The organism is Parendozoicomonas callyspongiae, from assembly GCF_023502345.1.
Classification (GTDB): Bacteria; Pseudomonadota; Gammaproteobacteria; order Pseudomonadales; family Endozoicomonadaceae; genus Sansalvadorimonas; species Sansalvadorimonas callyspongiae.
This window is the reverse complement of the sequence record NZ_JAMFLX010000014.1, coordinates 1-57,671: the sequence shown is the minus strand read 5'-3', so window position 1 is coordinate 57,671 and position 57,671 is coordinate 1. Positions and strand designations below refer to the sequence as shown.

Below are 57,671 nucleotides of genomic sequence, written 5' to 3'. Positions count from 1 at the left end.
CAAGGGTATTTTGATAAACATTAATAGCCAGGGCAATAAGCCCGGCTAACATGGCAAACTGGTAAAACCTGGCGCGAACCGTTGGGTTTCGCCAGAGTGGCACCTTGGGTTTTTCCATCATAAAAAAAGCACGATATTTGAAGTAAGGCGTCAGTGGCTCTCAGCATAAGCAAAAGAGCCACTGATGGGGTTAATCGTGGAGATTAACGGAAAGGACGGGCATAGATCAGGCCGCCATCAGTCCACTGGGCGTTATAGCCACGGGACAGACGCAGTGGAGTGTCTGGGCCGAGGTTACGGTCAAAGATTTCACCATAGTTACCCACAGTCTTGATGATGCGTACAGGTGCATCCTTATCCAGGCCGAGATCCTGCCAAAGGGTGCCAGTCTGGCCAAGCATTCTCTTAACTTCAGGGTCTTTACTGGTCTTGGCAATCTGCTCTACATTGGCAGCGGTAATTCCTTTTTCTTCAGCTGCCTGGGTCAGGTAGATAGTCCAGCGAACAATATTGCCCCACTGGTCATCACCCTGGCGTACCAGAGGTCCGAGAGGTTCTTTGGAGATCAACTCAGGCAGAATTATGTGCTCTTGCGGATTCTTCATGAGACTACGCTGTGCCGCCAGGCCGGACACGTCTGTCGTGTGAACGTCGCAACGACCAGCGTCGTAGGCTTTACGAACATCAGGCTGCTTGTCGAATACAACCGGAGTAAAGGTCATGTTGTTTTTGCGGAAGTAGTCGGCAATATTCAGCTCAGTGGTAGAGCCGGTTGCCAGGCAGACGGTGGCACCATCCAGTTCCAGCGCACTCTTCACGCCCAGGTCCTTACGTACCATCATGCCCTGACCGTCGTACAGGGTAACAACGGTGTAATCCAGCCCCAGCTTGGTATCACGACTCATTGTCCAGGTAGTGGTACGGGACAGCAGGTCAATTTCACCAGACTGCAGTGCTGGCAGTCGTTCTTTGGATGTCAGAGAGGTGTACTTGGTATCAACATTGGCAGCTGCTGAAACAGCACGACAGAAATCAACATCGAAACCTTCACGCTGACCTTTACTGTTCAGGGCGGAAAAACCCGGGTTTTCAAGGTGAGTACCGCACTTCAGGTATCCTGCTTTCTGGACATTATCCAGAGTTCCGGCACCGGCGCTAGCGGCGGCAACCATCAATGGCAGAGTCGCAAGTAATGTCCCGATACGACGCATATTCATAGAACGAATCCCCCTCATGGGTCAGGTGTACTTCAGGGCTGTGATCAGTAGCTGGCGGGAAGATAAGAGTTGTTCAAGCCAAGGCTACATTTGCTTAAAAATCAAATGTAATGACCTGAAGGCGGTTTCAGATTGATATAAGTCATACCTGAAAAGAAATTGTGCCCGTAATTAAGTATTAAATACATTTTGCTGACAAAAAAAATACATGAGCATGTGGTTATGTGAGGCCAGCCCTTACAGTAGGACGGTAAGGGCTGGCGGTCGGTTCAGCTTGGGTTACCGGGTCAAAAAGCTGTTTCGCTTATGTGTGTCTATTTATTTACCGTAAAAAGCTTTACAGAGCAGATCTTCCAATTCGGAAATCAGAGGCAGGCGTGGATTTGCAGTGGTGCACTGATCCCGGAAAGCCTTCTCTGCCAGTTCGCTTACTTTTGCCTTAAAGGCGGTTTCAGGAACACCGGCTTCTTTCAGGGTGGCTGGCATACCGACTTTCTTCATCAGCTTGCGAACCTCTTCAGCGAGAGACTTGACGCCTTGCTGCTCTGTTTCAGCCTTCAGGCTCAGGTGGCGGGCAATCTGCTGGAACTTTTTCGGTGCCTGGTAGTGGCTGTACTTGGGGAAAGAGGTCAGCTTGGTTGGGTTGTTCTCCCCGTTGTACTCAATCACCCAGGGCAGAAGGACAGCGTTGGCCATGCCGTGAGGGATATGGAACTCGGCACCCAGCTTGTGAGCCATGGAGTGGTTGATACCCAGGAACGCATTGGCAAAGGCCATACCGGCAATGCAGGATGCGTTGTGCATCTTCTCACGGGACAGGCGGTCTGCTTTTTCGTAAGAGGATGGCAGGTAGTCGAAGACCAGCTCAATTGCTTTCAGGGCCAACGCATCTGAGTAGTCGGATGCCATCACAGAGACATAGGACTCCACAGCATGGGTCAGAACATCCAGGCCGGTATCGGCGGTTACCTTCTTGGGTACACTCAGAACCAGAGTGGAGTCCAGGATGGCAACATCAGGGGTCAGCTCATAATCAGCCAGTGGATACTTGGTGCCGGTTTCCTTGTCGGTAATAACGGCGAAGGAGGTAACTTCGGAACCTGTGCCTGAAGTTGTTGGAATCGCCACCAGTTTTGCCTTGCGACCCAGTTTCGGGAACTTGTAGACCCGCTTGCGGATATCCAGGAACTTCTCGGCCAGTTTTTCAAAATCGGCATCGGGTTGCTCGTAGAACAGCCACATGCCTTTGGCTGCATCGATAGGAGAACCTCCACCCAGTGCAATAATCACATCAGGGTTGAAGCTTCTCATATCCTCTGCGCCGGCCTTGATGGTTTCCAGGCAGGGATCAGCTTCCACCTGGTTGAACACCCGAATCTGAACAGGGTGAGGACGCTTCATCAACTGATAGCGGATACGGTCAACGTAACCCAGCTTATCAATGGTTTCATCAGTGACGATAAATACGCGGCTGATGTCAGGCATCTTCTCCAGGTACTGAATGGAGTTCTCTTCGAAGTAGATCTTCTCAGGCAGTTTGAACCACTGCATGTTGGTGCGGCGTTTGGAAACACGCTTCACGTTGATCAGGTTGGCGGCAGAAACGTTGGCCGTTGTGGAGTTGCCGCCGTAAGTACCGCAACCCAGGGTCAGGGAAGGCAGGTTGGTGTTGTAGATATTACCGATAGCACCCTGGGAGCTTGGAGAGTTCCGCAGTACACGGCCAACTGGCATGGCGATGGAGAAGGCATCTGCAACTTCATCACTCATGGTATGAACGGAGGCTGTGTGGCCCATACCGCCCAGATTCAACATGGCTTCTGAGAGAGCAATACCGGCTTCGGTGTCTTCAGCTTTCAGAATGGCCAGTACAGGGGAGAGCTTCTCGCGGGACAGAGGGAAATCTGCACCAACACCTTCAATTTCTGCGCACAGGATCTTGGTGTTTTCCGGTACCTTGATGTCAGCCTGGGCTGCAATGCGATGGGCAGGCATGCCGACAATGGCACTGTTTACGCTGCCTTTCTCGGTGATAACAACTTTTGCCAGGCGCTCCGTTTCAACAGGGGTAGTGAAATAGCAGCCGATGTTCTTCATTTCCTCGACAGACTGCTTGTAAACATCCTTGTGGATGATGGCAGCCTGTTCGGAGGCGCAGATCATACCGTTATCAAATGCCTTGGACAGCACGATATCGTGAACAGCCTGTTCAACATTGGCGCTGGCATCTATGTAGGCAGGAACGTTACCGGCACCAACGCCCAGCGCTGGCTTACCAGTGGAGTATGCAGCCCGTACCATGCCGGCTCCACCTGTTGCCAGTACAACGGCAACTTCAGGGTGGTTCATCAGTGCGGCGGTATTATCAATGGATGGCTGTTCAATCCATTGGACAAAGTTCTTAGGAGCACCGGCAGCTTCACCTGCTTCACGCAGAATTCGGGCAGATTCAGCAGAACACTTCTGAGCAGAAGGGTGGAAAGCAAAAACAATCGGGTTACGGGTTTTGGCGGAGATAATTGCCTTAAACATAGTGGTTGAAGTTGGGTTGGTAACAGGAGTTACACCACAGACAACACCAACAGGATCAGCAATCAGCTGATAATCTTCATGCTCATTATCTTCAACGATACCAACGGTACGGTCATTCTTAATGGAGTGATAAATATACTCAGTCGCGAAGATATTCTTGGTAACCTTGTCTTCCATAATGCCGCGGCCGGTTTCTTCCACCGCCATGCGGGCCAGTTCCATATGGTGCTTCTGGCCAGCCAGGGCCATGGCTTTAACAATGTTGTCGACCGCTTCCTGGTCGAGTTGGATAAAGGCCTTGCGGGCTTCGACAGCGTGAAGCATCAACTCATCAACATGGCTGAGTTGGCTAGGGGAGCTGAGTTCGGTCTTGTTCAGTTCTTGCTTGTTTGTTTGTGCAGCAGGTTTGGCAGCTTTGGATTTGGACACGACATTCCACCTTTTATCAAGCGCTGTGAACAACTTAAAATCGTTGCAATTACACTGCTTCGATATCAGATGATTTCCATTGATGTAAATCAAATGCCAATTCCATACCTCTAAAAGAATTAATCATTTTTTTGCTCCTTCTTAACAATGGGTTAACAGTAAACATCAATTAACATTAATCGAAACTATTCAGACAGAGATAAACGAATCACGAAAAAATATGTTTTTTAATTTATAAAGTTAACATTGAACATTATTGCTCAATGAGTTTGGTTCACATTTGTTTTAGAGGATATTAATTGGTACTTGGGGATAATATATTGTCTTAAGGCCGGGTTAACACAAAATGGCAGATTGTCAGAAATGACTCTATCCCTTGCTGTGCAAAGGTTTAAGTCTTTCTTTAGACGGGATTAGTTTGCCGGGATATCTTTGTCGTTAACAATGGCATAAACAAACTGGTCATAAAAAGAGTCATTCTTGAAAATGTTTTTCCGAAAAACACCTTCCAGTTCGAAACCACACTTTTGAAGAACTTTTTGGGATGGAATATTGTATTCCATTACATCAGCAAAAATACGCTTCAAACCCATTTCATTAAAGCAGTAATCAATCATCCAGGTAACTGCTCTGGTCATAAGACCATTTCCCCAATAAGGCTCACCGATCCAGAAACCTATTTCGGCACTATAGCGATGGACGTCTGGTTGAATAACAATACCAATCTCACCAATAGCTTCTTTTTCATTGGCAATAACGAAACGGGTCTCTGATTCATTATCACGGACAAATTGAATCCAGTTTCTGGCGAGCTCAATGGTATAGGGGCTTGGGAAGCATTCACGCTGGTTAATGGCAATATTTGGGTTATCACCATTACGGGACAGCCCGGAAGCATCCCCATAGAGAAAGTTCCGGATGACGAAGCCATCACCAATCGGCTGTTCCATAGCCAGAAATACCCTGTAAATCGTTCACAGGGTATGTATCGGCGATGTTGTGGCAGGGGTTAGCTTGAAGAATTAGCTCTTTGCAATTATTTCATGATTATTTGCAGTTTCCAGGCGCTTATAAACTGCACCCAGAATATCCCACTTATGCTTCACCCACTCCGGTGCTAAAAGGTATTGGTGCACCCCTGAGCCTGTCAGACGGTGAAACAGCAGATCATCCGGTGCTGCCAAGATGATTTCAGTCAGGGTGTCTACATAATCTTCCATGGAAAGCTCGGGAACCAGTCCCTGTTTCCACTCTTTAGCCATCTGGGTGCCTTTTACTATGTGAAGAGGGTGTACCTTTATCGCGCGTACTCCCAGATCCAGCACTTTACGATAGCTGATCAGTGTGTCTTTAGCCTGTTCACCTGGAAGACCCATAATCAGGTGGGTGCAGAGATTCAAGTCAAACTTGTGCGAGCGCTTAACTGCATCTTCATAGTCGGCGAAAGTGTGGCCACGGTTGATGCGCTCAAGAGAGCTGTCGAAACTGGATTGTAGACCCAGTTCCAGCCACACCTCTTTACCTTGCTGTTGGTAGCCTGCCAGAAGTTCCAGAACCGGGTCAGGTACACAGTCAGGGCGTGTTCCTACACACAGACCAATAACATCGGGTTCAGCCAGAGCTTCATCATAGAGTTTCTTCAGGTCAGCCAGATCACCATAGGTATTGGAGTAAGACTGGAAATAAGCCAGGAACTTGCGGGCCTTGCGAACCTTGCTGACTTTTTCCCTTGCGGCGGCAAGCTGAGCACTGACTTCATTGCTGCTGTTAGTACTGCCTGGGCTGAAAGAGCGGTTGTTGCAGAAGGTGCAGCCACCAATGCCTTTGGCTCCATCGCGGTTTGGACAGGTAAAGGCCGCATTAACTGACAGCTTGTGAATGCGTTCCCCGTACTTTTCTTGCAGGTAACGACCAAAGGTATTGACGTAGCGGGTAAGATCCATAAACAGGGCAAACTGACAGGGAAAAACAAGCGGTGAAAAGTAACGCTATTCCTGTCTCGCGCCTATATGGATTAATGCTAAAACCCCGGTGCAAGACCGGGGTTTTGAAAGGAAGGCTGAACTGTTGTGATTGAATCAGGGCATTTTGCGCATTTTGTCGAGCATGTCTTTTACAACCTTTCGGGCATGCTTTTCATGAGTTGCTCTGCTTTTTTTGGCTAACTCTGGGTTACCTTTCTGTTCGATGATCTTGCGGGCCAGTTTACGGGCGACAACAGCAACGATTTCATCCATAAAGGTGTCATCGAACAGCTTTTGATCCACAAACTGCAGCTGAACAAGCATCTTTTCCCGGCGCTTGCCCTGCTCGTTGAAATGAATGGCAAAGTCACCACTGTCAGAAGTGCTCTGGCTGATTGTGAGGGTAAAGTGCTCGCTGCTCATGGCCATTCGTCTCTGTGCTTTTATAACGAGATTTGTCGGCATGGCAGCAAGGCACTTTATCGGTATCTGCTACTTTTTCGCTTCTTTTTTGAGGGAAAGGTAGCGGGTCATTACCATATCTCTTGGGTTGTCATACCACCCTTCAACGCGTGGGCTGACCAGCTGGGGAGTCACGTAGTGATAAAGCGGGATAATTGGTGTTTCTGCACCAAGGATGTCTTCAAGACCGGAGAACAGTGGCTGTCTGTCTATATTCGGAGTATTCATCCTCCCCAGAATATTGTCATACTGGGTGTTCTGAAAACCTGGCTTGTTACTGCTGCTGTTACCGGCAAAGATGGCAAGGAAGCTGATAGGGCTGTTGAAATCGGCAACCCAGCTGGCACGGGCAACATCAAAGTCTCTGGCACGTATGCGGGCAATAACTGATTTCCACTCCATGTTCTCAAGCTCAACTTCTACCCCCAGATTTACTTTCCACATGCTGGCAATGGCTATGGCAACCTTCTGGCGGGACTCACTGGTGTTGTAAACCAGGGAGAACCTGAGAGGATTCTTCTTGCTGTAACCGGCTTCCCGATACAGACGGCGAGCCTCTTTCAGTCTTTCATCACGAGACAGCTTGGCAATATCCGATTTATATTCAGGCATCTGACTGGTGTAGAGGGGAGTAAAGTTGTAGGCAGGAACCTGGCCTTCTCCCAGAACCTTGCCGGTAATCTTTTCCCGGTCAACAGCCAGCGATAATGCCTTACGCAGTTTGGCGTTATTGAATGGTGCCCGGCGGGTGTTAAAAGCGTAATACTCAGTGCCAAGGGTGTGAGTCACGCGCAGTTCATCCGGACGCTCATCCACCAGCTTTTCGTAGAAATTCAGCGGGATATTCAGGGTCATATCGACATCACCGGCACGATAGCGGTTAAAGGCCGCCATATCGGAAGACAGGGGCAGGTAAGACACGCTGTTGATGCCCAGCTGATTTCTGTCCGGGTGTTTGCTATTCGCCTTCAAGGTGATTTTTTCATTAACCACCCAATCCTGCATTGCGTAGGGGCCGTTGGTGACGATGTGTTCTGGTGCAGTCCACTGCTTACCATATTTTTCAATGGTTTTGGCTGGAACCGGGTAGAGAACAGGCATAACCATCATTTCCAGCAGCCAGGGAACAGGATGCTCCAGCTCAATCGCCAGTTTGCTGGGGCTGAGAGCCTTGATCCCCAGGGAGCTGGCAGGCATCTCACCATTTACAATGGCCTTGGCATTGTTGATGGACATCATTTCCAGATACCAGGCATAGGGTGATCCGGTTGCGGGGTCTACAGCCCGCTGCCAGGCCTGAACGAAATCATTGGCTACAACGGGTTGACCGTCAGACCATTGGCTTTTTCTGAGGTTAAACGTCCAGGTGCGTCCATCTTCTGACGTTGTCCAGCTTTCTGCCTGGGCTGGAACAATCTTGCCTTGGGAGTTGCGTTCGATAAGCCCGTCGAAGAGGTCGGCGACCACCCGAATTCCCGGCAATGTATGCACAAGCTGGGGATCAAGGGACTCCGGTTCGGCAGTGTTGGCCCGATTGAGATGGCCGGGTATCTGTCCAGCGAAACCGATAATGGGCATTGCTGAAATTAAAAAAGCAGTAAGTAAAATTCTAAAGCGCATTAGGTGTCTCGATACGACGAACTAACCTGATAGGACATACATGTTACTCGCTTCATAGCTAAAAGCTATGTAATCGACGCAGTTTATGACATTTGACAACTCAGGAGGTCATATGAGCGGAGTTAACCCAGGAGTTCAGCCAGGGCAGGCCGGACAGGTTGGCCAGAACACAGGTGTTGACGGCAGAGTAAAGCCGCAAGGAAAGGCAGATGAATCAGATACTGATGCCTTTAAAGATGCAATGAATGCAAACAAAAAAGAAGCCGAGAAGTCAAAACCGCTGACGCCGGAAGAAGAGCTGCGCAAGGCCATGACTGAAGGCTCAATGCGTCAGTTTATGGAACGCTCCAAAGAGCTTGCTCAAGAGACCAAAAAGAATTTTGAGTAAGTTCCTCTGTATCGAAGACAGGCTCCCCATAGCGGGGAGCCAATTGGCTAATTCTTATCCCCCCTTTACAGGAACGGCATTTCCCTCATCATCAATAGCGACGTAAGTGAAAATACCTTCCGTAACTTTGAATCGGTCAGGGCAAGGATACCCCTTGGTCCACACTTCAATTTTGATCCTCATGGACGTGCGCCCGATCTTGATGATCTCTGTATGACAACAGACGACATCACCAACCTTTACCGGTTTGTGGAAGCACATGGATTCAATTGCGACAGTAGCTACCCGGTGGCCGCTGCAGTCTTTAGCTGCGAGTCCGCCGGCAATATCCATTTGAGACAGCAGCCAGCCACCAAAAATATCCCCGTTGGGGTTGGTATCTGCAGGCATGGCAAGTGTGCGCAGGGAGAGTTCGCCTCGAGGGGCACTCATGCTGAATAACTCCAAAAAGTGTCTTTAACAGGAGAGCCTAGTTGAAGCCCTGTCGATGGCTCAATGAGGTGAATTACGGATAAGGTATAGTTTTCAATTGGTGTTTTCAGGTTTATTCACCTGATATGCTCAGAAAAAACCAAGTGTTAGATTATATGAAAATTGAGAATGGCTGGCTGGATGCCGCCAGAATTTGTCCAAGTCCTAATTTCGATAAAAGACCAGAAGGTACAGATATCGATCTGCTGGTTATCCACAATATCAGTCTTCCTCCAGGCCAGTTTGGCGGCTCCTATATCAACCAGCTGTTCACGAATACTCTTAATCCTGATGACCATCCGTTCTTTCAGGAGGTTGCCGGGATGGAGGTTTCCGCACATCTGTTGATTTCCCGAGATGGTTCCTGCACTCAGTTTGTCTCTTTCGATGATCGCGCCTGGCATGCAGGTGTTTCCTGCTGGCAGGGAAGAACCGCCTGTAACGATTTTGCTATTGGCATTGAATTGGAAGGGGCTGATGATGTTGCTTACGACGAGCGGCAGTATGAGGCTCTTGCGGCAGTCACCAGAGAGCTGCTGGTGGCCTATCCAAAATTGACGGTGGATACGATTACGGGTCATTCAGATATAGCCCCAGGACGGAAAACTGACCCCGGAAAGGCTTTTGACTGGCAGCGCTATCGCTCCCTTATCTGATAGCTATATTTGTTCTTACAGCATGTCTTGAACATCAGGGAGGTTGGAATGCTGAATCTGGATGGCCTGAAAGATATTGTCGGAGATGATCAGGCCCTGATGAAAGACATGCTGAAACAGTTTGTGGAAACAACACAGGCTGATATGACCCATCTGCAGGATGCCATAGCGGCAGGACGTACAAGAGATGTTGCCAATCTGGCCCACCGTATCAAGGGTTCCTGTTTTGTTATCGGTGCCACTGAACTGGCGGACATTGCAGCTTCTCTTGAAGCTGATGGTCGTAAAGATCACTCAGAAATGTTTTCTACCCTGGCTGAGCAAATGACGGCGGCTTTCCAAAAGGTTGTGGATAATATCTGCGCACTCTGATAAAACCCCTACTTCATTACATAGTCTTACAGAGTATCGTGTGGTGCCGTGATAGTATAATGGCGCCGTACACTAGACCTGATTTACATCGAATGAGTGCTGAAACCGGAAGAGATCTAGAGCTGGAGAGATGTCTGCGTGAATGTGCGCAAGAACAGCACCGTTCATTGCAGAAACTCTATAGCCTCACATCAGCGAATCTATTTGCTGTCTCCCTGCGTATCTTGAAGGACAGAGGACAGGCAGAAGACTGTCTGCAGAATGCCTACATCAAGATTTGGAAGCATGCGGGAGGGTATGATGTGCAAAAAGCCAAACCAATGACCTGGATGAATACCATTGTCCGCAATCAGGCTCTTGATATGCTGCGACGCAAGCGTGTCAATGAAGTCAGCGACGAGGTATTACAATATGTGGCTGACGATAGTCCCAGTCATGAGGAACAGCTGGTATTATCACGAAGCAGTGATTCTATGCACCGCTGCCTGGCCGGGTTGCCTGATAATCATCGTCTGTGCATAGAACTGGCCTATTTTGATGGGTTGACTCATCAGGAAATGGCAGACCAACTGCAGTACCCCCTGGGAAGTGTGAAAACCTGGGTACGACGTGGACTTGTGAGGTTGAAGGAATGTCTGAGTGGAATCTAAGTGATCCTGATCAGCGTAGCCAGGCTGCAGCGGACTACGTATTAGGATTACTGGATAAAACTGAAAAAGCCCGATTCGAAGCCTTGCTGGCCATGAGTCATGATGCTCAACAGGATGTTCAACACTGGCAGGATCATTTGGATATTCTGAATGACCAGCTGGAGCCGGTGAAACCTCCGGCAAGGGTATGGAAAAAGATATCAGAAGCAACCAAGCCTGCCAGCTTCTGGAGTAATCTGCGTTTTTGGCAGGGATTGGGAGCCAGTGGCTTTGCTGCAGCCATGGTTCTGGCGGTGACCTTCTGGATTACTCCTCCGGGAACGCCGGGTGCAATGGACTACGTTTATGTAGTTCAAGGTGAAGGTAGCCAGACAGAGTGGATTGTGAATGCCTCTCTGGAAAAGAATATGGTTTACGTTGAAGCTGTTAAACCGGATGAACTGCCAGAAGGGAAAGTCTGTGAACTTTGGCTGATGGTGGCCGGGCGGGAACCAGTATCACTTGGCCTGTTGCCCAAGCAGGGTATTCACCGTATTCCGATTGATCCTGAATGGCGGGAGGCTGTTGAGAACTCTCCGCTGGTCATAACGCTTGAAGGAATGCAGGGTGCACCTAATGGTTATGATATGGGCCCGGTGATCACTAAAGGACAGTGGACCCCTATTAATAAGCACAACAGTATTTAAATCATTATTCTGAGACGCTACTCCGAAAAAGCCTCACAGTGATATTTAAAACACTTGAGGCTTTTCGGCCATTCTTCAATAGCCAATCCCGCTTTTCTTTTTAAATGGTTGAGGAACTGCTGCGGCTGAGGAAGTTGTTCCCAGACCTGCGGCAGGAAGGTGGCTCGGTGTCCTCTGCCATCATCAATAATCAAACCGTCCCGAAAAGGCACCAGTTTTCTCAATAACTCCTCCTCACTGGAAACCGGGAAAGGTTCAACCGGACTTAATATCGAGATTTCAAGATCCAGTTGACTGACTTCATCCTCAGAAACCTGGGGGAATCGTGGATCACGAAATGCGGCAGACCAGGCATTGCTTATCACATCATCCTGAAGGGTGCGGTGTGGTTCCAGTGAGCCAATGCATCCTCGTAACTCGCCATTTTTATGGAGAGTCACAAAGCAGGCGCGTACTTCATTGAAAGAACTCGGAACCTCATCTGAATTTAGCTCACCACTAATGCTGGATAGATTATCGTCCTGACACCCTTGGAGGATGGTTTGTCGGGCTAAAGACAAAAGAGTCTTTTGTTCCTGCTCTGAATACATATTGCTTTTCTCTTATTGGGCAGCGAAGGCACCGTAACCAACGACTCTTTCGGCATCACCGGCCGTATCACCTGAATTGCGTACGTCCAGTGTCGTGATTTTCATGCCTTTTTGTTGTGCCAGCTGAAGAAGGCCGTTCAGCGGGCGGCAGCCGCAGGCCTGCCCTCCGGTTAAATTATGATCCAGCCGCTCAATAGCGCGCACGGTTGAAGCATCACGAGAGCAGGCTTCATCATAACTGTGGTAATGGCTTAGATCCGTGCTGATAATAATCAGGGTTTCAGAACCACCCCAGAGCATCTCCAGAACTTCGGAAACGGCGAGGGGAGACGCTTCACCAACAACCAGAGGAATCAAGGTGAAGCTATCAAGGCAGGTTTGCAGAAATGGAATCTGCACTTCCAGTGAATGCTCCAGCTCATGGGCAGCTTCCAAAGTATGAACCTGGCTTAGCGAAAGTAAATTTTCTATGGCATAGGAGTCGAGAGGAACATGCCCAAGCGGGGTATTGAATGTATTACAATTGGGCAGTGCCAGACCTTCAAACAGTGCTCTGTGAGACGGGCCAAGAACAACAACACGGGTAATTTCATCTCCTCTTGATTCCAGAAGCTTGTAAGCACTGGCAGCGACGGGCCCCGAGTAAATATATCCGGCATGGGGAACAATCAGAACCTTCGCCGAAAGCTCCCGGCTGTTGGCTTCATTGAGGAATCGGGCAATGGCTTCCTTTAATGTCGTGGAGTTGGCCGGGTAAAATGAACCGGCAACAGCAGGTTGACGCACAGACATAACCATAACCCTCGTTCTTATAAGCAGTATAATTATAGAAACCTGAGGTTCGTTGAACCAGAGGTGTTGAGATATGGATAGCAATAATGAGGGAAAGAGGCTGATTTCACAGCCTCCTCGATATTTTCCAACAGACTATTGGCATAAGTTGGAAGACAGCCGTTTGCAGTGTGATGCCTGTCCACGGGCCTGCAAGCTGCGGGAAGGACAGCAGGGGCTCTGCTTTGTTCGAGAGCGCCACAATGATGCCGTAGTGCTGACCAGTTATGGGCGCTCCAGCGGCTTCTGTATCGATCCCATCGAAAAGAAACCACTGAATCATTTTCTTCCGGGTACACCCGTGCTGTCGTTTGGTACAGCGGGTTGCAATCTTGCCTGCAAGTTCTGCCAGAACTGGGATATGAGCAAGTCGCGGGAAATGGATACTCTTGCTGATCAGGCTATGCCGGAAGCGCTGGCATTAAAAGCGGAACAGATAGGTTGCCGCAGTCTGGCATTTACCTATAACGATCCGGTAATTTTCCTTGAATATGCCAGGGATGTTGCGATTGCTGCTAAAGAAAGAAATATATACTCAGTTGCTGTGACTGCGGGGTATATCTGTCCGGAGCCAAGGGTAGAGCTCTTCAATTATATGGATGCTGCCAATGTAGACCTTAAAGCATTTACTGAGAGATTCTACAAAAAGATCTGTGGATGTTCGCTGGCTCCTGTTCTGGAAACACTCAAATATCTCAAAGAAGAGACCAGTGTTTGGTTTGAAATTACGACACTATTGATTCCTGGAGAAAACGACAGTGATCAGGAACTGGATGAGATGAGTGGCTGGATTATGGAGCACCTTGGCCCTGATGTTCCGATTCACTTTACCGCCTTTCATCCGGACTGGAAGATGATGGATTACTCCAGGACACCTGCTAGGACACTGACACGTGCCAGAGAAATTGCTCTGAAAAATGGGCTGCATTATGTCTATACTGGCAATGTGCACGACAGTGATGGAGGCAGCACCTGGTGTCCGAACTGCCATGAGCTGTTAATCGAACGTGATTGGTATCAGTTGGGTACATGGGGGCTGAATGACAAAGGGCAGTGCCAGAAATGTAAAACAGAAGTTCCTGGACGGTTTGAACCTGAGTGTGGAGTATGGGGGGCTCGAAGAATACCAGTACGGATGAGCTAGTCGAACAATCTATCGGACTAAAGTCGTAGCATACTTTTTTATGCGCGATTTGCTGCCACGAATAATAAATTTACTATTTGTTTTTTCGTCTCCTGTAATAAATCTGTAAACACAAAAATAATTTTATTTTTTTATGAACTTTTTTCGAATCCTGATGTCATAAGTAGCAAGAGGGAGATAACCCCAATCGACCTCTTGCTCCTTGTGTGTTTGGTGTCTTGGCTTTGTTAGTGTGTGGCAGAGTCAAATCTTTGAACTCCAGTCCGTTCCCCCGGGCTGGAGTTTTTTCTTTTAGAACTTCCCATTTAACTTAAAACAACAGCTGTGCCGCTGATACTGATCATCAGTATGCTGCCTTTCTCACCAACAACCTCATAGTCCAGATCAATGCCTACGACTGCATTGGCACCCGCTTCGATAGCTTTTTCTTCCAGTTCCTTAAATGCTTCTTCACGGGCCTTTGCCAGTTCTTTTTCGTAAGCACCAGAGTGACTACCGACGATATCCCGAATGGAAGCAAACAGATCACGAAAGATATTGGCACCGACAACAGCCTCACCAACGACAACGCCCTTATACTCTTTGATCGAATGTCCTTGTACGGATGGAGTTGTTGTTTTGAGCATTCTCTGTCTCCGGAACAAACTGGCAGGAACCGGTTGGCTCCTGCCTATCGGAAGAACAGGTTAGTTATTATCTTTGGCGAGGTCAGCTATTTCCATTAAACGCTTGAGTACGCGTTCATTCAGGCTGCCTTTGGGATATTTACCACGGATATTAAGGCTGCCGGTTTTACGCCCGGTAAGAATCTCCAGGGCTTCTTCGACATGTGACACTGCATGGATGGCGAACTGCCCCTGCTTGACAGCTGTAAGCACTTTCTCATTCAGCATCAGGTTACGAACATTGGCGGCAGGGATGATCACACCCTGGTCACCAGTCAGCCCCCGGGCTTCACAAAGATCAAAGAAACCTTCGATCTTTTCATTAACCCCACCAATCGCCTGAACCTCGCCATGCTGGTTCATTGAACCGGTCAGCGCCCAGGACTGCTTGATGGGAACGTCAACCAGAGAAGAAAGCAGACAGCACAGTTCTGCCATGGAAGCACTGTCTCCATCGATGTAACCGTAGGATTGCTCCATGGCCAGGCTGGCGGAGATAGCCAGCGGGAACTTCTGGGCATATTTGGCACCAAGGTAACCTGTAAGGATCATCACACCCTTAGAGTGGATGGCCTGGCCCAGCTGAACTTCCCGTTCGATATCGACAATTCCCTGGGAACCAGGGTAAACAGCAGCGGTAATTCTGGCTGGTGAGCCGAAGCTGGCATCGCCAACAGAGAGAACCGTTAAAGCATTTATCTTGCCAATGGCTTCTCCATCGGTATCGATCAGAATGCTCCCTTCGAGAACCTCTTTGAGAATATCCTTGCTGACCCGGCTGGTACGTTCGGCCTTGTTTTGCAGTGCCATATCCACATGGGTATGAGTTATCTTGCGTCCATTGGAGGAGCGACGGATATAGTCAGCCTCAGCAAGCAGGTCGAACATATCACCGATATGGGCAGTTAGATGCCTTTTATGCTCAGCCAGCCGTGAACTGTGTTCCACCATTTTGGCAACAGCCTGAGCAGTAAGAGGAGGGTAGCCTTCATCGGAAGCCCGGGTATGGAGCAGGCGGGCGAAAGAGTGAGTGGTCTCAGGTGTACGTTCCAGGTGGCCATCAAAGTCCACCAGAACCCTGAACATCTCATGAAAGTCTGCGTCAAGCTCCTGCAGGAGGTAATAAATCTGCCGTGAGCCCAGCAGCACGATTTTGACATCCAGAGGAACAATTTCCGGATTCAAAGTGATGGTATTGACCAGTCCCATCTCGTTGGCCGGAGATTCGATCTTCAATTGCTTCTCTTTTAAGGCTCTTTTCAGAGCTTCCCAGACGAAGGGTTCTTCCAGAAGCTTGGCCGCCTCCAGTACCAGAAAACCACCATTTGCCTGGTGCAGACTGCCCGGACAGATCTGACGGTAGTTGGTCAGCAGGGCACCCATCTCGGCAGTGTACTCAATACGGCCAAACAGATTGCGATAGCTGGGGTGGGTTTCAAAAACAACCGGTGCAGGCGCCTCTTCCTCATGGCTTACAGCGACATTGGGAACATACATATCCTGCAGCAGGTTACGTTTGCTGGCATCTTCCTTGAACTCAATACCACGCTCATCAGCAAGATGCTCGACCACGGTTTTGTGGAGATCTTCGGTAATAGCATTCAGGTACTCTGTAACATCGGCAAACTTTCCATAGGTTTTACGCAGAGGCTTAAGCAGCGGCTCAAGGGCATCATCAATGGTTTGATGATTGAGTTTGCGCAGGTCTTCACTGGATGAACGCTTCCACTTGGGAAGTTCAGAAAGCTCCTGGTTGAGCAGTGTTTCCAAGGCTGCAATATCTTTGTTGAACTTGTTGCGCTTTCTATCGGGCAGTTGGGCAAACTCGGTTTCATCCATAGGTTTGCCGTCTTTCATAGGAGCAAAGGTCAGGGAACCCTGTTCCCGGAACAGGCAGATCTGGCGTTTAAGACCTTCCTGTTCCACGGTTTCAATAGCCTTGTCGTAGCTGCGGTTGAATTTCCGTTCGATCAGGCTCTTCTTCTGTTGATAAGTCGGGCTCTCGAAGGCGGCCGGGAAGGTATCGAGTAACTCATCAACAAGCTTGGTAAAATCTGTCTGCAGCTTGGCACCGGTGCCAGCCGGAAGTTTGAGTACCAGTGGCTCACGGTTATTGTCGAAGTTATTGACATAGGCCCAGTCACTGGGGGTATCAAGGTTGGTTGCTTCGGTCTGCAGATGATGACGAATATAGGATGTACGGCCGGTGCCGGACTCACCCATGACATAAATATTGTAACCAGATCTGTGCATGGCCACGCCGAAGCGCATGGCAGTGACAGCCCGTTCCTGGCCTAGAATACCGGCAAATGGCTCCAGTTCATCAGTCGATTTAAAACCCAACTCCTTGATGGGCTGTCGGGCAGTCAGCTGGTTGACTGGAACTCTGGTTTTATTGACTGCTGTTGACATTAATGTCTTTTTCCCTGGTCTGTTTCGGTTTCCATCATACCCCGCAGCTCGCAGGACTTGCGACAGGCAAAAGCCTGGGATCCCGATTTTGATTATTTTTTACAATCATCTTTCAAAATATCGAATGGCCGGAAGCCGGGCGCTTTCTCAGTCCTTAACTCAAGACCGGCACCATATGACTCTGGAAAACTGTTCAGGATAGAGTGTTTTTTGAGAAACTGTCAGGCACTCTACAGGTTATCCTCGTTGAAGCCTCGATGAGTCTGGGGGCCTACATTACGCAGGCCAACGGGCATATTTCTGGCAGCGTCTAATGGTAAATCAGCATGATGGCGCTGAATGTTCCTGGTAAATTTTACTGCTGAATTTTCTATAAATTCCAGTGCTTTAGGAATACAGTTTCTTTTCAGCGCCTTCTTTAGGTGCCGATGCACATCATCAGGTAGATTAAGACTTTGCAGTTCTTTGAGAACTTGATTCATCATCTCATGAAAATATGTTTTGGGCATCGCTGGGTTACATGGAGTTTTTTCAGCTGCATGGGAGGCCGCCACACAGAGCTTTTCTTCAATATCGTCCGGATTCTCAAGGTCAGGCAGGCTTTGAACAGTATTGTGAATAGCTTGGCCAACTCCCTGAAGGGCCAGAGCCGGGTATTCATTGGAAACAGTGTCAAACTGCTTTAACAGTGTTGAATCGCCACCACTTGCATCAACCAGTCTGTAGGCAAAGGCCAGACAGTTCTGTGTTGGTCCACCCCAGCGCCACTTTGCCATTGAGGCATTGTTTACAGCTTTTTGAAGCAATGTGTTATCGCTCACGGGAAGTTTGACCTCGTAGCTGACCTGACATCCCCATTTTTCCAGAAAGTCATCAAACTCAGTTGATGTCATATGCTCTGGATAGTTATTGCCTGAACTGATCTGGATATAGCGCGCCTCTCCGGAAGACGGATCGCCAAACATAATAACGGCATGCCCAAACCGATTGACCTCTCCTCCTTCAACAACCAGAAGAGTTGGATTGGTGTAAAGATGGAGGTCCTGCTGAGGTATGCCATGGGGATACCGGGTACCCTTGATGGCTTCTGCGTGTGGAAAAGCCAAGTGGCTGAACAGGGTTTGCCTCTGGCTTCCTGGTTTTGGTGAGATTCCCCGAGCCTTATTGATTTGATTAACAAGCGCATCTTCGAGAGTTGATATGGCTTTTATCAGGTAATTGGCACTGACGCTGATAATCATCAACACCACAGATTTTACAATGTAAATCAGACGTGACTTCAGTGGGATATCCTGCAGTGAGGCTCTGGGTATCTGGGGAGACAGAAACCTGTTGATCTGCCCCTGAATGCGTTCACTGGTATGGCCAAACCAGGTTCGTGACGTCCTGGTTTTGGCCTTTGGGCGCAGCGGTGATTCTTCAGTTGCCAGGTTGGGTGAAGGAGGAGTTTTGGGCCTATTAATCAAGCTCATGTTGGTTGTTATGCTTCCATGCAGATTCTTGAAAGCATAGCTTTTGTGTAACAGAAAGGCGTGATAATTATTACAGTAATCCCAAAGAATATGATGCTGTGTGATGTGCAAAGAGACATTACGCAGTTTTAAAGGGACTTGCAGGCCGAAAAATAATAACTACCTTTTTTGATTGGGCATGGTTGCGTAAAAATCAATGGGTTTGCTTGAGAATGATAAGAATCGATAATCTGAAAAAGGCATTCAATGGCTTTCAGGCTGTTGACGGTATTACATTCAATGTTTCACCGGGGGAAGTCCTTGGGTTTCTTGGCCCAAATGGGGCCGGTAAATCAACCACCATGAAAATGCTGACCGGGTTTATTACCCCGGACAGTGGCAGTGTCTCTTTATGTGGTTTCGATGTTTCAAACGATCCGGTTGCAGCCAAAAGTCTTGTTGGTTACCTGCCGGAAGGGGCTCCGGCCTACGGGGATATGACCCCGTTAAATTTCCTCTCATTTATCGCTGATATTCGTGGACTGTTGGGAAAACACAAAACCAGTCGTATTGATGAGGTAATTCACCTCCTTGAATTGCAATCTGTCTGTAACCGCCCGATTGATACGCTCTCCAAAGGGTTCAAGCGCAGGGTTGGTATTGCCCAGGCCATTCTTCACGATCCGCAAATCCTGATTCTGGATGAGCCGACAGATGGTCTCGACCCCAATCAAAAATATCAGGTGCGAGAGCTTATTCGGGGGCTGGCAAAAGAGAAAATTGTCATTATCTCCACCCATATTCTTGAGGAGGTGACTGTAGTTTGCACGCGCGCCATTGTTATTGCCAGGGGGCGGGTTCTGGCAGATGCGACTCCATCGGAACTTGAGGCACGTTCAAGGTATCACCGAGCTGTCTGCATTGATCTTGTTGATGTACCCGAAGAAGATGCTGTTACGGCGTTAGAGTCTGTTGCTGGTGCTGCCAGGGTTGAAGTCAGCAGTGATCACACTGGCCTGTATACAGTGTTACCCGAGCCAAATGGCAACCTGCTCAATGCCGTTCATGATCTTGCCATAAGGAAAGGCTGGAATGTTCAGGAGTTGTTTATGGAGAGGGGAAGGCTTGATGATGTTTTCCGCCAGTTGACCACAAGCAACTTGGGTGAACCAGAAAAAGAAAGTGAAACAAGTAATGGGGAGGCTGCTTAATGAACCAGACAGGAGTGATTTTCCACAGAGAATTAAACAGCTATTTCTCAACGCCACTGGCTTACGTATTTATTGTTATCTTCCTGATGTTGACGGGGGTGTTCACCTTTTACCTGGGAGGTTTTTATGAACGGCGTCAGGCAGACTTGATGCCGTTTTTTATGTTTCATCCCTGGCTGTATCTGTTTCTGATACCTGCGGTCAGTATGCGTCTGTGGGCTGAAGAGAGAAAGACAGGAACTCTTGAGCTGTTGCTAACACTTCCGGTGTCTTTGAAAACCGCAGTGGTTGGAAAGTTTCTGGCAGCATGGGTTTTCACAGGCATAGCGCTGGCTTTGACCTTCCCCATCTGGATGACAGTCAATTATCTGGGAGATCCTGATAACGGAGTCATTCTGGCTGGCTATATAGGCAGCTGGCTGATGGCAGGAGGTTTCCTGGCTATTGGCTCCTGTATGTCTGCGGCTACCAATAATCAGGTGATTGCCTTCATTCTGACTGTGGTTATCTGCTTTCTGTTTGTTGTTGCTGGCTTCCCGCTTGTTCTTGAGTCGTTTCAGGCCTGGGCTCCTTCCTGGCTGGTTGATGGTGTGGCTGGGTTAAGCTTTCTTACCCATTTTGAAGCAGTCAGCAAGGGAGTTCTTGACCTGAGAGACCTGCTTTATTTCCTGATAATGATCGGTGTCTGGCTGCTCGCTACGGCTGTGATTATTGATATGAAAAAAGCTGACTAGGGGGAAAAACAAAAATGAGCAGCAGACTTTTTTCCAAAGCTGGCCTGATCGCACTGGTAGTTGCAGCCCTGGTCCTGACGATTGCTGTGCAGGCTCTTTTTCGTGGTGCACGTGTAGATCTGACAGAGGACAAGCTTTACACCCTTTCCCAGGGAACCCGAAATCTGGTCAGCAACCTCCAGCAGCCGGTAACTCTGAAATTCTATTTTTCCAGACAGCAGACAGAAGGTATCCCCCAGATTAGAAACTATGCCGACCGGGTTCAGGAGCTTTTGCAGGAATATGCCCAGATATCCGGTGGAAAGATTGAGCTGGATATCATCGATCCCGAACCTTTCTCCGAGCAGGAGGATGAGGCTGCTGGCTATGGTTTGCAGGCGGTGCCTTTATCCATGGGAGGCAAGGAGATCTACATGGGGCTGGTGGCCCTTGACGGACAAAATCTCGATGAGAGCAGTGAAGAAAATAAAAGCAAAATCAAGAAGGAGCTGATCAGTTTCCTTTCCCCGGATAAAGAGCGCTTTCTTGAATATGATATCAGTCACCTGATTTACAGTGTGACCCAGTCCAGCAAACCCAAGCTGGCAATAATCAGCAGTATTCCCGTGACCGGTGGTGGTTTTGATATGGCAACCCGGCAATCCTCACAACCGTGGATGAGCATATCTCAACTCAACAAACTGTATCAGGTTCAGAATCTGGGGCTTTCTGTGACCAGCATCCCTGATGACATCAGCCTTCTGATTCTGATCCTTCCTGATCTCTCACCAGAAGCCCAGTATGCCGTTGACCAGTATGTGCTGAGAGGTGGGCATGCTCTGGTATTCCTTGATCCTCACTCAGAAGCAGCAGGCGGGGGAATGCATCCCATGGGCGGCGGAAACCAGTCGGCGTACCTGGAAACGCTGATGGGAGCATGGGGTGTTGAGATGGTTCCCGGGAAATTTGTTGCTGATGAGGAGCATGCTCTTACGGTTGGCAGTGGAACCGGGCGTTCCGTCAGGCACCTGGGAATCCTGGGTTACGGGCCGGACAATCTTGATGGAAATGATGCTGTGACCGGTAACTTGAAAACCATCAACTTTGCCAGCGTCGGTGCTCTTCGCCAGAGAGAAGGAGCGGGAATTACTTTCGAGCCTCTGGTTCAGTCAAGTCAAAGTTCTGCTCTGCTGGATGCTTCCCAGCTACAAATGCTCTTTGACCCTAAAGTCCTTTACAAGGATTTCAATCCCACTGGAGATGTTTACACCCTGGCTGCAAGGGTTACCGGCCCGGTAAAAACCGCATTTCCTGATGGCAGGCCAAAGCCACAAGTCAAAGCACCGGAAGGTGATGAGACTGTTATGGAAGAGCAGGAAGAGGAAACAGTAAAGGCTAAGAACTCTGATAAAGAGAACGCAGAAGAAAAGCCCCACCTTATGGGATCTGATGGACCTGTAAATATTATTGTGGTGGCGGATACGGATGTAATTTCAAACAGGCTATGGGTGCAGGTTGCCAACTTCTTTGGTCAGCAGGTCGCTTCGCCCTTTGCCAGTAATGGCGATATGGTTGTGAATATGGTCGATAATCTGACGGGAAATGCAGACCTTATCAGTATTCGAAGCCGGGGCCAGTTTTCCCGTCCGTTCACCAAGGTTGATGAACTGGAGCGTCAGGCTCAGGCCCGTTTCCTGAAAACAGAAGAAGAGTTAAACCAGCAGCTACAGGCAACAGAGAGCAGACTGGTACAGCTGCAAATGCAAAAGCAGGGCAAGAAGGATGAAATGGTTCTCAGTTCGGAACAGGCTGAGGAGCTGAAAAAGTTTCAGCAGGAGAAGCTTAAGATTCGTAAACAGCTGAGAGATGTTCAGCATCAATTGAATCGTGATATTGAACGTCTGGGCTACCAGTTGAAAATCGTTAATATTCTTTTAATACCGATCCTGCTGACAATCCTTGCGTTGTTCTGGAAGGTGCGCAGGCGAAGAGTTACTCATGAGTAACTAAAAATGCCGCTCATTGAGCGGCATTTTTTTGGATTCTGCACAGAAACTAGAGAAGCCCTTTCTTTTTGAAGGCGTAATAAGTACCAAGTCCACTCAGAATCATAAAACTCACGGCAAAGGGGTAACCCATTTCCCAACCCAGCTCGGGCATAATCGAGAAGTTCATACCGTAGCTGCTGGCAATCAGTGTTGGAGGCATGAAAACGGTTGCCACAACAGAGAAGGTCTTGATGATCTTGTTTTGTTCCAGGTTGATAAAACCCATCACCGCTTCCTGAAGGAAGTTGATCTTGTCGAACAGGAACGCTGTATGGGGAAGCAGGGAGTCGATATCCCGCAGCATTTCCATAATTTCCTGCTGATGATGATCCGCCAGGCGAATACGGCGGTTACGAACCAGGTAACGCAGGGAGCGCTGGCTATCCAGCAGACTCAGGCGGATTTTACCGTTCAAGTCCTCCTGCTGGCCGATCTCTTTCAGGGCCTGGTCTCGGGTTTCATCATTGGTGTCCTCACGCAGGGTGATCTCACTGACCAGCTCAAGGCTTTCGTAAACTTCTTCCAGAAGGTCAGCAAGGTAGTCAACCTTGGCTGTAAACAGAGCTGTCAGGACAATCATCGGAGAGTCCAGATCAAAGTGCTGGCGTTTCAGGTAATTTCTAACCAGTCGGAACAGGCCAACTTCTTCATCCCGAAGGGTTATCAGCAGGTGAGGGCGAAGGTTAAATGAGACGCTGGTATTACGCACTTCCTTGCCTGAGCGGTGAGGGAAGAAGCTGGTAATATGAAGGCCATCTTTATCCTGGTAGAAACGGGATGTTGCCTCAATCTCGTTCAGGTCTTCGCTGTCCGGGACTTCTTCAACGTAATAACTGTCCAACCATGATCGCTCCTCGTCCGTCGGCTCAACCACATCCAGCCATACCGTATCTCCTGGCAAGGCATTATTGAGGCCAAGCTGATCAATCTGGAGACGGTTTTGCTGGAGACGGTAAGCTGTAATCATACGAACGGCTGCTCCCGTGGTTAGGTGGGATGAAAGGACGCGGCATTCTAACACAGGATCTGTGAAAGTCTGTGTAGAATAGTTACCCGGGGATGTTAACAGAAATCGGGGTAGGTACTATGGTTGCGGGTTTGCCATCAGCTCTTCCCTGACTTGTCCGAGAATCTGGCCAGTTATATTGGAACCGACATCGCCAATACCACTGCCCCAGTAATCATCAATATGCTCCTGCTGTTCTGATGTATCTTCAATTATGACGTTGGGCCATGTGGCTATCAGCTTCTGTCGAAGCTCGGCATTTTGCTGGAATTTGTGCAGTATGGCTCGGTACATAATACCTTGTTTGACTTGATTCCATTTATCAAAATCAATCAAGTCACTGTATTTTTGCTCTCTTCCTCTTTCTGATGCCTCTTTTCCATTATTGGATGACATTACGTCCAGCCATGCTGTTTTGAGCAGGTGTTTGCTTGCTCCCTGCTTTGCCCCATCAATAAATTTTCTGGACTGAAAATACTGTTCAACACTGTGATACTGATTAGGGTCACCTGGAAATGTCAAGGGAACAAGTGTTGTACCCTGAAAATGACGATGGGTGTTTGTCAGGTATTCATTATTTAATCTATGGCGTCGATCGTAAGCATTATCATAAAAACGGATTGCTCCATTTTCAGAGCCAACACCATTTTTATCATTCAGTTTTTGGGCGTAAGGGTGATTCGGTGATTTTTCCAGAAACTCCCTGACCTGATCATAGTTATTATCCTGGACTTTCAGATGAATAAGCTGACCATTGCGATCAAATGCAGGAATAGTGTAACTGCAGTGGCTTTGACTGGGTTTGTGATTTGGGTTTGGGTTCAAGGCAATTGAGTTATTTTCTGGAGCTCCGGGAGTCCTCCCTGTTGTTGGGCGAGTTAAGTCAAGTCCTGTCCTGCGGACTGGTGGTGTTCTTTTCGGAACAGGAGGTTTACCTGGTGCTGCTGTCGGAGGCAGCGGGAGCTTGCTTGAACTGGTTCCGGGTACCCCAATGATTCCCGGAGCTGGATGGGATTGTATGGAGCCTTTGCCAAGAGCTTCATCCCAATAATCAACTCGTGGCCAGCCATTAGCTTCTCGTTCGGTTTGAAGTAACTGGTGCAGACCCTCGGCGTGGGGTAAGCCGCACTCATGCAGGAAAATCAGAGTTCTGGTGATTCTCAGCTTGATGTGGTCATCATCCTTACCGTTTGGTGGAGGCAGCCAGCGGTCTGTTTTCTCCCATGCGTTGGGAACTACCTGAAAGGTCTCTCCATCCCGGGATATCCCCATATGTTCAAGCACTCTGTCAAGATTTTTGAGTGCCTGCTCCTTTAGAGCGTCTGAGCTATTGACTACATCAGCCATGGGGGCAGAAAGCAGAGGCATTTGCGGGTTGTGGTATTGTCCTGGCTCAGGGTTGGGGAACATAGCCTCGATAAAATCGTGCTCGTCCTCAAACTGTTGCTCACTAAGTTTATGAATGGCATCTAAAGACCACCTGCTGCCAGGCAGTAACTTTGATGGATTGATGTATGCATCAAACCACTGCCTGCCGGTCTCTTTTTCATTTGGCGGGGAATCAGAGGTCGTCGAGTAAGTGGCAGAGGGAGGTGTGATTACTGTTTCATCGCCTTCATCTGTTTTCTCATCAACCGGAACCATTGATGGTGAAGAGCTTGGTGTTGGAGCAGGTGAAGTGGGAGTAGATGCTGGATTTGGAGGGCGATACAGTGAAGTGGTTGTACCGTGGGGTGTTATTTTTCTTTCCAGTAAAAGCTTGCAGGTTGCTTCTGGAAGGTCATCAACAAGGTCAAGGCAGTGCTTGACATCATTCTTTTTACTGGGATTACAGGTTCTGACCAAATTGTACTTTTGTGTGCCCTCTCGCCATACGACCAAACCCGATCTGGTTTCCAGCCATTTCTGGTTGCCATTGTTCTGAATTATATAGTCCTTGGGGTTTCGCCCGATATCCTCCTGGACAGATCTCCAGTGGCGACCATTGATTCGCGATTCCGGGCCCATAGCATCCCTGCTGAGATGATTGATTATTCATTTAATATTAATCCAATCCGGCTTTTAATCACGCAGTAAGCTGGTAAGCTGAATAATCAATCACACGGAGTTATGTGATTGGATATATAACAAGAAAATCAGGGATAGTAATTCGAACCATGAACAGTACTGATCTGACCCAGGCAACAGAAGATTCGATGACCACTGAGAAAATCATCAGTCTGCAAAGTGAAATTGCCGAATTAAAAGCCCGTCTCGCTAATTATGAATTTCATCTGGAATCGGGTGAAAGTCAGTTGGATGAGGCAGGAACAGGCTTATTCACCAAAAACTTTATTCCGGCTGGAAGAGTTGTAGGTGAGTACACCGGCCGAAAATCGTACCGACTTCTGGTTCCAGCAACTGGGCGTTATGTTATGTGGCAGGAAGATGAGCAGGGCCAGCCGCATTTTCTCAATCAGGATACCTATATTCTCTGGTTGGTGGATGAAGAAGAGGATGATCAACCCTGGCAGGGAGATTACCCTGAGTTGGAAACCGGTATTGATGGGGCGCATTGTACATCTGTCATGCGATATGCAAACAGCAATGATGATCCAAACCTGGAAATGTTTGTGACGGAGAATCTTCACGTGGTGGCAGTCTCCCTGCGGGAGATAGAGCCTGGTGAAGAGCTGTTCTGGGACTATCACCCTGGACGGGATAAAGATTTTTCCGTAGTGCCTGATCATATTGAAACAGACTTGGAGCGCTTCGTGACAGTTAACGAGGAGGGTTGGGTACGTTTAACCCAGGAGGCTCTTGTTATCCGTCAGCAGCGTGGTGGAAAGCGCAACCGCAGAAAGAAAAAGAAAAACTAAACCTATACCCGGAAGCCGGTCAACGGTTACCGAGTTATGACCTCTCTCCGGTAAGAGAGGATAAACGCTGTATCTATCCCTGCAAACCTTTATTGTTGTCGAGAAGAATAAGACAGGGATAAACGGCCTCTGGCAATTCCATACGGTTACCAATGCCAGACTTTATCATAGCGATCAAAGAGTTGAACCAACTTGTCTTTGCTGACCAGTTCAAGGCCCGGAAGAACGGAGTCTTTATGGATTCCCAGGTGACTAAGTGACTTTTCGCAGATAAACACTTTTCTGCCCCTTTTCAAAAAGTTGATGAGGTCTCGGTTGATATCTGGAGGGTTACTCTGTGATGTCTGCCCAAAGGTCAAGCCTCTGGCATCAAGGCCTTTGGCTCCGTAGCCTGCAGCATCGCCATAGAGAATAACATCAACCTCTGCACCAACATCTGCTATTGCGTGCATAAGCCAAATGATCGTGTCATCCTGCTCCTCAAGAGTTGCTCTCCATGGAGTACTAATAATACTTAATACTTTCATGGTCTCCTCTCACGTTGTTGTAGTTCCAATGACCAGAGTATTGTCAGTACTGCTGACAAACTGCCAAAAATCTACATGTGTTCCCCCTCGTGTACACTCAACATAGTTATCAATACCCCGTTCATCACCGCATATGTCACAGTTGACCCATTCGATACTTCCTTTGTGCTGGACAGCTGTTTCATGCAGGCTTTCTATCCACTTATGTGGAAGAGGATGGTTTTCCTCTTCTATGTCATGTTTGTGCACAATATTGGCATGGGCTGCCTGATCTTTGTATGCAAGGGCTACAGCTCCTTCATAAGCAAAAATCTTGAGATCGTATCCTCTGCGTGCAGCGATATCTATGAGGCGGAGGGCTGTAACTGTTCTGGAGCTTTCGTATGGAGCATCCATAAGAGCAAAGGTCAGGGATATACTCATAATCGCTTACTCCCACAGAACCTTGTGGCCTGCTGCCAAAGCATCAACAACCAGATCGAGAGAAGCCGGTGAAATTTCATGGGCCATTTGAGCAGGCAGGATCCCTCTTTCTTTCAGAGAGAACTCATCAGCCAGAACCGAAATACCCTGGGATGTTAGATCCTGCAAGGGTTTTCCGGCAGGAGAGGGACGAGCGGCAAGAGTGGCGTTCTGTACCAGGAAAAGCGTGGTTTCATGTCCTTGATTCCTGAGCATCCTGGCCATTTCTTCTGCCCGGTGAAACCGACCCTCAGACGGACCACAGGACAGTATTAACATGTAATTCGACATACAAGAACTCCTGAATAGAGTCGCTGACAGTGTAGGCATGTTCTGGTGGTATTGAGGGAATTATCAGGAGTAAAAAAGGGTAAGCAGACAAATAGCAACACCAAAAAGTACAGTTGGCCAGAACAGGATTCCTGTTGCACTCTTGCTAACAAGCCCTCTTTTTCTAAGTTCAAGCAGCATCAGGGCCGGAAGGATGATAGCCAGAACAGCCAGTGCCAGAGCAGCAAAGTTGAGTGCCACAACAAACGCCCCTGGAATCAGGCTGGCAATAATCAACGGTGGAATATAAACAGCGATTGCTGTTTTTACTCTGGATGAAGAGTTCAAAGCTGAGTGCATAAAATCGAAAAGCCCAAGGGCAACACCCAGGAAGGAAGTGATCAGGGCAAGATCGGTAAAGATATGGATAAATGATTCCAGAAAAGAAGAATGACTGGACTCTGTCAGTGCCGTTACCAGAGCTGTTACTGAACCGTCATCTGCAATCATTGCAAGCTGATTTGCATCAAGCTGTCCAAGAGCCGTTGCCAGCCAGAGAAGATATACCAGAAGTGGAAGGAAGCTTCCCAGCAGGAAAATGCGTTTAAGCAGCTGTCGGTTCGGGCCAACGTAGGCAATCAGGCTTGGAATACCGCCGTGGTATCCAAATGAGGTGAATACTACTGGTAAAACCGTTATTCCCAGCCACTTGTTTTCTGGTAAGGAGATAAGTTGAGAAGGACGAACTTCTGGTGAGAGAATTCCCAGAACAATAACAAAAGCACCCAGCATAAACAGGAACAGCAGGCGATTGCAGATGTCGACATAACGCACTCCGGCTGAAGCCATTGTTCCGAACAGGAGTGTAAACAACAGCATTCCCTGGCTGTTTTGACCTATGGGCAGTTCACTATGTTCAGGAATGTACTGTCCAAGCTGGCTGCCGCCTCCGGCAATGTAGGCTGCCAAAAGGGCATAGAATAGAAACAGCATGGAACCTATGGCAAGAAACTTCCCTTTGTTTTGCAGTGTTTCTGTGGCCATAACAAACAAGCTGCATCCAGGTTTAATCGTGAGATTGACTTCAAGTATTAACAGGGCTGCAACAGCCATCATCCCCCAGGTAATAAGCATAAAGGCAGCCATCACGCCAAAACCCAGACCGTGAGAAATCATGGGAAGTGCAAGCATTCCGGCACCGATTGTGGTGCCAGCTACGATCAATGTAGCGCCGACGGGAGGTGATGGTTTTATCATATTCCCGTCAGCATAGCAGGCGGGCTGGACTCTGGGGTTAAACCTAGGTTGGAGGAGTATCTCCGATAACAATTTCAGGGCCTAACACCTGGGCACCTGTACCTAAAATATAGGTTTCAATAATCGCAAGCACCCGGGCCAGTGCTTCACGGATGCGGTTGCTGAAGTCTGTCTGCACAAGAGTGCCCCGAGCATTAAAGCCTATTGCAGAAATACCATGGGCCCTGGCCAGAAACAGGGCTCGCTCGTTATGAAAACGCTGAGTAATAACCGTGAAATTCTCAAGTCCGAAGACTTTTTTGGCACGAATTATGGAGTCCAGTGTTCTGAAACCGGCATAGTCCCGATAGATGATATCCGGTGATATACCCATGCGAACCAGGTCACGCTTCATACGTGTAGGTTCGTCGTACCAGCGGGTGCCATTATCACCGCTGACCAGAACATACTTGATCTTATGGGCTCGAACTAATGCTGTCACGGCTTCCAGGCGCCTGCGGTAATGTCCATTCAAGTTGCCCTCTGAGGTATAACGACTGGTGCCGAGGACTATTCCAACCTTATTACCGGGAAGAGCTTGAATATCATCATAAAGATAGGGGGAGGCCTGACGGGCAACAAACAGGCTGCTCACAGCAACAGCTGTCATCACCCCTGAAATGGCAAGGGTAAGCAGTATCAGCATTCTCTTTCGTGTCATCCAGTCAGACATAGGTGGAACCGGAGATTGAAGAATGCTGTTGAGGAGTAATGAGGATATTTACAGGATTGTTAGCCATAGGAATAGCCTAACGTTCCTGACGGTTAGGAGTAAAGTGAGGGATGACCAGTATCCCCCAATGGCTATTGGCCGACGTCCTCAACATAGTCAATTTGCATAGGCTTGCCTGGCCCCGGGTTTAATCGCTTCTGGATGATATCTGAAATATGGGGAAGCTCTTTGATTCTTGCCGGAATAGAACTGTGTGAGGGGTTATCCAGTTCCCGGTGAATACCATTTAATAATGACGAGACACTGTTCACCATGGTAATCCGATTATTCGCCAAGTGTTCCGGTGGTGCTTCCGGGCGGACGAACAGTGTCGGTATACCCAGCTGAGAAGTCAGCCAGCCAACGGTCGAGCGATGAGTCATCACCAGATCAGCTATGCCTGCAAGGCGAACCGTGGGTTCATTCTCAATAAGCTGAAAGGGAGGTGGATTATCACTGTTAAGCAGAGCTCGTTCAAATTCGCCTTTGTTGCGTGGGTGTGGGACAACCAGCCATTGCAGGTTCGGTCGCAGACTTGCGGCTTCAGCCATAAGAGTCAGGCTGTTCTGGTAACCTTTATCATACCCACCGGCAATCAGCACAACTGGCTGGCTGCCAAGTTTCAGGGATTCCCTTAAAACTTCCGGATGACTTCTTTTAATAGTTTCATCCCACTCCTTAAGAGTGGGATGAGCGACAACGCTTATGCCTTTCGAGCGGGAAATACTCTCCGGGAAACTCTTGCTCAGGCGTGCTGAAGGAACAAAGATCTCTTCAACGGGAGGCTTTTGCTCCAGCCATGGCTGAACCCAGCCCTGCTCAGAGGGCGATTCATAGTTATCATAAAAAGCGATGGTCCAGACACCCTGCTGCCACCAGAGTGAAGTCAGCCGCGCCTGCTCCGCATGAGCCATGCCTGTTATCAGTATGCGGGGTTTGATTTTATCCAAAAGCAGTTGAATAACCTGATCCGGCAGTTGCTGCCGGCGATTTTCTTTCCATTTCAGAGCTTCCTGTGCAGAAACCTGCTGATTAAGGATGGTGATGTTTTCACCAGGTTCAAACAGATCTGCTGCCGGGCCAAAGGCAATAACATGCCAGCTGATATTGCGATTGGTCAGCTCGGGCAGGAGGCTGCGAAATGCGCGACCATCGCCATTGTCGTAGGCGATTAGTAGCAAGTCATAGGACTTCTGCTCAGCCTGGGATGTGACTACCCCTTTCCTGAGAGCACAGCCTGCCAGAAACAGAAGGCACGCGATAATAATGAAGATATTGGACTGGGGCACTGTCATTGGAATATTGGCATTAGAGTTGTTGTCTTTTGCCCAAGTTTAGAAGCTGATTTCTTTATTAATTAAATTAAATTTTGTTAAAACCAAAAAATCCCCGCAGGTATCATGACAAAAAGCTGTGGGGATTTGAGAAAGGATATCTACTTGCGGGTTAACAGCACGCCACTTTCAATATGATCGGTATAGGGGAACTGATCAAACAGAGCCAGTTTTTCGATCCTGTGGGTCTGGGACAGGGTTTCCAGGTTCTCTTTTAAGGTAACCGGGTTACAGGACACATAAACAATCCGGTCAAAACGCTGAACCAGGGCTTCAGTCGCCGGGTCAAGTCCGGCACGGGGTGGGTCAACAAAGATGGTGCTGAAGTTGTAACTGTCCAGATCCACGTGGGCCAGGCGGCGGAAAGGGCGTTCCTTGTTCAGTGCCTGGGTGAACTCTTCGCTGGACATACGGGCGATAGTGACATTGTCCACCGCATTCATTTCAAAGTTCTTGTGGGCAGAATTTACCGAGGACTTTGAAATTTCTGTGGCCAGCACCTGGTCAAAGTTCTGGGCCAGAATGCAGGTAAAGTTACCGTTACCGCAGTACAGTTCAACCAAATCGCTTTTTTCTTCACTGGCACTGCCGGAAGTCACTTCCTGGGCCCAGCTCAGCATCTTTTCGTTAATGCCGGCATTTGGCTGGGTGAAGCTGTTCTCGACCTGGTTATAACGCCACAGGCGGCCGCAGACATTCAGTTCTTCAGTCACATAGTCACGGTCCAGAACAATTTTCTGCTTACGGGCGCGACCGATAATTTCAATACCAAACTGATCACGCAGCGGACGGGCTGCGGCTTCCCACTCTTCACTCAGTTGCTTGTGATAAAGCAGAGAGACAATGGCCTCACCTGCCTGAGTGGTGAGAAACTCAACCTGGAACAGCTTGCGGCGCAGTATTTCCTGCTGACACAGAGCGTCCATTACAGGGCGCATCAGCTCATTAATGCGTGTTGAGCCTATCGGGAACTCAGTAACCTGGACTTTCTCGCGGGTTTCCTGATCAAACATGATGTAGTGAGTCTGGTCACCTTCATGCCAGACACGAAACTCCGCACGCATACGGAAGTTTTCGGGGGCTGAAGTGAAAACTTCCGGTTCAGGAATCTGGAAATCGCTGAAAAGCTGCTTGAGTCGTTCGGCTTTGTCCGACAGCAGGGCTTCATAGCGCTCAGGATATGTAGTACCAGTGGACATCTGGCTAAGTTACCCGTTTGAAATGCTTGAAATGGCGACGGATGATACGTCTAACGGGTATTGAAGACCACCATGGTTTTCCCTTTAACTGAGATCATGCCTTCATCTTCCAGGTTTTTCAGCACCCTGCCGACGGTTTCCCTGGAACAGCCGACGATCCGTCCAATCTCCTGGCGGGTTACGCTGATCTGCATACCGTCAGGATGGGTCATGGCATCAGGCTGTTTGCACAGATCGAGAAGAGTGCGTGCCACCCTGCCTGTTACATCCAGGAAGGTCAGGTCACTTACCTTACGGGTTGTCAGCTGCAGGCGCTGGGCAATCTGGCGACTGATATCGTAGAGAATATCCGGCATATCCCGTGTCAGTTCACGGGCTTTGGTGTAACTGATCTCAGCGATGATGCTCTTGGTACGGGTTTTGACCCAGACCGGCCTGTTGTTGTTCTTTTCTATGGCAAACAATCCAAGTTCGCCAAAGAAGTCACCACGATTAAGGTAGTTGATGATGACTTCCCTGCCTTCATCTTCAATAAATACGGTGACAGAGCCATCAACGATGAAATAAAGGGAGTCGGAGGCCTCCTGGCCGTTGAGAATACTGGTATGAGGAAGGTAGTGCTGGATATGACAGTGATTCAGGAAACGCTCGGTGCGTTCTTTCCTCTCCTGGGGAATATGGCGGGTAAGGACTTCTATACTCATTGTCCACGACTGTCGGGTTTTGCCTGCGTTAATAGAACCTAGAGCTAACCCGGTTTCTTTTTCTTTTCAGCAAGGTACACTGCTGTCGCAAATTTCATTAAACCCTGCCGGCCGTTTCTTTAGATGTTAATACCGGTACGGGCGTTTTTTTTCAAGGGAAATTACATATGCAAGCTCAGGTTAAATGGGTTGATGGCATGCGTTTTGTCGGCCGTTCTGCCAGTGGCCACAGCATTACTATGGATACTTCTGAGCAGTACGGTGGTTCAGGTTCTGCTCCCAGCCCCATGGAAATGGTGCTGATGTCTGTTGGTGGTTGCTCGTCCATTGACGTGGTCAGCATGCTGAAAAAAGCGCGTCAGGATGTTATCGACTGTGAAGTTGAACTGAGTAGTGAACGTGCCGATGCGGTACCTGCTATTTTCACCAAGATTCATCTGCACTTTGTTGTGACCGGTCGTGATCTGAGTGAAGCGCAGGTTAAGCGTGCCGTAGAACTCTCTGCAGATAAGTACTGCTCAGTATCCATTATGCTGGGTAATGGCGGTGTTGAAGTAACACACAGCCATGAAGTGAAAAGCATTTAATCATTCCCATGTACCACCTTCGGTGCGTCAATTCGATAATGTAGTAGGCTGATCAGATTCAGGCTTTTTTCAACCGCCTTGTTTCAAAAAATCGTATCTCTGGTCCTGTTCTTCTGTACTACGCAGGGCCGAACCTACGCAGGGCCGAACCTATCTGTACCCTCGCATTGAGTGCTTTAGGTTATGCCAAACCGTCCACTTAAATTACGGAAGGCTCTTTTTCAGGTTTTTATCGTCCTAAGCGCCGTTCTCGCTTGTTGAATTCCTGTAATGATTCAATAAAAACATCAGGTGTAAATGCGGGCCATAGCTCATTGCGGAAAACCCACTCGGAATAGATGCTTTGCAGCGGCAGAAAATTGCTTATTCTTTTTTCCCTTCCGGCTCGGATGACCAGATCGGGGTTTGACCAGCCATCAAGTGACGATGAGTAGAGATAATCGTTAAACCTGAATTGATCCGGCAATGTACCATCTACGTAGCTTTTTAATATGGCTTTAGCGGCATCTTCGATCTCCGCTGTTCCCCCGTAATTGATGGCCAGATTTACTCGCATCCCTGTATTGTTGGCGGTGGTCGCCGTAAGCACATCAAGGGTGTCCAATAAACTTTTAGGTAAACCCTGTCTGCGCCCCAGGTGACGGAACCTCATATTTGAGTCCACAAGTTGATCTTGGAACTGCTGAAAAGATTGCTCCAAAAGACTCATGAGGACACGAACTTCATGTTCAGGCCGACGAAAGTTCTCGGTTGAAAACAGATACAGAGTGAGCTGGGAAATGCCTGACTTTTGAGCCAGTGCCATAATTTGTCCAAGACGAAGCGCGCCAAACAGATACCCATAGGCTCTATCCTGATAATTTTGCTCATCAGACCAGCGACGATCTCCGTCCAGAATTAAGGCAACATGGCCGGGAACACTTATTAACTGTTTTGGAATAGAAAATTCATCATACTCGGTCTGTAAATGATTTTTGAACCTGCTGAGAGGAAGTGCCATTGACGGATATTGTGCCGCCGTCGATACACTTTGAGCTATACCTGAAAGAACCTGACCGATCCGTACCTGATAGCCGTCATTACTCAAACTATCCGCCAAGCATGTGCTAATCAAAGCATGCAATATAAGCATGCAGGCGATCTGCATCCTTAAATTCGACTGCGGTTGTGAACGCGACGACATCGGCAGGCTCCATGAAGTTGAGCTGCAAGGCTAGTACATAAATTCAAAAAGTTTGATACCTGGCAGTTAGTCACCTGATATTTTCCACGCCCATGAACCATCCCTGGCCTTTGAAGACATCAGGCCCCCAGCCTCTTTTGCAAGCAGTGTGTAGTGTTACGTTTTTTCTGAAGTTTGGCGTATGTCGCTGACCTGTCAGTTGTTTCTTCCTTCCCCTGCTCAAGCTGCAATTTCAAAAGCAGCTTTAATCAGCCTGCGGGTATATTCATGCTCCGGGTTTTCCAGAACCTTGGACGAATCACCATACTCAATCAGCTTGCCATGCTGCATCACCATAACTCTGTGGCACAGGGCTCTGACGACTCGCAGGTCATGGCTGATAAACAGGTAAGACAGGTTCCGCTTAGCCTGAAGTTCCCGCAGCAACAGGATGATCTGGTTCTGTATTGAGAGGTCGAGTGCTGAAGTAGGCTCATCCAGCAGGATAAACTCGGGCTCCATGGCAATGGCCCGTGCGATAGCAATCCGCTGCTTCTGGCCTCCGGAGAACTCGTGGGGGAAACGTTCCAGAGCAAAAGCATCCAGTCCTGAATCCTGCAGTGCCTGAATGGCCAGTTGTTCCCGTTCTTTGGCGTTTGCCCCAATATTATTGATGAGCATCCCCTCCTGAATAATCTGTCGTACAGTCATACGAGGGTTCAGAGAAGAGAAAGGGTCCTGGAAGACAATCTGCATCTTTCTGCGCAGTGGTTGCATGCCTTTTCGGTCAAACTGGTCAATACGCATATCATCAAAGATAACTTCACCGGTGGAATCAATCAGGCGCAGCAGGGCATGACCAAGTGTGGTTTTGCCCGAGCCCGATTCTCCCACGATGCCAAGAGTTTCCCCTTTTCTCAGGGTCAGTGAGATATTGTCTACAGCTGTCAGCATTTTGGGTGGCTGACGTTTCCACCAGACACCGGGTTTCAGTGTGAAAACAACCTCCATATCAGTGGCATCAATCAGCTCTGCGGCATCTTCCGGCAAAGCTGGTGCTGTCCCTTTGGGTTCTGATCCCAGAAGGTGCTGACTATAAGGATGTTGTGGCTTGGCAAAGAGTTTCTCTGTTGAACTGTCTTCAACCAGCTTGCCATGCTGCATCACATATACCCAGTCAGAGTACTGGCGGACAATGGTCAGGTCATGGGTGATCAGTAGAACGCCCATTTTGTGCTTGAGCTGAAGCTGACGCAGAAGTTCGAGGATCTCTGCCTGTACGGTGACGTCTAAGGCTGTGGTGGGTTCATCAGCGATTAACAGGTCAGGGTTATTTGCCAGAGCCATGGCGATCATAACCCGCTGTCTCTGTCCACCGGACATCTGGTGGGGGTACTGATCCACACGGTCTTCCGCCTGAGGAATCCTTACCTCCTTCAGAAGCTGGATAATCTGTTCCCTGACTTCCTGCTTTGATTTCCCCGGATGATGTTCATGAATCACCTCGGCGATCTGCTGGCCCACTGTGTAGATCGGATTGAGGGAGGTCATGGGTTCCTGGAATATCATGGCAATGCGATTGCCACGAACCTTGCGCATCTGGTTTTCGGTCCAGTCCTTGATGTCTTCACCCTGGAAGTTGACCTGACACTTCTCTCCCACAATGGCCCGTTCGGGCAGGAGTTTCATGATGGCACGGGCGGTTACAGACTTTCCGGAGCCAGATTCGCCTACAAGAGCAACTGTCTGTCCTTCGAATATTTTCAGGGAAGCATCCTGAACTGCTTCCACAACGCCGCCCTCAACGGGAATCTTGACCTGGATATTACGTGCATCCAGCATCAGGTTTTCAGAACTCATTGTGTTTCTCCTAGGTTCTGCTGACGTAAGTTTGTGCATTCAGCGCCAGCGAGGCTTTTCAGATCTAGACGCTGACGTGAAGGAAGACTGGTTGTCTTTCGAACGGCTGCAACGACGAGCTGGAAAGCCTCGCTGGCGCCCTTCGGGTGGCCCAGAAAGCCGCCACTCCCTACGTCAGGCTCGCTTGATGTAGAACCACTACACCTTCGCAAGCCTTTCTTGTGATTAGCGGCTTTCTGAGCCACTGAATTGCACAAACTTACGTCAACAGAACCTAATGGTTGGATGTTACTGCTTGGAGTAAGGGTCAATGGCATCGCGCAGACCGTCACCAGCGGCGTTAAAGACCAGAACGGCAATCAAGATAAAGACAACAGGTGACAACAGCCATGGGTAAGAGCCGAGTACCTGGAAGTCTTTGGCAGCATTCAGCATCAGACCAAGGCTGACCAGTGGTGGTTGAATACCCACACCCAGGAAGCTCAGGAAGCTTTCGATCAGGATCATCTGGGGCACCATGGATGTCGCCCGCACAATAACGTGGGACATCACATTGGGCAGAATATGGTGAACAATGATTCGGTTGTCGGTTGCACCAACGGCCACTGCTGATTTCACAAAGTCAACATTGCGCAGTGCCAGTGATTTGCCCCGAATTTCACGGGCCAGCTGGGCCCATTTCAGGCCACCCAGAAGTAGAATAAACAGGATCAGCGTGCTTTCGGATGAAGAGGTTTTGGGCAGAATAGCAATAACGGACAGGAACAGCGGCAGTTCAGGAAACGCCAGCATCAGTTCCACAACCCGTTGTACCCACAGGTCAGTCCTGCCGCCATAGTAACCCGAGGCAATACCTACAAACGAGCCGATGGTGACACAGATGATCATCACTACAAAGGCCAGGAACAGGGTAATGCCGGTACCATGGAATATCCGACTGAGTACGTCACGCCCCCAGCCATCAGTGCCAAGTAGGTGTACGCCTTCACCATTTTCACCAACGAACAGGTGAGTCGATACGTCTATTCCGAGAATGGAGTATTCCCAGCCCTGTTCGAAGAACTTCAGGTAAACCCTCTGGCTGGTATCTTCCTTGTAGAGGGGCTGGAAAGTAACAGGGTCAAAGTCAACGATGACCGGATGCACAAACGGGCGAAGGGAAAAACCGTTGTCATCACTGAACTGCAAAGACTGAGGAGGAAGATAAATATCTTTGCTGTTTCTTTCCTGGGGGTTATGGGGTGAGAAGAATGAGGCAAAAATGGCGAGTGTCACCAGCATGGCCATCAGCCACAGGGCGACCAGTGCCATCCGGTTACGCTTGAACCGCCGCCATACCAAGGCGCTGTACTTCTCACTCTTTGGCTCAGGGCGTTTCCGGGTATCCTGGCCGGTTGCGTGTGTGGTTTGCATGTTTCTCTCTCTAAGCCAGGCGGATTCGTGGATCAAGTGCGGCCAGCAGCAGGTCGGCCAGCAGGTTACCGATAACCAGAGTGGCGGCCAGCAGCATCATAAAGGTGGATACCACGTAGATATCCTGAATAGCCATGGATTCAACAATCAGTGGTCCAACAGTTGGCAGGGAGAAAACAATGGCAACTTCCAGTTCTCCGGCAATCATGTAGGGAAGGGCAACGCCCTGATACATGATCAAAGGGTGAAGGGCATTGGGAACAATATGCTTAAACAGTACCCGTCTTGAAGACAGTCCCTTGGCCTTGGCTGTTTCCACATACTGGGCCTGCATAACATCAAGAACATTGGAACGCATAACCCTCAGGTTCTGAGCCATGCCGCCGTAAATCGCTACCAGCAATACTGGCCAGATATGCTGCATCAGGTTGACGAACTTCGCGAAGCTCCAGGGAGCCAGGGCAAACTCGGGAGAAAACAGTGCAGCAACATGTGATGAGCCGACAATAAAGACCAGCCAGTACAACATAATCAGGGACAGAACAAAGCGCGGCGTGGTCATGCCGATAAAGGCAAACAGGGTGGTGAGGTTATCAATCCATGTGTACTGTTTGCGCGCGGCCACAATACCAAGGGCTGCGCCGAAAAGTGTGGCTCCAAGGTGACAGAGCAGGGCTATAAACAGTGTCATTGGCAGCCGGTCAGCGACCAGTTCACTGATAGGCTTGTTGCTGTTGAAAGAAAACCCGAAGTCTCCTTCCGTTAAAATTCCTTTCATCCAGTTGAGGTACTGGGTATGGAACGGCTTGTCCAGACCATGGCGAACCCGGTAATCCTGGGCCAGTATCTCGGCATCAGCCTCACTCATGCCACTTAGGGTGATGGCGTAGTTTTTTATCTGGTCACCGTAGTCTCCCGGTGGCAACTGGATAAGGGTAAAAGAGATAAAACTGAGCACAGCCAGCAGGGGTATGGCAGCAGCGCATCGCTTGAGAATATAACTTAACATCGAAAAGCCTTGCTTCAGGAAACAGCCACCTGACATTCATTCATGCAGGTGGCTGTTGAACCGGTTTATTTCACCGTATGGGGCAGCTGCTCAGGGAAGAGCTGCTTCTTCTGAAGGTCCTTATCTACCCAGAAACGTTCCCTCATAGTGGCATCTTCTGCCCACTGGTAAGCCAGAATCGGCGTTCCTTTCGGTACGTTCTTCAGGCGCTTGTTGAGGATCATGGCTCCGGGCACATTCACCAGCCCGACGCTGTACACATTCTCGGTAAAGATATGGTTGTACTGCCTCATCAGCTCAGCTTGTTTGGCTGGATCTGTCTCGGTAGTGAAACGGCTGATCACGTCCACCAGCTCCTGCTCAAAGGGCAGCAGCTTCTGGGGGGCGTTCTTGGTTCCGCGGTGCCAATATGGCTGGTTGGTGTGACGAGGTGCCAGGAAGTCAGCTCGTTGAATCGGCACGATGTACTCCTTTTCATTACGGTGAATGTAAAAGTCGTAATCGCCACTGTCCCGAATGTTTTCCCTGGTTGCTGAATTTTTCACAACCTGAGGAATCAGGTTAATACCGACTTCATTCATCATGCTGATGATGCCTTCAGCCAGAGTAACATCGGTCGGGTTCTTGGATGTGTAGGTCATAACGATATCAAGGTTCTTGCCTTTCATCGGACCTGACGTCCAGTTGCGGATGCCATCGCCATCGGTATCTTTCAGACCGAGAGACTCCAGAAGCTCCTTGGCAACTTCAGGTTTGTAGTCGTAGAACACGACAGAGTCCTTGTCGCCCATCATGCCTTCAGGATACAGACCACCGGCATAAGGGGTTGCGAAAGGACCGCGAACCAGAGACTGTGCCAGGGCCTGACGGTCCAGAGCATGACTGACAGCCTGACGGAACTCTAAAGTACGGTTGAGCTTGCGAACTTCCATGGCACGAACATCACCTTTGGTGCCGTACTCTTTAGAGAAGTTGGTCAGGATACTCCAGCCAAGGGTTCTTGGGCCAAACTCAAGACGGGCAGGTGAGTTCTTTTGTGCGGACTTGCGCAGAGACTCGATGTAGTTCGCGGGATTTTCCATATTGGACATATCCGCATTACCCGCCACAGTCTGAATTGTCCGATCAGACCAGGTGGAGAGCTTATGACGTACTTCATCAATGTAAGGTAGCTGACGCCCTTTTTCGTCAACCTTCCAATAGTAAGGATTACGACGCATGACAATCATCTCGTCGCTCTTATGGTAAACCGGAGCCCATGCGCCCATGGTCGGGGCAGGAACCTGGTCAGGCTTTTGAGCATTTATATAAGAGTCGTAAGTTGCGTCAGCGTTATAGCGTGGATGCTCAGGCTTCAGGATATGGGATGGCCCTGGACACATATTAAAGAAACCCATAGCGAACAAGTTTTGCATGGGGAATGCATCTTTAAACGTCCACTGCAGGGTGTACTTGTCCAGAGCCTTCAGGGTTGTGCCGTTACCAAATGTGCCTGGAGATGCACGTGAAGGAACATTGGTATCCTGAATATTATCTTCCCAAAGGAAAATAATATCTTCAGTGTCGAATGGGTTGCCGTCAGACCACTTCGCACCTTTGATCAGGTTCATGGTCAACTGCTTGCCGTCTTCAGACCATTCCCAGCTCTTTGCCAGGTTGGGAAGAGGTTCTTGCTCGTCAGAGTTCAGGGTAAACAGTGGGCCGGTTCGAGTCAGACACTCTGCGACTGCGTAGCTGACACCACCCCAGCCCTGGCTGAGACCTGCAGCCCAGTTCCAGCCTTTGGGGCGGGAGCCAGACACGTGTCGTAGAACGCCACCATATTCACCAAGGCCGTCAGTCATACCTTTGCTGAGGTAGACCAGAGGCTCTTTCGGCAGACGTTCGCTGACGGGTGGAAGCTCTCCGGCTTCAACTTTTTTGGAGACCCATTCTGGCTCTGAATATTCAGGCAGAGCTTCAAACTTTTGAAGGTCACTGACACTGTAATGAATGATCTGCCCCTGGGCATCGAACTTGGGAGCCTCAGGCAGTTTGCCTGGCTGAGCCGATGGAGAAGCGGTGGCTATTGCACTGGCCAGTAAACCCATGGCCAGCGAAGCTGTGCGCATGGCAGGCAAGCTTTTTCCTCTCATTATTGACTGTCCCCCTTACAAACAGGTGTTGTGTGTTCGGAATTACACTATCTGGAATGGGAGAATTAACTAATCCCAAAAAAACTGAAATTATTCCCAAAAAGTAAGGTTATTCAGGAAAACATGATCTGATTTGGTCCTGAGTCAAAAGATTGAAGGTAGAATCTGTTCGCAACTGTTTATCCAGGGGATAGGTTTACGTGCGGTATGGAAGAGTTTTGTAACGAAAGTGCTCTTGGGAATCGGGTCAATCCTACAACGGTTGATTACCTGAAGGGTAATGAAGATATCAGTCCACTTGCCCTGTTTTCGCGATATGAACAGATTTTCATTGAGTTTCGTGAGCCGTGGTATATGCAGACTTATCACTGGCATGCACAACTGGAGGTCAATATACCCTTTGATGGAACACTCGAATATGAGATCAACAACCAGTCATTTCGGTTTGATGCAGGACATATAGGAATTTTCTGGGGAGCGATTCCACACCGTCTGGTGAAAATCCATAACTGCACAAAGCTGGGGATTATTAATATTCCCCTTCATCAGTTTTTGTCATGGCCACTGGATAAAATCTTAACCAGTCAGTTGATGAACAGCTTTGTGATTCAATCCAGAAACAGGGTGCTGGTCAGTGAATTCGAATGTGAACGCTGGCTGCTGGAGCTGGATATGGATGATATTGGCAGACAGCAACTGGCAGGAGAGGAGATCGCCCTGATGCTGCGTCGTATGTGCCTGTCAGGGTGGGATGCTCTGGTAGGCAGCAACAAAGTTGACAAGTGTACGACAGGTGTATCCTCTTCAAGCCAGAAGAATGTTCAGTTGATACTTGAGTTTATCGCCAAGCATTATGATGAGCCGATCTATGTTTCCGATGTGGCTGCATCAGTTGGCCTGAACCCTAACTACGTGATGAATCTGTTCCAGCGAGTGATGCAAATGTCTATTAAACAGTACATCAATGCCACGCGTTTGAATCATGCACGGGCTCTCCTGACTGATACGGAACGACCTATTCTTGATATTGGATTATCTGTTGGCTTTAATTCTACCAGCCGTTTTTATGACACTTTCAAACGATACATGGGAATGACACCCAAGCAGTATCGCGTTCAAAGCCGCAGTATGTCACTCGAAAAAAGGGTGGGAGACTTTTACCTTCCCGGTATCAGGTAAGAAACAGACTTTCTCTTTTCATTTCTAACAATGTGATGCGTAAGCAGAGGATCACCATACTCCTCCACTTACGCATCAATCTCGAACTTTTACTTCAGTCGGGCAAACTCCGGCAACCAGTCCCCGTGGGCACGGCGCAGGTCATCAACCATATTGCGAATCTGATCCAGGTCCAGCTCGGCGGCTGTATGTGGATCCATAAAGGCGGCATGGTAGATGTGCTCAACATTTTCAGTTGCAAGGGCTTCTACAGTCAGCTGCTGCACATTGACGTTAGTCTGGATCAGGGCCGCAAGCTGTGGCTCAAGGCTGCCAAAGGCAATAGGTTGAACACCATTGCGATCAATCATACAGGCCACTTCAACACTGATATCCTGTGGCAGGTTGTCAATCAGTCCATGGTTGGCAACATTGCCATAAATGACTGAAGGCTCACCGGTTGCCAGAGAATTCACGATAGTTGCAGCATACTCATGGCTCTCTTTCAGATTCATACTTCCGCCGTCGTGCAGTTTCTTGAGTTCTTCATCCCACTCGGATATCTGGACTTCACAGCGGCGAATATATTCATCGATAGGAATATTGTACTGCTCGATCAGATCCTGCCGACCTTCCTTGATAAACCATGGGCTGTATTCGGCAAAATGTTCGCTTGATTCTGTTACGAAATAACCGAACTGTTCCATGATCTTGTAACGGACAAGGTTATCCTTGGGGGCTTTTCCTTCTGCAAACAGTGACTTGAGGCGAGGGTAAAGATCTTCTCTGTGACCATCAGCATGGACTTTCTCGAAAGTCTTATAGAACGCCATATGGTTGATGCCGCCACAGGTGTAGACAATATCCTTGATCTCTTCACCCAGATCTTCCGCCAGATGTTCAGCCGTTCCCTGTACGGAGTGACACAAGCCCACGTAGTTAATATCAGGGGCCAGACGATGCATGGCACCGCTGATAATGGCCATTGGATTGACATAGTTCATCAGCAGAGCATTGGGGCAGAGTTCCCGGATGTCATTGGCAATATCCAGCATGACCGGCACGGTACGCAGTCCGCGCATAATGCCGCCAATACCGAGAGTGTCGGCGATAGTCTGCTGTAAACCGTACTTCTTCGGGATATCAAAGTCGGTGACTGTGCAGGGCTTGTAGCCACCAATCTGGAACGATGTCATAACGACGTCCGCACCTTCCAGGGCTGCACGCCGGTTTTCAGTTGAGACGACAGTGGCTTCTACTCCCATCGCATCAACAAGCTTTGCGGCTACCAGATGAGATTCAGCCAGTCGTTTGCTGTCAATGTCCTGCAGAGCAATTTCTGCATTTTGAAGTGCGGGTTTATGAAGAATATCGCGGACAATATTTCTCATAAACACAGTGCTGCCAGCGCCAATAATGGCAACCTTAAAACCCATTTGATACTCCCCGGATCAACAGGAATGCTGGAATAACAGAGATAGCCTCTGCTGGATTGTGCCAATTTTTGATTCGACGCTACAGAAAGTCAGTCCGTTTCATAAACAGTTATTCCTGAAAGATAAGATTGCTGTTGATTACTGATTTTTTGGCAACTTCTTAATAGTGATAGAATGTTGGTTCTGGCTCTGGTGGTATCTCCTTGTCTATGACCGATTTCAAAACGTTGAACAGCACTCAAATTGCCAAACTGGCAGGCGTATCAAGAAGTACTGTTTCCAAAGTGATTAATAATTACCCGGATATTCCCGAGAAGACCAAAGACAAGGTTCGTTCAGTCATTGCCGAGTATCGCTATACACCCAATGCTTCTGCACAGGTTCTCAGGGGGAAACCTCAGGCCGTTATCGCTCTCTATGTTTATGCGGGTGTTGATGAGGTGAACCAGGATTCCCTTTGTGGTTTGAGTTCTCCCTATGTAATGGGTGTGATTTCCAACTTCGTTGTGGCAGCTAATAATCGTGGTCACCGGCTGATGATTGAACTGCTTCGTCACGAAGAAGACGAGCAGGAGATCGAGCACCGGGTCCGTGAGCATTTTGACTCCAAAAGTATTGCCGGTGCTGTTTTTCTGGGCCTGCCAGAAACGGTGTCCTTTATCGACAATCTGACCGATGAGGATTTCCCGATTGCAGTGATTGACCGGGAAGTTAATGACCATGGGATGGCGTTAAATATTTTCACCGATGACAGATATGGTGGTGAAATGGCAACTGAACACCTGATTGCCAACGGGTTTCGGCACCTGTTGTTTATCGGCGGGGATATGAGCAAACGTTCTGCCCGAAAGCGGGCTGAAGGTTATGTTCAGGCGATGAAGAAGCACGGATTAACTCCCGAACTTTTATCAGGGGATTTCACAGAGCAGTGTGGTACTGCTGCAGCAGAAAGAATTCTGGCAAGAGATTCAAAACCTGATGCAGTCGTTTGTGCTTCTGATATCGTTGCCTATGGATTGATTCGTACACTGCAAAAGCTGGATAACGACTACCTCCATAAGATGGGAATCATTGGTTTTGATGGCAGTGTGCATAATGATTTTCAGAGCCCGCCTCTGTCTTCAGTCAAAGTTGACTTTGCGGCAATGGCGCGGGCCACGATTTCCTCTTTGCTTAACCCTGACAGCGAGACTGACAGGGTTATTCCAGTCACTCTTGAACCAAGAGCATCAAGCCTGCGGTGAATCCTGCCTGGTGCTGATTTAGCGGGTCATCACGATGTATCCGGACTCAGGCAGCGACACTTCATTCAATCCGCATTCCAGCGTTAAGGTTTTGTTGCTGGTTTCCAAACCCAGGCAGTCAAAAACAGCAGCTTTTACAGTTGATGTTTCAGGAACCTTGATATAGAGGCTGTCAGATAAGGCGCCGTTAACCAGGGTGACCTGGTTTTCACCGGAATTAAACAGTTCGGCCACAACCGGCCCATGAAGAGTCACGATTTTCTGATCACCCAGCTGACTTTCAATAATCGGGTACTGCATCTCCGGAGCAGATGATTTTAGTTTACCGTTCAAAAGAAGGTTCCGGTGTTGTTTCCAGAAACCCAGCCAGTGGCGGGTCATTGCCAGGTGTTCTTCAGACAGCTCTTTCATATCCGGAGATATCTGGGGCACCGAGAACAGGGTATTGATAAAGTGCAGGCTGGCACTTTCCACCCTCTCTTCAGGTGACCAGATAAACATATCGGAATGCACCGCTGTGTTTCCGGATAGCATCCGCAGATCCATAATGCTCATACGGTTCATGATGGAATCGTTCGGACAATCGTGGACCCGGAAAATATTGCCATACTGACGAATCTTCGGGCCGATATATTTCTGGCGGAACTCGATCAGAATACCGGGATTGATGTCTTCAAGTGTGCGACGCACGTCTGACAGAAGTCTGTGGACAGCCAGATGCAGTGACTCTGTATCACGCTCAGAATCAGGTACAAGTGCCTTGCCCTCCGCGTTATTCATATCAAACTCATCAATAAAGTCGAGTTTCAGGCCATCCAGACCATAATCTGACACCATTCGACTGTAAGTGTCGATAAGGTACATGCGGACTTTTGGATAGCGGGGGTCGAAAACTCCGGCATCATTCTTTGTGGAATAAAATAACAGGTTGTCTTTGAACTGATCCCAGACCTCGCAGCCTTTTCCAATAAACGGCACGCTTAGCCACACCATATATTTCATGCCCAGCTCCTGAACCCGCTGAACATGAGCCTTCATATCCGGGAAGCGACGCTGGCTGACCTGCCAGTCACCACAGAAACGGTAACCGCGGTTGTTGTCGTCTGTCTGCCAGCCATCATCGAGAATAATGGTTTTGCAGCCCACTTCATGGGCAAGACGGCACTGGTCTTCAATTTCCTGTTGCTGAAGATTTTGATGGAAGCTGTACCAAGTGGAGTAAACCGGTTCTAAAGCTGCTTCGGGCACTGACATACAGCTATGTTCATCCTTGGCTTCAAACCACTCTGCAATCTGGGTAATGGCCTGATGATAGGGTTTGTTGTTCAGATCCAGTCGCAAGGTTGCATGGTAACTGGTTCTCTCTTCTGAAGGTGAGTCAAACAGGCGAAACTGTATTCGGGCCACTCGCTCTTCTTCATAGGCACCGATATGCATCTTGACTGGCTCAGAGGCATCCGAGAGAGCAACAGTCAGTTTGTTCTGCCCGGTCAGGCTGTAAAAACAGCCAACAGGAGCGAGTTTGCAAATCTGGCTGTCAAAACCATATTGCCATTCACAGATTCCTTTATTTCGAATTGAAACGGGGTTACCGGTTATACCCGGTGTCCAGCAGGAATGAATATCCTCAAATGGAAGGTGAACCTGTAAAACAGTTACCGGTAGAGTGATGGCTTTCTTTGCCTGAACGGCAAAATCAATATAGAGAACCCCATGCTCTTCTCGTTTCTTCAGACTGATGTTTTCAATGTGTTGGTCATCTGCCACTGACAGATTTATGTTCAGGGTGTCGTGGTTTAGCAGCTTGTTCATACTTCCATTTCCGGCCGTTGTATATGGCCTGCATCTTTTTTCGTAGTTTGTTTTTATATTACTAACACGTGTTCGTTGAAGGGTTAAATGCCACACATCAATATTTGGGAATGAATATCTGCAGATTAAAAGGGTCTTACCACTACCAAAATAATAATTCCGATCAGCATAAACACCGGAATCTCGTTAAATACCCGGTAGAACTTATGGCTTTTGGTATTCACCCCCTGGGCAAAAACTTTCACGTAATGGCCACACATAAAGTGATAGATAATCAGCAGGGCAACCAGAGAGAGTTTTGCATGCATCCAGGGTTGAGACATGTCGGATGGAACAAGGTAAAGAAGCCACAGGCCAAAGAGTACTGTCAGAATCATTGAAGGCATCATGATTCCCCGGTAGAGCTTGCGCTCCATAACCTTAAAACGCTCATCACCAACCGTATCAGTTGTCTCAGTGTGATAGACAAAAAGCCGGGGCAGATAAAAGATTCCGGCAAACCAGCACACAATCATTATCAGATGGAATGCCTTTATCCAGAGAAACATACAGCCCCCTTGGGTAGTTGGCGGTTATATTCTGTAATGACTGACCAGGTTTTCCTTGGTCACCAGCCCGATAATTTTTTGCTTCTTCTTTCGTTTCTCACTGAAAATATACAGTGCGTCGACATGTTTTTCAGCCATCATTTCCCAAGCTTGGTAAACCGATGACTGACTCTCAATGGGAGCAACATCGTACCGGGAGGCAGGGATATCAAGCAGATCAACAGTATCAGACGAATCATTGTTGTTATCCAGGTAAAAGACTAAACCGGAAGTCGGCATAATCATGCTGGGGGCACCATTTTCAAGAATAAGAATCCACGTAGGGTTGTTTTTCAGAAGACTGCTTAGCTCAGCCAGAGACTGGAAACGGTTCAGTCGAATGAACTCTGTATCCATCATTGAGGTAATACCAATCCGGCTCAGAGCCTTATGAACCGGGTTATGAAATCGACTGCGACCCTGCAATCCAAGCAGTTGCTCAAAAATTCCGGGCTTACGGAACATCAGGTTGGCGGTCAGGGTGGCAATAATAATGGCCAAGAGTGCCGGGAACAGCAGATTGGTATTGCGGGTCATTTCTACGACAGTCACCAGTGCTGTCAGTGGTGCCTGAAGGACAGAGCCCAGCATGGCACTCATGCCCACCATAACGTGGAAGCCCGCGTTCATATACTCTGTACCGGTCAACAATCCCATAACGGTTGCGCAGAGAGCGCCACCTGCTGCACCAATAAACAGAGTTGGGCCAATCAGCCCTCCGGGTACGCCCAGCCCAAGGCTGATAGAGCTTGCCAGCAGTTTGCCAAACAGGATAAGCACTAAGAAGAGTGGAGTGTGCAGTTCTCCAATCATCAGCTCGGTGATCGTCCCGTAACCTACACCCATCACGGCAGGGGCTGGAATAGCAATCAAACCGGTGACTCCAGCAGCAGTCAAAAGGCGCAGGAAAAGAGGAACGCGAGCCGTTTTCTTAACAAAGAATGTCATCAGCTGGCAGAACAGTGCGCCGAGTACACCCATAACGACGCCTGTCGTCAGGATCAAAGGGAGATCGCTTAACAGTTCAGTAGAAATGGGAGGAACAAGGAACGCTGGATCTGTTCCGTAAATGGTTTGGGTGATAATGGCCGCACTGGCGGATGCGAGCATAACCGGTAGAAAACCGGATAACGTGTATTCCACCATCAAGACTTCCAGTGAAAAAATAACCCCGGCTACCGGAGTGTTAAAAGCTGCTGAAATGGCAGCTGCACTGCCGCAGGCCACCAGGATGCGCAGACTGTTATTGGGTAGTTTCATGCTTTGTCCGAGCAGACTGGCTGTTCCTGCTCCCAGATGAACAGCTGGGCCTTCCCGGCCAATGGAGTGACCACTCGCTATCGCAATGGCTCCGGCAAAAAACTGGTTTAACAGGTTGCCCAGACTTAACCGGGCCTGGTGCCAGTCGAGACGCTCAATAACATGAATAATGCCAACCTGTCGGTAATTCTTGTGAGTAAAGAGGGCAGTCAGCAGTAGAGTCAGAGAGCCAAGGACGGGCAGGAATATACGGATATCCCAGTCAATATCCATAAAAGCCTCTTCCGGAAGCCCTGCCATAAAGAGACTGGATAACAGGGTAATCAGTTCCCTGAACATCATAATAACCAGGGCGGTCAATATGCCGGAAACCAGCCCGAGAAGAGTGAGTTGGGGCAGGGCATCAATGCGGGCAAGCTGGTTTCGAAATCTGTTCAGATCCGGGGATGTTGGTTTAAATCTCACTTTATGGGGTCACGTACGGGTTTGGTTATTTTTACCATGGAAATGCCCGCTGCATTTTCATTTTTCGGTGTGGGCATTTCCCGCTCATGGCTGTTTAAGTGCGGTGTATACAGCACTATTCTGCTTTTTCTACAGCTTTCTGTTTCCAGGCAATACCATCTATTGATTTAATAACGCACATTTTATAATGGACAGAATAAATTAAATAGGTGGGAGAGGACGTGTGATTAAAGCAGGTGTTGTAGGTGGAACGGGATATACCGGTGTTGAGCTGTTACGTTTATTGATACGCCACCCACAGGTTGAATTAAAGGCCGTTACATCCCGTGCCGAATCAGGGAGACGCGTTGAGGAACTTTACTCCAATCTGCGTGGGTATCTGGATCTGGCATTCTCTGAGCCGGATATAGAAACCCTTGCAGAATGCGATATTGTTTTCTTTGCCACGCCCAACGGTGTGGCGATGAAACAGGTGCCTGAACTGCTGAAGCGCGGCGTCAGGGTTATTGACCTGGCAGCGGATTTCCGGATCAGGGATATCCCCACATGGGAGAAGTGGTATGGCCTGACCCACGCCTGTCCGGAATTTGTGGCGGAAAGTGTCTATGGTCTGCCGGAGCTGAACCGTGATGCAATAGCGGATGCGCGTCTGGTTGCCAATCCAGGTTGTTATCCCACGGCTGTTCAGCTTGGCTACAAGCCTCTATTGGATAATGACCTGATCTTTGAAGAAGGCCTGGTTGCTGACTGTAAATCCGGAACAAGTGGCGCGGGGCGGCAGGCCAATGTTGGTACGCTGCTCAGTGAGGCGGGCGAGTCATTCCATGCCTACGGTGTAAGTGGTCACCGACATCAGCCGGAGATACTACAGGGACTTATTGGCATGAGTCATGGAAAGGTACAGAGAGTTACGTTCGTACCACACCTTCTGCCAATGATTCGTGGTATACATGCCACCCTTTATGCGCGGCTGAAAAATGGTACCAGCGAGCAGGAACTGCATCAGCTGTTTGAACAGGCTTATCAGAATGAGCCATTTGTTGATGTGATGCCCTTAGGCAGCCTTCCCGAGACCCGTAGTGTCAAGGGAGCTAACCAGTGTCGTCTGGCAGTCTATCGACCCGGTAATGACGATACTGTGGTGGTGCTGTCTGTGATCGACAACCTTGTAAAGGGAGCATCCGGACAGGCTGTGCAGAATATGAACATTATGTTTGGTCTTCCTGAGAAGGAAGGTTTGGAAATTGTCGGGCTTTTGCCCTGACGCCTGGAGGCAGACTTGAAGAAGTTTTCCCGGTTCTGGCAATCCAGCCGCAAAGCGGCTGATCGCAGGGAAAAAAAACTGCGGGTTGTTGCCCATGACCCTGGTTACGCCTTTCGTATAAGGATACTGGTTCTGTTGCTGCTGGTTGGCACCGGTTGTGCTGGTTTTTATCTGGGAACCAGCTTTGCCTGGAATGAACTGGATGTGATGCGCTCTGAGCTGGGTTCCGTCACGGAGGAGAATGGTTCCTATAAAGTGGAACTGGATACACTCCGTCGCCGGGTTGCCATTCTTGAGCGGGGAAACCAGATCAGCCAGCAGGCTGCAGAAGAAGTGCGTCAGGAACTGATTCGTCTGCGGGAAGAGAAAATCAGTCTGTCCCGGGATATCCGTTTTTATCAGAATATTATGAACCCGGAGCTCGCCAATCAGGGGGTGAGCGTTAAGAGCTTTGAGCTGCAGCCTGCCGGTGATTCCGGACGTTTCCAGTGGAAAATGACAGTTGTCCAGAATGGAAAGAACCACAGGTTCCAGAAAGGAAGGTTGCTGGCTCGCCTGGAAGGTTTCAGGAACGGCAAAAAGGCCGGATATGACTTTGCTGAACTGACCCCTGAATTCAATAAGGGCGGTGAAAAACTGGGTTTTCGTTATTTTCAGGGTATTCCTGGAGACGGCATTTGGGGCTCATTAAAACTTCCGGAAGGGTTTGAGCCGGAGCGGCTTGATGTCACTATCCAGCTGTCCAGTCCGTCTAAGAAAGTGACAAAAAAGTCATTTGATTGGTTTATTGAGGAGTCTGAGTAGTATGTGGGGAAAGAAGCAATCTGCCGGTGATAGGGTGTCTTCTGCTTCTGGTAGTGATGCCACAACATTAATCTCCGAAGGAACCGAGATTCGTGGTGATATGATCTTCCGCGGATCCATGCATGTTGAAGGTCGGGTTATTGGTAATATTCAGGCCCACGAGGGCACCTTGCGTCTGGCTGATGGTGGCTTGATTGAAGGTGATATCCGGGTATCTGATATTGTGATTAACGGCACAGTGAAGGGTGATGTCTTCGCTGCCGGCAAGCTGGAGCTGGCCAGTAAAGCCGATATTTCCGGCAATGTTTATTACAACACGATCGAGATGGTAGTGGGTGCACAGGTGAATGGTGTTCTGGAGCGTGTGGATGCTCCCGATACACTTGAGCCGCCCAGAGAGCTTGGTTGTGTGAAGGAGCCGGAGATCATTCCTGCTCCCGTAATGACGGAATAACGCAAGAAAATACGGGTATCCTGAGGTTTTCAGGTACCGGTTAAAGTTGACTGGATTACTCGGATATGAGGATAATGTCCGAAAATTCAGCCACAGGCTGTCTGATGGAGCCGACTCCTCCCGCACGGAAGAAAACGGCTGCCTGTTTTGATAACAGTCTTGGCAATAAGTTGTCTGGAGGTCGAATGTCTGCTGCCGAAACCTTTGTTCCGGAGCCGGTTATTTTCACTGAGAATGCTGCTGCCAGGGTTAAAGCTCTGGTTGAGGAAGAAGGAAACCCTGATTTAAAACTGCGGGTCTACGTGACTGGTGGTGGCTGTTCCGGTTTCCAATACGGTTTTACCTTTGACGAAGAGCTCGCCGAAGATGATACCGTTGTAGAAAAGATGGGTGTAAAGCTGGTGGTTGATGCCATGAGCTTTCAATACCTGTACGGTTCCGAGATTGACTTCAAGGAAGGTCTGGAAGGTTCTCGTTTTACCGTCAACAACCCTAATGCCGCCAGTACCTGTGGCTGTGGGATGAGTTTTTCCGTCTAAGTTTTTCGCACTGGTTGCTCCTCTGGATTGGCCAGTGCAATCCTCTCCTTGCCCCATTCCTCCCCGTATCGGCTTCTGATATTCCAGTGAGTTGGAGTCACTGCCGCTAACAATTGGTAACAAAATACTTCCGAGTTCAATCAAACTTCTTCCCTGACCGATCGTCTCAATGTGCACTTACGTACATGACTGGTGGCGAGAGAACTATGGCGAAGAAACTCCTGAGTACTGTAGCAGCCCTGACTTTGGCTGGCAGCTTTTCGGTAATGGCAGCAACAACTGAAGTGGCTTTGTATAACCCAAAACAAAAAGTGACTGAGCCAAGTTATTTCAATGTTTCGCTGGCTCATATTAGCTCTTTGATGAAGTGGCCCTACTCCTTAGTGATGGGTAAAAATACTGTTCCAGAAAGGCATGCTGAGATCAGTAATGGATCTTCTGCTGGAGTCACTACTGAGCTACAGGTGTATGGTACTGAAACACAGACAAGTGAAGAACCTGCTACCACCGCGTTAGCCTTGAATAGCTCTCAGGCCAGACCTACTCCTGCAGCTCACACCGGATATGAAGTTATTGCACTCAATCCTGATGCCAGTGTGGTAGTGGTTCCAGGAACCAGTGGAATCATCCCAATGGTTGTTAAGAGGGCTACCAGCTTGATTGGTTTAGGCTCAGATGTTCAAGAGGAATCTGGTAAAACCGTTAATCTGGATATGGCAGATCTTTATCATGAAAGCAGCCCGGGCAGTGCCAGTGAGAGTCAGGCTGTCTATCTGGCTTGCTATTCCCAGCCTGGCTATGAAAAGAACAAAGGGTATCTGGTAAGTGGAAATTACAGGGTGCTTGGCTTTATTCGGGTTAATGGATCCTACGAAGGAATAAAAGCGATCCCTGAGTATATTGAGCGCAATGACAATCCTGACAATGGATGGGATATCAGCCAGGCAACCCATATGTACAGCAGGCACTGCAATAACTTTCTTGAAGCTTGCATGAACATTGATGAGCAGGGCGAACTGGTTTCAAATTGCTGGGCAGGTGGAGAAACCGGTGCCATGAAATCAAGACTGGATGCTGTTCATGATGAGCGCTACAGGGCTACTTGGCATGAGTCGGTAAATGGGGTAAGTAATTCAACTGCCATTGCATACTAATTTATGCGGGATAAACTCCACCCAGAATACGCCTGCCGGATGCATTGGTCACGGCAGGCAAATTACCCGGTAAACCAAGGAGGGTCTGTTGGGCCAGCCAGGCAAATGCTGCGGCTTCAACCCATTGTGGGGCAAGGCCTATTGCGTCGGTCGTGTTAACTGACAATTCCTCAAGGCAACTTACCAACCTGCTCATCAGAGTTGCATTCCTCGCTCCACCACCACAGACAAAGACTTCCTCACAATCTGGTGCATAAAGAGCAATAGCGTCAGCAATCGTTCGGGCTGTCAGCTCTGCCAGGGTGGCTTGAACATCTTCCCCTGAAAGGTCCTGATCCCGTTGCGACAATCCGTGCCATAACCAGGCATGATGAAAGTATTCTCTTCCGGTACTTTTGGGTGGTGGACGTGAGAAATAACTGTCGGAAAGCAATGTGCTGAGCAGCGCCGCAGAAATCTTGCCACTTGCTGCCCACTGTCCATTTTGATCATAACGGCGGCCGCTATGACGATAACACCAGTCATCCATCAGGGTATTGCCCGGGCCTGTATCAAAACCGATAACAGTGTTGGTACCAGCCGGAGGCAAAATGGTTATATTGGCAATACCTCCAATATTGGCAATAATCCTGGTTTTTTCAGGATGTCGAAAGACTGCTTCATGAAAAGCAGGAACAAGCGGTGCCCCTTCTCCTCCGGCTGCCATATCCCTGCGGCGGAAATCAGCAACAGTCGTTATACCTGTTTGTTCAGCAATAAGGCTGGGATTTCCGATTTGCAGTGTATTGCCAATTTGCGGCATATGGCGAATGGTCTGACCGTGACTGCCAATAGCTGCAATATCTTGAGGAGCGTGGCCGGTTTCATCTAGAAGATTGCTTACCGAATCTGCCGCGAGAATAGCGACTGCCAGATCAGCTTCGCACATGGCTTCAATTTCATTAGCACCAGGCTGACAGAGTGCGTTGAGTTGGTTACGTAATCTTGAAGGGTAGGGCAAGGAAATTTGCCCTACAAGAGTTGGGAATCTGGAGGTCAGATCAACCAGCACTGCATCCATTGCATCCAGGCTGGTGCCTGACATCAGACCGATATAAAGCTCTGAATCAGTTTGTACCATTGTTGAGATCGCTCTCCGCAGCAGCCAGCAGGGTTCCTGAATACCGCTCAAGCTCGGCCAGCATAACCCGTGTTATCTGGCGGAAGTTAGCCATCTCTGATTTTGGCAGTGGCTGCGCTTCAGGCAGCTTAACTGTCAAAGGGTTGCGGTGTCTGCCGCTTACCCGGAATTCATAATGCAGGTGAGGTCCGGTTGCCCAGCCCGTCTGACCGACATAGCCGATAGTCTGCCCCTGTTTGACCCGTTGGCCTTTCTTTAAACTGCGAGCTATACGGCTCTGGTGGGCATACAGGGTTTCAATGTTATTCGGGTGCTTGATAATAACAACATTGCCGTACCCTTTCTGGCGACCAGCAAGCTTCACAACGCCATCGCCGGCAGCCTTGATGGGTGTTCCTGTTGGTGCGGCGTAATCAACACCTCTGTGAGGGCGCTTGGTTTTGAAGATGGGGTGCAGGCGGTTGGGATTAAATGGTGAGCTGATACGAGTGAAATCTACAGGTGTGCGAATAAAGGACTTGCGCATACTCTTTCCGCTCGGGGTGTAGTAGTCGCTGTTGCCCTTGTTATCGGTGTAATAAACCGCTTCCAGAACTTTATCCCGGTTGGTAAAGGTGGCAGCTAGAATATCACCGTAACCGATACGCTCGCCGTCCAGATACTTCTCTTCATAAACCATGTTGAAGCTATCGCCTTTGCGGATATCCATAACGAAATCGATATCCCAGCCAAAAATATTGGCCAGGCGCATGGTCATATTATCGGGAAGACCTGCCTTGGTAGCAGCAAGGAACAGTGAGTTATCAATTGTCGCCCGGGCATAAGCGCGACGGATTTCAGGTTCGCGAATAACTTTCTTGGAAGAGTATACGTTCTCATTGACTGAGTAGACGACACTCTCAAGACGGTTCTGCACATACTTGAGTTCATTCAGCTTGCCATCAACGCGGCCAAAATTAATAAACTGGCCTGGGCGGATTCTTGTCAGAAGCCTGCCATGATCAGTTGAATTAAGAATGCGGTGAAGAGTGCCGGCACTCAGAGACTGACGGCTGAAGATATCTGAAAGAGTATCACCTGAACGGACTTTGACTTTCTCCCACGCAATAACAGGTTCTGCAGGAGTTTTCGCTAGCGCTTGAGAAACTGTCTGCAGCTGATCGGTGTTTAAGGTGGTGTCTGAGATTGTCTGTAATATAACTTCACGGCCATCATCTTCTATGGACGATAAGGTGAGCGGGATTTCTGTCCGCTTGGCCTGTGCGTCCTCGCCTGGAAGAAAGGCGAGAACCAACCCAATACCCGTTGTCACGCAGGCTATGGCAACCACGTGGCGGCGGGGAAAATTCTGGACTGCAGAGCGCAGTATTCGTTTCAATAAGTTCATGCCTGAGAATCACGGCTTATAAGAAAATCTTTTAACAGAATATAGGATATAAAACTTTAGGACTTTAGGAAACACAGTGACTTCTGACGAAACTTTGGGAGCAGGTAAGGTATCCTATGCAGTTATCTCGCTCAGCGCCAAGGGGATGGCTTGAAAACGCCAAGAAATACGGGAAATAGGGCTTTTTCTAATGGTTCTGGTGGTTGTCTTTTTTTTGCCATAGGGTATGTTTGCTCACTTAATTTATGTAAATGTCAATTCCCGGGGCAGAAATGCTGTTTTTCCGGGGCTATACAGGTAGTTGAACTATGTCAGGCGGTCAAAAACCGTTATTGGAAGATCTGCAGCAGCGTGGTCTGATCAATCAGGTAACGGCAGAAGAAGAGCTTGTGTCCCACCTTTCTGAAGGTTCTCGCACGCTTTATTGTGGCTTTGACCCCACCGCCGACAGTCTCCATCTTGGTCATCTTGTGCCTCTGCTGGTTCTCAAGAGATTTCAGCAATATGGTCACAAGCCTATTGCTCTGGTTGGTGGTGCTACCGGTCTTATTGGTGATCCAAGCTTTAAAGCTCAGGAGCGTCAGTTAAATACCCCTGATGTTGTTGCTGGCTGGGTAAACAAGATCAAGGGGCAGGTCAGTCAGTTTATCGATTTTGACTGCGGTGAGAACGCAGCTATTGTTGCAAACAACCTGGACTGGACAGGCGATATGAATGTTGTCGATTTCCTGCGTGAAATTGGCAAGCACTTCTCTGTTAACCAGATGATCAAGAAAGAGTCTGTACAGCAGCGTATTAATAGAGAAGATCAGGGTATCTCCTTTACCGAGTTCTCCTATGCTCTGCTGCAGGGAATGGACTTTGCTGAACTCAATCGTCTCTATGATTGCACCCTGCAGATCGGTGGGTCTGATCAATGGGGCAACATTGTTGGTGGTATTGATCTGTCTCGCCGTCAGAATCAGGCACAGGTGTTTGGTCTGACTGTTCCCCTGATCACCAAAGCAGATGGCACCAAGTTTGGTAAGACTGAAGGTGGTGCAGTCTGGCTGGATCCGAGAAAAACATCTCAGTACGCCTTCTATCAGTTCTGGATGAATACTGCTGACGCCGATGTATATAAATTCATGCGCTTCTTCACCTTCATGAATGTTGAAGAAATTGATGCAATTGAAAAGGCTGATGCAGAACGTCAGGGCCGTCCTGAAGCTCAGAATGTTCTTGCCCGTGAAGTGACCCGTCTGGTTCACGGTGAAGAAGGTCTGGCATCTGCTATTCGTATTACCGAAACCCTGTTCTCTGGTGATCTGGCTGACCTAAGCGAAAGTGAAATGGAACAGCTGCGCCTGGATGGCCTGCCTGCATCTTCTTTCTCTGCTGCAGATCTGGAAGGAAAGTCTCTCAACCAGTTCCTTGCTGAAGTCGGTGTTGCTCAGGGCAGTCAGCTGAAAGATGCTCTCAAGCGTGGTGCTGTTCTGGTCAATGGCGATGCCAAGACTATGGAAGACAATATGAAACTGGTCGAAGCTTTTGATGCTGAGAAAGCACTGTATGGCCGTTTCTTCCTGGTTAAAGTTGGCAAGAAAAAACATCATCTCTTTGAGCTTATTTAATAGCAGCTATACATTGTTGAGAAACACCGCCACTTGGCGGTGTTTCTGTTTTTACGGCTTGGAAGAAATTAAATTAACGTTGTTAATTATTTCTGTCCTTAACTGGTTGACATTGAAACGCAAATTCGTAGAATGCGCTCCTCGTTGGCCAGCGGCGAAACACGACAGTGATTCGAAACTGACTGGAAGCAGATTTAAATCTGCTTCTGGAAAATCTGCGGGTTGACAAGTATCGGTGCCACGGTAAAATGGCGGCCTCGCTGAAACGACTGCTTCACAGTCAACCGGAAACGGCTTCAGTAATCCTCTTCGCGAGATGCGATGAAGA

General features: G+C 48.8%; 54 protein-coding genes (1 of these 54 running past the window's edge). 19 read left to right on the top strand and 35 right to left on the bottom strand.

All coding sequences use genetic code 11. The features are described 5' to 3' along the window. From M3P05_RS11480 to M3P05_RS11450, 7 genes are all read right to left on the bottom strand, one after another. Positions 1–103, bottom strand: the start of a protein-coding gene (locus M3P05_RS11480; protein WP_249699783.1) for an amino acid ABC transporter permease. The gene continues 1,250 nt to the left of window position 1, outside the view; the window shows 103 of its 1,353 coding nt (coding positions 1–103); the start codon lies at positions 101–103; its stop codon lies beyond the left edge, outside the window. A 100-nt stretch (positions 104–203) separates the two neighbouring features. Beyond that, positions 204–1,217: an amino acid ABC transporter substrate-binding protein gene (locus M3P05_RS11475; RefSeq protein ID WP_249699782.1), complete on the bottom strand. Its 1,014-nt coding sequence runs from the start codon at positions 1,215–1,217 to the stop codon at positions 204–206. Positions 1,218–1,535: 318 nt separating this feature from the next. After that, positions 1,536–4,178: a bifunctional acetaldehyde-CoA/alcohol dehydrogenase gene (gene adhE / locus M3P05_RS11470; protein WP_249699780.1), complete on the bottom strand. Its 2,643-nt coding sequence runs from the start codon at positions 4,176–4,178 to the stop codon at positions 1,536–1,538. A gap of 413 nt (positions 4,179–4,591) precedes the next feature. Then, entirely contained in the window at positions 4,592–5,128 is a 537-nt protein-coding gene (locus M3P05_RS11465; protein WP_249699779.1) for a GNAT family N-acetyltransferase, read from the bottom strand. A gap of 72 nt (positions 5,129–5,200) precedes the next feature. Beyond that, positions 5,201–6,121: a TIGR01212 family radical SAM protein gene (locus M3P05_RS11460; RefSeq protein WP_249699778.1), complete on the bottom strand. Its 921-nt coding sequence runs from the start codon at positions 6,119–6,121 to the stop codon at positions 5,201–5,203. A gap of 135 nt (positions 6,122–6,256) precedes the next feature. Then, positions 6,257–6,565 (bottom strand): hypothetical protein, encoded by a 309-nt coding sequence (locus M3P05_RS11455; protein WP_249699777.1) that lies wholly within the window; start codon positions 6,563–6,565, stop codon positions 6,257–6,259. A 69-nt stretch (positions 6,566–6,634) separates the two neighbouring features. Further along, positions 6,635–8,224: a peptide ABC transporter substrate-binding protein gene (locus M3P05_RS11450; RefSeq protein WP_249699776.1), complete on the bottom strand. Its 1,590-nt coding sequence runs from the start codon at positions 8,222–8,224 to the stop codon at positions 6,635–6,637. 112 nt (positions 8,225–8,336) lie between these two features. Here M3P05_RS11450 and M3P05_RS11445 point away from each other — a divergent pair, with 112 nt between their 5' ends. Further along, entirely contained in the window at positions 8,337–8,612 is a 276-nt protein-coding gene (locus M3P05_RS11445) for a hypothetical protein (protein WP_249699775.1), read from the top strand. Positions 8,613–8,666: 54 nt separating this feature from the next. Here the strand turns inward: M3P05_RS11445 and M3P05_RS11440 are convergent, their stop codons facing one another. Beyond that, positions 8,667–9,044 carry an acyl-CoA thioesterase gene (locus M3P05_RS11440; RefSeq protein ID WP_249699774.1) on the bottom strand — a complete coding sequence of 126 codons (378 nt, stop codon included), beginning with the start codon at positions 9,042–9,044 and terminating at the stop codon, positions 8,667–8,669. 155 nt (positions 9,045–9,199) lie between these two features. Here M3P05_RS11440 and ampD point away from each other — a divergent pair, with 155 nt between their 5' ends. From ampD to M3P05_RS11420, 4 genes are all read left to right on the top strand, one after another. Continuing rightward, the gene (gene ampD, locus M3P05_RS11435) at positions 9,200–9,739 is read left to right on the top strand and encodes a 1,6-anhydro-N-acetylmuramyl-L-alanine amidase AmpD (protein WP_249699773.1); all 540 of its coding nucleotides are present in this window, start codon (positions 9,200–9,202) and stop codon (positions 9,737–9,739) included. 48 nt (positions 9,740–9,787) lie between these two features. Continuing rightward, positions 9,788–10,111: an Hpt domain-containing protein gene (locus M3P05_RS11430; protein ID WP_249699771.1), complete on the top strand. Its 324-nt coding sequence runs from the start codon at positions 9,788–9,790 to the stop codon at positions 10,109–10,111. Between the two features lie 92 nt (positions 10,112–10,203). Next, complete coding sequence (locus M3P05_RS11425; protein WP_249699770.1) at positions 10,204–10,761, top strand: sigma-70 family RNA polymerase sigma factor; 558 nt, start codon at positions 10,204–10,206, stop codon at positions 10,759–10,761. Next, positions 10,743–11,447 carry an anti-sigma factor gene (locus tag M3P05_RS11420; RefSeq protein WP_249699769.1) on the top strand — a complete coding sequence of 235 codons (705 nt, stop codon included), beginning with the start codon at positions 10,743–10,745 and terminating at the stop codon, positions 11,445–11,447. Before M3P05_RS11425 ends, M3P05_RS11420 begins: the two co-directional genes overlap by 19 nt. Before the next feature lie 17 nt (positions 11,448–11,464). Here M3P05_RS11420 and amrA read toward each other — a convergent pair whose 3' ends face one another. Then, positions 11,465–12,037 (bottom strand): AmmeMemoRadiSam system protein A, encoded by a 573-nt coding sequence (amrA, locus tag M3P05_RS11415; RefSeq protein ID WP_249699768.1) that lies wholly within the window; start codon positions 12,035–12,037, stop codon positions 11,465–11,467. Between the two features lie 12 nt (positions 12,038–12,049). Then, positions 12,050–12,829, bottom strand: coding sequence for an AmmeMemoRadiSam system protein B (gene amrB, locus M3P05_RS11410; RefSeq protein WP_249699767.1), 780 nt, complete (start codon positions 12,827–12,829; stop codon positions 12,050–12,052). Positions 12,830–12,902: 73 nt separating this feature from the next. Between amrB and amrS the strand changes: the two genes are divergently transcribed. Then, complete coding sequence (gene amrS / locus M3P05_RS11405; protein ID WP_249699766.1) at positions 12,903–14,012, top strand: AmmeMemoRadiSam system radical SAM enzyme; 1,110 nt, start codon at positions 12,903–12,905, stop codon at positions 14,010–14,012. A gap of 305 nt (positions 14,013–14,317) precedes the next feature. Here the strand turns inward: amrS and M3P05_RS11400 are convergent, their stop codons facing one another. The 3 genes from M3P05_RS11400 to M3P05_RS11390 all read right to left on the bottom strand — a co-directional run bounded on the left by M3P05_RS11400 (position 14,318) and on the right by M3P05_RS11390 (position 18,561). Further along, complete coding sequence (locus M3P05_RS11400) at positions 14,318–14,638, bottom strand: heavy metal-binding domain-containing protein (RefSeq protein WP_249699765.1); 321 nt, start codon at positions 14,636–14,638, stop codon at positions 14,318–14,320. A 60-nt stretch (positions 14,639–14,698) separates the two neighbouring features. Then, positions 14,699–17,089, bottom strand: a complete 2,391-nt coding sequence (locus M3P05_RS11395; protein WP_249699764.1) for a Lon protease family protein — start codon at positions 17,087–17,089, stop codon at positions 14,699–14,701. A 230-nt stretch (positions 17,090–17,319) separates the two neighbouring features. Beyond that, complete coding sequence (locus M3P05_RS11390) at positions 17,320–18,561, bottom strand: hypothetical protein (protein ID WP_249699762.1); 1,242 nt, start codon at positions 18,559–18,561, stop codon at positions 17,320–17,322. 212 nt (positions 18,562–18,773) lie between these two features. On the opposite strand from M3P05_RS11390, the gene M3P05_RS11385 reads away from it, so the two are divergent. The 3 genes from M3P05_RS11385 to M3P05_RS11375 are packed head-to-tail and all read left to right on the top strand — an operon-like array spanning position 18,774 to position 22,470. Next, on the top strand, positions 18,774–19,751 hold the full coding sequence (locus M3P05_RS11385) for an ABC transporter ATP-binding protein (RefSeq protein WP_249699761.1): 978 nt from the start codon (positions 18,774–18,776) through the stop codon (positions 19,749–19,751). Beyond that, positions 19,751–20,485 carry an ABC transporter permease gene (locus M3P05_RS11380; RefSeq protein WP_249699760.1) on the top strand — a complete coding sequence of 245 codons (735 nt, stop codon included), beginning with the start codon at positions 19,751–19,753 and terminating at the stop codon, positions 20,483–20,485. Before M3P05_RS11385 ends, M3P05_RS11380 begins: the two co-directional genes overlap by 1 nt. Before the next feature lie 14 nt (positions 20,486–20,499). Beyond that, complete coding sequence (locus tag M3P05_RS11375; protein ID WP_249699759.1) at positions 20,500–22,470, top strand: GldG family protein; 1,971 nt, start codon at positions 20,500–20,502, stop codon at positions 22,468–22,470. A gap of 49 nt (positions 22,471–22,519) precedes the next feature. On the opposite strand, the gene corA is transcribed toward M3P05_RS11375, so the two are convergent. Both corA and M3P05_RS11365 read right to left on the bottom strand, forming a co-directional pair. Beyond that, positions 22,520–23,479, bottom strand: coding sequence for a magnesium/cobalt transporter CorA (gene corA / locus M3P05_RS11370; protein WP_249699758.1), 960 nt, complete (start codon positions 23,477–23,479; stop codon positions 22,520–22,522). A 117-nt stretch (positions 23,480–23,596) separates the two neighbouring features. Further along, the gene (locus tag M3P05_RS11365) at positions 23,597–25,525 is read right to left on the bottom strand and encodes an NADAR family protein (RefSeq protein WP_249699757.1); all 1,929 of its coding nucleotides are present in this window, start codon (positions 25,523–25,525) and stop codon (positions 23,597–23,599) included. A gap of 149 nt (positions 25,526–25,674) precedes the next feature. Between M3P05_RS11365 and M3P05_RS11360 the strand changes: the two genes are divergently transcribed. After that, on the top strand, positions 25,675–26,376 hold the full coding sequence (locus tag M3P05_RS11360; RefSeq protein WP_249699756.1) for an SET domain-containing protein-lysine N-methyltransferase: 702 nt from the start codon (positions 25,675–25,677) through the stop codon (positions 26,374–26,376). Positions 26,377–26,522: 146 nt separating this feature from the next. On the opposite strand, the gene M3P05_RS11355 is transcribed toward M3P05_RS11360, so the two are convergent. From M3P05_RS11355 to crp, 8 genes are all read right to left on the bottom strand, one after another. Continuing rightward, positions 26,523–26,903, bottom strand: coding sequence for a DsrE family protein (locus M3P05_RS11355; RefSeq protein ID WP_249699755.1), 381 nt, complete (start codon positions 26,901–26,903; stop codon positions 26,523–26,525). 9 nt (positions 26,904–26,912) lie between these two features. Further along, entirely contained in the window at positions 26,913–27,326 is a 414-nt protein-coding gene (locus M3P05_RS11350) for a DsrE family protein (RefSeq protein ID WP_249699754.1), read from the bottom strand. A gap of 6 nt (positions 27,327–27,332) precedes the next feature. Next, positions 27,333–27,656 carry a DsrE family protein gene (locus M3P05_RS11345; protein WP_249699753.1) on the bottom strand — a complete coding sequence of 108 codons (324 nt, stop codon included), beginning with the start codon at positions 27,654–27,656 and terminating at the stop codon, positions 27,333–27,335. A 63-nt stretch (positions 27,657–27,719) separates the two neighbouring features. Further along, entirely contained in the window at positions 27,720–28,892 is a 1,173-nt protein-coding gene (locus M3P05_RS11340) for an aromatic amino acid transport family protein (RefSeq protein ID WP_249699751.1), read from the bottom strand. 43 nt (positions 28,893–28,935) lie between these two features. Then, the gene (locus M3P05_RS11335; protein ID WP_249699750.1) at positions 28,936–29,604 is read right to left on the bottom strand and encodes a SanA/YdcF family protein; all 669 of its coding nucleotides are present in this window, start codon (positions 29,602–29,604) and stop codon (positions 28,936–28,938) included. 131 nt (positions 29,605–29,735) lie between these two features. Continuing rightward, positions 29,736–30,938 carry a hypothetical protein gene (locus M3P05_RS11330; RefSeq protein ID WP_249699748.1) on the bottom strand — a complete coding sequence of 401 codons (1,203 nt, stop codon included), beginning with the start codon at positions 30,936–30,938 and terminating at the stop codon, positions 29,736–29,738. Between the two features lie 140 nt (positions 30,939–31,078). After that, positions 31,079–32,176 (bottom strand): tRNA (uridine(54)-C5)-methyltransferase TrmA, encoded by a 1,098-nt coding sequence (gene trmA / locus M3P05_RS11325; protein ID WP_249699747.1) that lies wholly within the window; start codon positions 32,174–32,176, stop codon positions 31,079–31,081. 50 nt (positions 32,177–32,226) lie between these two features. Then, on the bottom strand, positions 32,227–32,880 hold the full coding sequence (gene crp / locus M3P05_RS11320) for a cAMP-activated global transcriptional regulator CRP (RefSeq protein WP_249699745.1): 654 nt from the start codon (positions 32,878–32,880) through the stop codon (positions 32,227–32,229). A gap of 167 nt (positions 32,881–33,047) precedes the next feature. Here crp and M3P05_RS11315 point away from each other — a divergent pair, with 167 nt between their 5' ends. Continuing rightward, positions 33,048–33,467, top strand: coding sequence for an OsmC family protein (locus tag M3P05_RS11315; protein ID WP_249699744.1), 420 nt, complete (start codon positions 33,048–33,050; stop codon positions 33,465–33,467). Positions 33,468–33,696: 229 nt separating this feature from the next. Here the strand turns inward: M3P05_RS11315 and uppS are convergent, their stop codons facing one another. The 5 genes from uppS to M3P05_RS11290 form a co-directional block, all read right to left on the bottom strand. After that, complete coding sequence (uppS, locus tag M3P05_RS11310) at positions 33,697–34,650, bottom strand: polyprenyl diphosphate synthase (RefSeq protein ID WP_249699742.1); 954 nt, start codon at positions 34,648–34,650, stop codon at positions 33,697–33,699. A 219-nt stretch (positions 34,651–34,869) separates the two neighbouring features. Continuing rightward, positions 34,870–36,489 carry an ABC transporter ATP-binding protein gene (locus M3P05_RS11305; RefSeq protein WP_249699740.1) on the bottom strand — a complete coding sequence of 540 codons (1,620 nt, stop codon included), beginning with the start codon at positions 36,487–36,489 and terminating at the stop codon, positions 34,870–34,872. Positions 36,490–36,777: 288 nt separating this feature from the next. Then, positions 36,778–37,902, bottom strand: a complete 1,125-nt coding sequence (locus M3P05_RS11300) for an ABC transporter permease (RefSeq protein ID WP_249699738.1) — start codon at positions 37,900–37,902, stop codon at positions 36,778–36,780. 10 nt (positions 37,903–37,912) lie between these two features. Continuing rightward, the gene (locus M3P05_RS11295; RefSeq protein ID WP_249699737.1) at positions 37,913–38,911 is read right to left on the bottom strand and encodes an ABC transporter permease; all 999 of its coding nucleotides are present in this window, start codon (positions 38,909–38,911) and stop codon (positions 37,913–37,915) included. A gap of 65 nt (positions 38,912–38,976) precedes the next feature. Beyond that, the gene (locus M3P05_RS11290) at positions 38,977–41,046 is read right to left on the bottom strand and encodes an ABC transporter substrate-binding protein (RefSeq protein WP_249699735.1); all 2,070 of its coding nucleotides are present in this window, start codon (positions 41,044–41,046) and stop codon (positions 38,977–38,979) included. A 207-nt stretch (positions 41,047–41,253) separates the two neighbouring features. On the opposite strand from M3P05_RS11290, the gene melR reads away from it, so the two are divergent. Continuing rightward, complete coding sequence (melR, locus tag M3P05_RS11285; RefSeq protein ID WP_249699734.1) at positions 41,254–42,225, top strand: transcriptional regulator MelR; 972 nt, start codon at positions 41,254–41,256, stop codon at positions 42,223–42,225. Between the two features lie 89 nt (positions 42,226–42,314). Here the strand turns inward: melR and melA are convergent, their stop codons facing one another. Further along, positions 42,315–43,640, bottom strand: a complete 1,326-nt coding sequence (melA, locus tag M3P05_RS11280) for an alpha-glucosidase/alpha-galactosidase (protein ID WP_249699733.1) — start codon at positions 43,638–43,640, stop codon at positions 42,315–42,317. A gap of 209 nt (positions 43,641–43,849) precedes the next feature. Here melA and M3P05_RS11275 point away from each other — a divergent pair, with 209 nt between their 5' ends. Beyond that, positions 43,850–44,884, top strand: coding sequence for a LacI family DNA-binding transcriptional regulator (locus M3P05_RS11275; protein WP_249699732.1), 1,035 nt, complete (start codon positions 43,850–43,852; stop codon positions 44,882–44,884). A gap of 18 nt (positions 44,885–44,902) precedes the next feature. On the opposite strand, the gene M3P05_RS11270 is transcribed toward M3P05_RS11275, so the two are convergent. The 3 genes from M3P05_RS11270 to M3P05_RS11260 all read right to left on the bottom strand — a co-directional run bounded on the left by M3P05_RS11270 (position 44,903) and on the right by M3P05_RS11260 (position 49,008). Next, the gene (locus M3P05_RS11270) at positions 44,903–46,696 is read right to left on the bottom strand and encodes a glycoside hydrolase family 36 protein (RefSeq protein ID WP_249699731.1); all 1,794 of its coding nucleotides are present in this window, start codon (positions 46,694–46,696) and stop codon (positions 44,903–44,905) included. Between the two features lie 125 nt (positions 46,697–46,821). Beyond that, positions 46,822–47,244, bottom strand: coding sequence for a protoporphyrinogen oxidase HemJ (hemJ, locus tag M3P05_RS11265; RefSeq protein WP_249699730.1), 423 nt, complete (start codon positions 47,242–47,244; stop codon positions 46,822–46,824). A gap of 24 nt (positions 47,245–47,268) precedes the next feature. Continuing rightward, a complete protein-coding gene (locus tag M3P05_RS11260; RefSeq protein WP_249699729.1) occupies positions 47,269–49,008 on the bottom strand; it encodes a chloride channel protein in 1,740 nt (579 codons plus the stop codon). A gap of 223 nt (positions 49,009–49,231) precedes the next feature. Between M3P05_RS11260 and argC the strand changes: the two genes are divergently transcribed. From argC to M3P05_RS11235, 5 genes are all read left to right on the top strand, one after another. Then, positions 49,232–50,272 carry an N-acetyl-gamma-glutamyl-phosphate reductase gene (argC, locus tag M3P05_RS11255; RefSeq protein WP_249699728.1) on the top strand — a complete coding sequence of 347 codons (1,041 nt, stop codon included), beginning with the start codon at positions 49,232–49,234 and terminating at the stop codon, positions 50,270–50,272. 15 nt (positions 50,273–50,287) lie between these two features. Then, complete coding sequence (locus M3P05_RS11250) at positions 50,288–51,076, top strand: DUF6776 family protein (RefSeq protein WP_249699727.1); 789 nt, start codon at positions 50,288–50,290, stop codon at positions 51,074–51,076. Position 51,077: 1 nt separating this feature from the next. Beyond that, positions 51,078–51,530: a bactofilin family protein gene (locus M3P05_RS11245; protein WP_249699726.1), complete on the top strand. Its 453-nt coding sequence runs from the start codon at positions 51,078–51,080 to the stop codon at positions 51,528–51,530. A 185-nt stretch (positions 51,531–51,715) separates the two neighbouring features. Further along, positions 51,716–52,069: an iron-sulfur cluster insertion protein ErpA gene (gene erpA, locus M3P05_RS11240; RefSeq protein ID WP_249699858.1), complete on the top strand. Its 354-nt coding sequence runs from the start codon at positions 51,716–51,718 to the stop codon at positions 52,067–52,069. Between the two features lie 206 nt (positions 52,070–52,275). Further along, positions 52,276–53,223: a hypothetical protein gene (locus M3P05_RS11235; RefSeq protein ID WP_249699725.1), complete on the top strand. Its 948-nt coding sequence runs from the start codon at positions 52,276–52,278 to the stop codon at positions 53,221–53,223. A gap of 1 nt (position 53,224) precedes the next feature. Here M3P05_RS11235 and M3P05_RS11230 read toward each other — a convergent pair whose 3' ends face one another. Beyond that, the gene (locus M3P05_RS11230) at positions 53,225–54,343 is read right to left on the bottom strand and encodes an anhydro-N-acetylmuramic acid kinase (RefSeq protein ID WP_249699723.1); all 1,119 of its coding nucleotides are present in this window, start codon (positions 54,341–54,343) and stop codon (positions 53,225–53,227) included. Next, the gene (locus tag M3P05_RS11225) at positions 54,330–55,721 is read right to left on the bottom strand and encodes an OapA family protein (RefSeq protein ID WP_249699722.1); all 1,392 of its coding nucleotides are present in this window, start codon (positions 55,719–55,721) and stop codon (positions 54,330–54,332) included. Before M3P05_RS11225 ends, M3P05_RS11230 begins: the two co-directional genes overlap by 14 nt. 317 nt (positions 55,722–56,038) lie before the next feature. On the opposite strand from M3P05_RS11225, the gene tyrS reads away from it, so the two are divergent. After that, positions 56,039–57,343 carry a tyrosine--tRNA ligase gene (tyrS, locus tag M3P05_RS11220; protein ID WP_249699720.1) on the top strand — a complete coding sequence of 435 codons (1,305 nt, stop codon included), beginning with the start codon at positions 56,039–56,041 and terminating at the stop codon, positions 57,341–57,343. A gap of 51 nt (positions 57,344–57,394) precedes the next feature. Here tyrS and M3P05_RS11215 read toward each other — a convergent pair. Next, the coding region (locus tag M3P05_RS11215) for a hypothetical protein (protein WP_249699719.1) at positions 57,395–57,671 on the bottom strand (277 nt) is incomplete at its 5' end.

Excerpts from the sequence above, each read along its gene's own strand:
- M3P05_RS11275 (WP_249699732.1), top strand. The coding sequence starts at position 43,850 with ATGACCGATTTCAAAACGTTGAACAGCACTCAAATTGCCAAACTGGCA.
- M3P05_RS11330 (WP_249699748.1), bottom strand. The coding sequence starts at position 30,938 with ATGACAGTGCCCCAGTCCAATATCTTCATTATTATCGCGTGCCTTCTG.
- ampD (WP_249699773.1), top strand. The coding sequence starts at position 9,200 with ATGAAAATTGAGAATGGCTGGCTGGATGCCGCCAGAATTTGTCCAAGT.
- melA (WP_249699733.1), bottom strand. The coding sequence starts at position 43,640 with ATGGGTTTTAAGGTTGCCATTATTGGCGCTGGCAGCACTGTGTTTATG.
- M3P05_RS11395 (WP_249699764.1), bottom strand. The coding sequence starts at position 17,089 with ATGTCAACAGCAGTCAATAAAACCAGAGTTCCAGTCAACCAGCTGACT.
- M3P05_RS11420 (WP_249699769.1), top strand. The coding sequence starts at position 10,743 with ATGTCTGAGTGGAATCTAAGTGATCCTGATCAGCGTAGCCAGGCTGCA.
- M3P05_RS11450 (WP_249699776.1), bottom strand. The coding sequence starts at position 8,224 with ATGCGCTTTAGAATTTTACTTACTGCTTTTTTAATTTCAGCAATGCCC.
- M3P05_RS11440 (WP_249699774.1), bottom strand. The coding sequence starts at position 9,044 with ATGAGTGCCCCTCGAGGCGAACTCTCCCTGCGCACACTTGCCATGCCT.
- M3P05_RS11340 (WP_249699751.1), bottom strand. The coding sequence starts at position 28,892 with ATGATAAAACCATCACCTCCCGTCGGCGCTACATTGATCGTAGCTGGC.
- M3P05_RS11390 (WP_249699762.1), bottom strand. The coding sequence starts at position 18,561 with ATGAGCTTGATTAATAGGCCCAAAACTCCTCCTTCACCCAACCTGGCA.
- M3P05_RS11380 (WP_249699760.1), top strand. The coding sequence starts at position 19,751 with ATGAACCAGACAGGAGTGATTTTCCACAGAGAATTAAACAGCTATTTC.
- M3P05_RS11375 (WP_249699759.1), top strand. The coding sequence starts at position 20,500 with ATGAGCAGCAGACTTTTTTCCAAAGCTGGCCTGATCGCACTGGTAGTT.
- uppS (WP_249699742.1), bottom strand. The coding sequence starts at position 34,650 with ATGTCGTCGCGTTCACAACCGCAGTCGAATTTAAGGATGCAGATCGCC.
- M3P05_RS11465 (WP_249699779.1), bottom strand. The coding sequence starts at position 5,128 with ATGGAACAGCCGATTGGTGATGGCTTCGTCATCCGGAACTTTCTCTAT.
- M3P05_RS11385 (WP_249699761.1), top strand. The coding sequence starts at position 18,774 with ATGATAAGAATCGATAATCTGAAAAAGGCATTCAATGGCTTTCAGGCT.
- amrS (WP_249699766.1), top strand. The coding sequence starts at position 12,903 with ATGGATAGCAATAATGAGGGAAAGAGGCTGATTTCACAGCCTCCTCGA.
- erpA (WP_249699858.1), top strand. The coding sequence starts at position 51,716 with ATGTCTGCTGCCGAAACCTTTGTTCCGGAGCCGGTTATTTTCACTGAG.
- M3P05_RS11335 (WP_249699750.1), bottom strand. The coding sequence starts at position 29,604 with ATGTCTGACTGGATGACACGAAAGAGAATGCTGATACTGCTTACCCTT.
- crp (WP_249699745.1), bottom strand. The coding sequence starts at position 32,880 with ATGAGTATAGAAGTCCTTACCCGCCATATTCCCCAGGAGAGGAAAGAA.
- M3P05_RS11290 (WP_249699735.1), bottom strand. The coding sequence starts at position 41,046 with ATGAGAGGAAAAAGCTTGCCTGCCATGCGCACAGCTTCGCTGGCCATG.
- M3P05_RS11230 (WP_249699723.1), bottom strand. The coding sequence starts at position 54,343 with ATGGTACAAACTGATTCAGAGCTTTATATCGGTCTGATGTCAGGCACC.
- M3P05_RS11430 (WP_249699771.1), top strand. The coding sequence starts at position 9,788 with ATGCTGAATCTGGATGGCCTGAAAGATATTGTCGGAGATGATCAGGCC.
- amrA (WP_249699768.1), bottom strand. The coding sequence starts at position 12,037 with ATGTATTCAGAGCAGGAACAAAAGACTCTTTTGTCTTTAGCCCGACAA.
- M3P05_RS11400 (WP_249699765.1), bottom strand. The coding sequence starts at position 14,638 with ATGCTCAAAACAACAACTCCATCCGTACAAGGACATTCGATCAAAGAG.
- M3P05_RS11360 (WP_249699756.1), top strand. The coding sequence starts at position 25,675 with ATGAACAGTACTGATCTGACCCAGGCAACAGAAGATTCGATGACCACT.
- M3P05_RS11425 (WP_249699770.1), top strand. The coding sequence starts at position 10,204 with ATGAGTGCTGAAACCGGAAGAGATCTAGAGCTGGAGAGATGTCTGCGT.
- M3P05_RS11475 (WP_249699782.1), bottom strand. The coding sequence starts at position 1,217 with ATGAATATGCGTCGTATCGGGACATTACTTGCGACTCTGCCATTGATG.
- M3P05_RS11445 (WP_249699775.1), top strand. The coding sequence starts at position 8,337 with ATGAGCGGAGTTAACCCAGGAGTTCAGCCAGGGCAGGCCGGACAGGTT.
- M3P05_RS11315 (WP_249699744.1), top strand. The coding sequence starts at position 33,048 with ATGCAAGCTCAGGTTAAATGGGTTGATGGCATGCGTTTTGTCGGCCGT.
- M3P05_RS11365 (WP_249699757.1), bottom strand. The coding sequence starts at position 25,525 with ATGGGCCCGGAATCGCGAATCAATGGTCGCCACTGGAGATCTGTCCAG.
- M3P05_RS11300 (WP_249699738.1), bottom strand. The coding sequence starts at position 37,902 with ATGCAAACCACACACGCAACCGGCCAGGATACCCGGAAACGCCCTGAG.
- M3P05_RS11235 (WP_249699725.1), top strand. The coding sequence starts at position 52,276 with ATGGCGAAGAAACTCCTGAGTACTGTAGCAGCCCTGACTTTGGCTGGC.
- M3P05_RS11455 (WP_249699777.1), bottom strand. The coding sequence starts at position 6,565 with ATGAGCAGCGAGCACTTTACCCTCACAATCAGCCAGAGCACTTCTGAC.
- M3P05_RS11305 (WP_249699740.1), bottom strand. The coding sequence starts at position 36,489 with ATGAGTTCTGAAAACCTGATGCTGGATGCACGTAATATCCAGGTCAAG.
- M3P05_RS11460 (WP_249699778.1), bottom strand. The coding sequence starts at position 6,121 with ATGGATCTTACCCGCTACGTCAATACCTTTGGTCGTTACCTGCAAGAA.
- trmA (WP_249699747.1), bottom strand. The coding sequence starts at position 32,176 with ATGTCCACTGGTACTACATATCCTGAGCGCTATGAAGCCCTGCTGTCG.
- M3P05_RS11245 (WP_249699726.1), top strand. The coding sequence starts at position 51,078 with ATGTGGGGAAAGAAGCAATCTGCCGGTGATAGGGTGTCTTCTGCTTCT.
- M3P05_RS11355 (WP_249699755.1), bottom strand. The coding sequence starts at position 26,903 with ATGAAAGTATTAAGTATTATTAGTACTCCATGGAGAGCAACTCTTGAG.
- corA (WP_249699758.1), bottom strand. The coding sequence starts at position 23,479 with ATGATTACAGCTTACCGTCTCCAGCAAAACCGTCTCCAGATTGATCAG.
- M3P05_RS11345 (WP_249699753.1), bottom strand. The coding sequence starts at position 27,656 with ATGTCGAATTACATGTTAATACTGTCCTGTGGTCCGTCTGAGGGTCGG.
- M3P05_RS11270 (WP_249699731.1), bottom strand. The coding sequence starts at position 46,696 with ATGAACAAGCTGCTAAACCACGACACCCTGAACATAAATCTGTCAGTG.
- melR (WP_249699734.1), top strand. The coding sequence starts at position 41,254 with ATGGAAGAGTTTTGTAACGAAAGTGCTCTTGGGAATCGGGTCAATCCT.
- M3P05_RS11295 (WP_249699737.1), bottom strand. The coding sequence starts at position 38,911 with ATGTTAAGTTATATTCTCAAGCGATGCGCTGCTGCCATACCCCTGCTG.
- tyrS (WP_249699720.1), top strand. The coding sequence starts at position 56,039 with ATGTCAGGCGGTCAAAAACCGTTATTGGAAGATCTGCAGCAGCGTGGT.
- amrB (WP_249699767.1), bottom strand. The coding sequence starts at position 12,829 with ATGTCTGTGCGTCAACCTGCTGTTGCCGGTTCATTTTACCCGGCCAAC.
- M3P05_RS11350 (WP_249699754.1), bottom strand. The coding sequence starts at position 27,326 with ATGAGTATATCCCTGACCTTTGCTCTTATGGATGCTCCATACGAAAGC.
- hemJ (WP_249699730.1), bottom strand. The coding sequence starts at position 47,244 with ATGTTTCTCTGGATAAAGGCATTCCATCTGATAATGATTGTGTGCTGG.